The organism is Bradyrhizobium sp. MI1.7 (genome assembly GCF_055811795.1).
The window spans coordinates 54759-111949 of sequence record NZ_JBVVPO010000024.1 but is presented as its reverse complement, the minus strand read 5'-3'; the positions used below and the strand labels follow the sequence as shown (position 1 = coordinate 111949).

General features: G+C 64.5%; 51 protein-coding genes and 1 tRNA gene (2 of these 52 cut by a window edge). 32 read left to right on the top strand and 20 right to left on the bottom strand.

Features of this window, described 5'->3' with window-relative positions; genetic code table 11:
• The 3 genes in view from yidC to rpmH are tightly spaced (at most 28 nt apart) and all read right to left on the bottom strand, a layout consistent with a single transcriptional unit that may run on beyond the window.
• On the bottom strand, positions 1–163 hold the 5' end (the start) of the coding sequence (gene yidC, locus AC0L3X_RS22425) for a membrane protein insertase YidC (RefSeq protein WP_063979809.1). The gene continues 1679 nt to the left of window position 1, outside the view; only the first 163 of its 1842 coding nucleotides appear in the window; the start codon lies at positions 161–163; the stop codon falls past the left edge of the window.
• A 16-nt stretch (positions 164–179) separates the two neighbouring features.
• Positions 180–581 carry a ribonuclease P protein component gene (gene rnpA / locus AC0L3X_RS22420; RefSeq protein ID WP_063979808.1) on the bottom strand — a complete coding sequence of 134 codons (402 nt, stop codon included), beginning with the start codon at positions 579–581 and terminating at the stop codon, positions 180–182.
• A gap of 28 nt (positions 582–609) precedes the next feature.
• Entirely contained in the window at positions 610–744 is a 135-nt protein-coding gene (rpmH, locus tag AC0L3X_RS22415) for a 50S ribosomal protein L34 (protein ID WP_008542748.1), read from the bottom strand.
• Between the two features lie 362 nt (positions 745–1106).
• Here rpmH and AC0L3X_RS22410 point away from each other — a divergent pair, with 362 nt between their 5' ends.
• Positions 1107–2606, top strand: a complete 1500-nt coding sequence (locus tag AC0L3X_RS22410; RefSeq protein ID WP_094183985.1) for an ATP-binding protein — start codon at positions 1107–1109, stop codon at positions 2604–2606.
• A gap of 321 nt (positions 2607–2927) precedes the next feature.
• Positions 2928–3004 (top strand) — tRNA-Arg (locus tag AC0L3X_RS22405).
• Positions 3005–3241: 237 nt separating this feature from the next.
• On the opposite strand, the gene AC0L3X_RS22400 is transcribed toward AC0L3X_RS22405, so the two are convergent.
• The gene (locus AC0L3X_RS22400; protein WP_063985913.1) at positions 3242–5314 is read right to left on the bottom strand and encodes a hypothetical protein; all 2073 of its coding nucleotides are present in this window, start codon (positions 5312–5314) and stop codon (positions 3242–3244) included.
• A 169-nt stretch (positions 5315–5483) separates the two neighbouring features.
• Between AC0L3X_RS22400 and AC0L3X_RS22395 the strand changes: the two genes are divergently transcribed.
• The 3 genes from AC0L3X_RS22395 (at position 5484) to AC0L3X_RS22385 (ending at position 7256) form a co-directional block, all read left to right on the top strand.
• A complete protein-coding gene (locus AC0L3X_RS22395; protein WP_063985912.1) occupies positions 5484–5720 on the top strand; it encodes a hypothetical protein in 237 nt (78 codons plus the stop codon).
• A gap of 187 nt (positions 5721–5907) precedes the next feature.
• Entirely contained in the window at positions 5908–6690 is a 783-nt protein-coding gene (locus AC0L3X_RS22390; RefSeq protein ID WP_063985911.1) for an alpha/beta fold hydrolase, read from the top strand.
• 167 nt (positions 6691–6857) lie between these two features.
• Positions 6858–7256 carry a hypothetical protein gene (locus AC0L3X_RS22385; RefSeq protein ID WP_063979804.1) on the top strand — a complete coding sequence of 133 codons (399 nt, stop codon included), beginning with the start codon at positions 6858–6860 and terminating at the stop codon, positions 7254–7256.
• A gap of 137 nt (positions 7257–7393) precedes the next feature.
• On the opposite strand, the gene AC0L3X_RS22380 is transcribed toward AC0L3X_RS22385, so the two are convergent.
• The 5 genes from AC0L3X_RS22380 to AC0L3X_RS22360 form a co-directional block, all read right to left on the bottom strand.
• Complete coding sequence (locus AC0L3X_RS22380; protein ID WP_063979803.1) at positions 7394–7813, bottom strand: CBS domain-containing protein; 420 nt, start codon at positions 7811–7813, stop codon at positions 7394–7396.
• A gap of 115 nt (positions 7814–7928) precedes the next feature.
• The gene (locus AC0L3X_RS22375) at positions 7929–8648 is read right to left on the bottom strand and encodes an aminoacyl-tRNA deacylase (RefSeq protein WP_354102151.1); all 720 of its coding nucleotides are present in this window, start codon (positions 8646–8648) and stop codon (positions 7929–7931) included.
• Positions 8603–8923: a hypothetical protein gene (locus AC0L3X_RS22370; protein ID WP_063979802.1), complete on the bottom strand. Its 321-nt coding sequence runs from the start codon at positions 8921–8923 to the stop codon at positions 8603–8605. The genes AC0L3X_RS22375 and AC0L3X_RS22370 overlap by 46 nt, the downstream gene beginning before the upstream one ends.
• 50 nt (positions 8924–8973) lie before the next feature.
• The gene (locus tag AC0L3X_RS22365; protein ID WP_063979801.1) at positions 8974–13800 is read right to left on the bottom strand and encodes an NAD-glutamate dehydrogenase; all 4827 of its coding nucleotides are present in this window, start codon (positions 13798–13800) and stop codon (positions 8974–8976) included.
• A 312-nt stretch (positions 13801–14112) separates the two neighbouring features.
• Entirely contained in the window at positions 14113–14298 is a 186-nt protein-coding gene (locus AC0L3X_RS22360; RefSeq protein WP_193375933.1) for a hypothetical protein, read from the bottom strand.
• Positions 14299–14455: 157 nt separating this feature from the next.
• On the opposite strand from AC0L3X_RS22360, the gene AC0L3X_RS22355 reads away from it, so the two are divergent.
• From AC0L3X_RS22355 to AC0L3X_RS22340, 4 genes are all read left to right on the top strand, one after another.
• Positions 14456–16606, top strand: a complete 2151-nt coding sequence (locus tag AC0L3X_RS22355; protein ID WP_473316757.1) for a GumC family protein — start codon at positions 14456–14458, stop codon at positions 16604–16606.
• 143 nt (positions 16607–16749) lie between these two features.
• Positions 16750–16908, top strand: coding sequence for a hypothetical protein (locus AC0L3X_RS22350; protein ID WP_231143684.1), 159 nt, complete (start codon positions 16750–16752; stop codon positions 16906–16908).
• A gap of 609 nt (positions 16909–17517) precedes the next feature.
• Entirely contained in the window at positions 17518–18819 is a 1302-nt protein-coding gene (locus tag AC0L3X_RS22345) for an aminotransferase class V-fold PLP-dependent enzyme (protein ID WP_063986745.1), read from the top strand.
• A 166-nt stretch (positions 18820–18985) separates the two neighbouring features.
• Positions 18986–19426 (top strand): hypothetical protein, encoded by a 441-nt coding sequence (locus AC0L3X_RS22340; RefSeq protein ID WP_473316756.1) that lies wholly within the window; start codon positions 18986–18988, stop codon positions 19424–19426.
• 26 nt (positions 19427–19452) lie between these two features.
• On the opposite strand, the gene AC0L3X_RS22335 is transcribed toward AC0L3X_RS22340, so the two are convergent.
• Together AC0L3X_RS22335 and AC0L3X_RS22330 are read right to left on the bottom strand one after the other, a co-directional pair.
• Positions 19453–20475: an LLM class flavin-dependent oxidoreductase gene (locus AC0L3X_RS22335; protein WP_063979797.1), complete on the bottom strand. Its 1023-nt coding sequence runs from the start codon at positions 20473–20475 to the stop codon at positions 19453–19455.
• Between the two features lie 30 nt (positions 20476–20505).
• Complete coding sequence (locus tag AC0L3X_RS22330) at positions 20506–21435, bottom strand: LysR family transcriptional regulator (protein ID WP_063979796.1); 930 nt, start codon at positions 21433–21435, stop codon at positions 20506–20508.
• A gap of 107 nt (positions 21436–21542) precedes the next feature.
• On the opposite strand from AC0L3X_RS22330, the gene styA reads away from it, so the two are divergent.
• Together styA and styB are read left to right on the top strand one after the other, a co-directional pair.
• Positions 21543–22793, top strand: a complete 1251-nt coding sequence (styA, locus tag AC0L3X_RS22325; RefSeq protein ID WP_063979795.1) for a styrene monooxygenase subunit StyA — start codon at positions 21543–21545, stop codon at positions 22791–22793.
• Between the two features lie 24 nt (positions 22794–22817).
• The gene (gene styB, locus AC0L3X_RS22320) at positions 22818–23303 is read left to right on the top strand and encodes a styrene monooxygenase NADH-dependent flavin reductase subunit StyB (protein ID WP_063979794.1); all 486 of its coding nucleotides are present in this window, start codon (positions 22818–22820) and stop codon (positions 23301–23303) included.
• Between the two features lie 78 nt (positions 23304–23381).
• Here the strand turns inward: styB and AC0L3X_RS22315 are convergent, their stop codons facing one another.
• Positions 23382–24473: an AraC family transcriptional regulator gene (locus tag AC0L3X_RS22315; protein WP_224580953.1), complete on the bottom strand. Its 1092-nt coding sequence runs from the start codon at positions 24471–24473 to the stop codon at positions 23382–23384.
• 331 nt (positions 24474–24804) lie between these two features.
• Between AC0L3X_RS22315 and AC0L3X_RS22310 the strand changes: the two genes are divergently transcribed.
• The 3 genes from AC0L3X_RS22310 to AC0L3X_RS22300 all read left to right on the top strand — a co-directional run bounded on the left by AC0L3X_RS22310 (position 24805) and on the right by AC0L3X_RS22300 (position 26711).
• Positions 24805–25005 (top strand): hypothetical protein, encoded by a 201-nt coding sequence (locus tag AC0L3X_RS22310; RefSeq protein WP_224516821.1) that lies wholly within the window; start codon positions 24805–24807, stop codon positions 25003–25005.
• 3 nt (positions 25006–25008) lie between these two features.
• Entirely contained in the window at positions 25009–25326 is a 318-nt protein-coding gene (locus AC0L3X_RS22305; RefSeq protein ID WP_256376441.1) for a DUF1488 family protein, read from the top strand.
• Positions 25327–25577: 251 nt separating this feature from the next.
• Positions 25578–26711 (top strand): alpha/beta hydrolase, encoded by a 1134-nt coding sequence (locus AC0L3X_RS22300; RefSeq protein WP_063979790.1) that lies wholly within the window; start codon positions 25578–25580, stop codon positions 26709–26711.
• A gap of 60 nt (positions 26712–26771) precedes the next feature.
• Here the strand turns inward: AC0L3X_RS22300 and AC0L3X_RS22295 are convergent, their stop codons facing one another.
• The 4 genes from AC0L3X_RS22295 to AC0L3X_RS22280 form a co-directional block, all read right to left on the bottom strand.
• Complete coding sequence (locus AC0L3X_RS22295) at positions 26772–27485, bottom strand: class I SAM-dependent methyltransferase (protein ID WP_063979789.1); 714 nt, start codon at positions 27483–27485, stop codon at positions 26772–26774.
• Complete coding sequence (locus AC0L3X_RS22290) at positions 27482–27940, bottom strand: Rrf2 family transcriptional regulator (RefSeq protein WP_063979788.1); 459 nt, start codon at positions 27938–27940, stop codon at positions 27482–27484. Before AC0L3X_RS22290 ends, AC0L3X_RS22295 begins: the two co-directional genes overlap by 4 nt.
• 395 nt (positions 27941–28335) lie before the next feature.
• Positions 28336–30357 carry a YgiQ family radical SAM protein gene (locus AC0L3X_RS22285; protein ID WP_063979787.1) on the bottom strand — a complete coding sequence of 674 codons (2022 nt, stop codon included), beginning with the start codon at positions 30355–30357 and terminating at the stop codon, positions 28336–28338.
• Between the two features lie 96 nt (positions 30358–30453).
• Positions 30454–30651 carry a hypothetical protein gene (locus AC0L3X_RS22280; RefSeq protein ID WP_063979786.1) on the bottom strand — a complete coding sequence of 66 codons (198 nt, stop codon included), beginning with the start codon at positions 30649–30651 and terminating at the stop codon, positions 30454–30456.
• A gap of 56 nt (positions 30652–30707) precedes the next feature.
• Here AC0L3X_RS22280 and AC0L3X_RS22275 point away from each other — a divergent pair, with 56 nt between their 5' ends.
• Together AC0L3X_RS22275 and AC0L3X_RS22270 are read left to right on the top strand one after the other, a co-directional pair.
• Complete coding sequence (locus AC0L3X_RS22275; protein WP_063979785.1) at positions 30708–31646, top strand: DMT family transporter; 939 nt, start codon at positions 30708–30710, stop codon at positions 31644–31646.
• Positions 31647–31836: 190 nt separating this feature from the next.
• Entirely contained in the window at positions 31837–31977 is a 141-nt protein-coding gene (locus tag AC0L3X_RS22270) for a hypothetical protein (protein WP_162131457.1), read from the top strand.
• Positions 31978–31983: 6 nt separating this feature from the next.
• Here AC0L3X_RS22270 and AC0L3X_RS22265 read toward each other — a convergent pair whose 3' ends face one another.
• Together AC0L3X_RS22265 and AC0L3X_RS22260 are read right to left on the bottom strand one after the other, a co-directional pair.
• Positions 31984–32679 carry a GntR family transcriptional regulator gene (locus tag AC0L3X_RS22265; protein ID WP_063979784.1) on the bottom strand — a complete coding sequence of 232 codons (696 nt, stop codon included), beginning with the start codon at positions 32677–32679 and terminating at the stop codon, positions 31984–31986.
• Positions 32680–32687: 8 nt separating this feature from the next.
• The gene (locus tag AC0L3X_RS22260; protein ID WP_063985910.1) at positions 32688–34100 is read right to left on the bottom strand and encodes an FAD-binding oxidoreductase; all 1413 of its coding nucleotides are present in this window, start codon (positions 34098–34100) and stop codon (positions 32688–32690) included.
• Positions 34101–34279: 179 nt separating this feature from the next.
• Here AC0L3X_RS22260 and AC0L3X_RS22255 point away from each other — a divergent pair, with 179 nt between their 5' ends.
• The 9 genes from AC0L3X_RS22255 (at position 34280) to AC0L3X_RS22215 (ending at position 46933) form a co-directional block, all read left to right on the top strand.
• Positions 34280–35164, top strand: coding sequence for a dihydrodipicolinate synthase family protein (locus AC0L3X_RS22255; protein ID WP_063985917.1), 885 nt, complete (start codon positions 34280–34282; stop codon positions 35162–35164).
• 202 nt (positions 35165–35366) lie between these two features.
• A complete protein-coding gene (locus tag AC0L3X_RS22250) occupies positions 35367–37700 on the top strand; it encodes a TonB-dependent siderophore receptor (protein WP_063979783.1) in 2334 nt (777 codons plus the stop codon).
• 2 nt (positions 37701–37702) lie between these two features.
• Positions 37703–38731: an extracellular solute-binding protein gene (locus AC0L3X_RS22245; RefSeq protein WP_473316754.1), complete on the top strand. Its 1029-nt coding sequence runs from the start codon at positions 37703–37705 to the stop codon at positions 38729–38731.
• On the top strand, positions 38724–39917 hold the full coding sequence (locus AC0L3X_RS22240) for a PepSY-associated TM helix domain-containing protein (RefSeq protein WP_063979781.1): 1194 nt from the start codon (positions 38724–38726) through the stop codon (positions 39915–39917). Before AC0L3X_RS22245 ends, AC0L3X_RS22240 begins: the two co-directional genes overlap by 8 nt.
• 73 nt (positions 39918–39990) lie before the next feature.
• Entirely contained in the window at positions 39991–41223 is a 1233-nt protein-coding gene (locus AC0L3X_RS22235; RefSeq protein WP_063979780.1) for a rhodanese-like domain-containing protein, read from the top strand.
• A gap of 120 nt (positions 41224–41343) precedes the next feature.
• Complete coding sequence (gene serA / locus AC0L3X_RS22230; RefSeq protein ID WP_063985916.1) at positions 41344–42588, top strand: phosphoglycerate dehydrogenase; 1245 nt, start codon at positions 41344–41346, stop codon at positions 42586–42588.
• Positions 42589–42697: 109 nt separating this feature from the next.
• The gene (locus tag AC0L3X_RS22225) at positions 42698–43717 is read left to right on the top strand and encodes a patatin-like phospholipase family protein (RefSeq protein WP_354132132.1); all 1020 of its coding nucleotides are present in this window, start codon (positions 42698–42700) and stop codon (positions 43715–43717) included.
• A 3-nt stretch (positions 43718–43720) separates the two neighbouring features.
• Positions 43721–45175 (top strand): GntP family permease, encoded by a 1455-nt coding sequence (locus AC0L3X_RS22220; RefSeq protein WP_063979778.1) that lies wholly within the window; start codon positions 43721–43723, stop codon positions 45173–45175.
• Between the two features lie 96 nt (positions 45176–45271).
• A complete protein-coding gene (locus tag AC0L3X_RS22215) occupies positions 45272–46933 on the top strand; it encodes a tannase/feruloyl esterase family alpha/beta hydrolase (protein ID WP_085400028.1) in 1662 nt (553 codons plus the stop codon).
• A gap of 154 nt (positions 46934–47087) precedes the next feature.
• Here AC0L3X_RS22215 and AC0L3X_RS22210 read toward each other — a convergent pair whose 3' ends face one another.
• Positions 47088–48701: an MDR family MFS transporter gene (locus tag AC0L3X_RS22210; protein ID WP_473316752.1), complete on the bottom strand. Its 1614-nt coding sequence runs from the start codon at positions 48699–48701 to the stop codon at positions 47088–47090.
• Positions 48649–49908, bottom strand: coding sequence for an HlyD family secretion protein (locus AC0L3X_RS22205; protein WP_063979776.1), 1260 nt, complete (start codon positions 49906–49908; stop codon positions 48649–48651). The genes AC0L3X_RS22210 and AC0L3X_RS22205 overlap by 53 nt, the downstream gene beginning before the upstream one ends.
• A gap of 91 nt (positions 49909–49999) precedes the next feature.
• Here AC0L3X_RS22205 and AC0L3X_RS22200 point away from each other — a divergent pair, with 91 nt between their 5' ends.
• The 7 genes from AC0L3X_RS22200 to AC0L3X_RS22170 form a co-directional block, all read left to right on the top strand.
• Complete coding sequence (locus tag AC0L3X_RS22200) at positions 50000–50653, top strand: TetR/AcrR family transcriptional regulator (RefSeq protein ID WP_063979775.1); 654 nt, start codon at positions 50000–50002, stop codon at positions 50651–50653.
• Between the two features lie 45 nt (positions 50654–50698).
• Entirely contained in the window at positions 50699–51148 is a 450-nt protein-coding gene (locus AC0L3X_RS22195) for a MarR family winged helix-turn-helix transcriptional regulator (protein WP_063979774.1), read from the top strand.
• An 11-nt stretch (positions 51149–51159) separates the two neighbouring features.
• Entirely contained in the window at positions 51160–51930 is a 771-nt protein-coding gene (locus tag AC0L3X_RS22190; protein ID WP_063979773.1) for an enoyl-CoA hydratase, read from the top strand.
• 121 nt (positions 51931–52051) lie between these two features.
• Positions 52052–54133, top strand: coding sequence for a methyl-accepting chemotaxis protein (locus tag AC0L3X_RS22185; RefSeq protein ID WP_063985908.1), 2082 nt, complete (start codon positions 52052–52054; stop codon positions 54131–54133).
• A 117-nt stretch (positions 54134–54250) separates the two neighbouring features.
• Positions 54251–55189 carry a dihydrodipicolinate synthase family protein gene (locus AC0L3X_RS22180; RefSeq protein ID WP_028148940.1) on the top strand — a complete coding sequence of 313 codons (939 nt, stop codon included), beginning with the start codon at positions 54251–54253 and terminating at the stop codon, positions 55187–55189.
• A gap of 292 nt (positions 55190–55481) precedes the next feature.
• A complete protein-coding gene (locus AC0L3X_RS22175) occupies positions 55482–56882 on the top strand; it encodes a selenium-binding protein SBP56-related protein (protein WP_028159106.1) in 1401 nt (466 codons plus the stop codon).
• An 83-nt stretch (positions 56883–56965) separates the two neighbouring features.
• A protein-coding gene (locus tag AC0L3X_RS22170) for a hypothetical protein (RefSeq protein ID WP_085965313.1) crosses the window boundary here: on the top strand, positions 56966–57191 show its beginning. Its footprint extends 383 nt past the window's final position; only the first 226 of its 609 coding nucleotides appear in the window; its start codon is at positions 56966–56968; its stop codon lies beyond the right edge, outside the window.

Here is a 57191-nt window from a genome sequence, read left to right as displayed (position 1 = left end):
TTGCGGAGGCCGTCGGCTGCGGCGTGTTCTTCTGGAGCTCGGCCTGCGCCTGCTGCTGGGCGCGCTGCTTCTCCATCGCCGGCACATTGTAGAAATATTGCCAGGCGATCAGGACGAGGCCCGACAGAATGACGGCGAGGATGGTATTGCGATTGTCGGTCATCACTATTGTCTCGTCATCAATCCGGTTTGCGGCTGGTCGCAGGAGCGGGGCCGGGCCTTGAGCCGTCGGTTCTTGAGCCGCGTCCCTTGTGCGTATGCCGCGCAGGCTTCGTGAACGCTATGCGCAGATCGTCGAGCATGGTGGCGAAGTCGCGCGAGAGCGCGTCCCTTCGGCCGACCAGTACATAGTCATGATGGGGCTGCATCGACACCGGGTCGAGCCGCTTCACCAATTCGCGAAGCCGGCGCCGGATGCGATTGCGCTGGGGGGCGTTGCCGTTCTTTTTGGTAACGGTGAAGCCGATCCGGATCGGGCCGCTGTCGTCGCGGCGGCGGCTTTGCAGGACGAACGCGGGACTATTCGCCCGCGCGCCATTGGCAACGGCGAGGAAATCCGCTCGCTGCCTCAGCCGATCCATGATGAAATCCCAAAAATGGGGGTCCGGCTCAGGCGCTCAGACGCTTGCGGCCGCGGGCGCGGCGGGCGGCGAGAACCTTGCGGCCGCCGGCAGTGGCGAGACGGGCACGGAAGCCGTGACGGCGCTTGCGCACCAGTTTGCTGGGTTGATAAGTCCGCTTCACGGGTTTTTCTCCGCTGACCGGGCAATTTGCCTGTAGAATTGATGATAAAGTCCGGAAGATGCGGCCCAAAACGGGCCCTTTTCGGCCCCAAGAGAGCCGCTCCCGGCGTGCGCACCGGGTCATCGCGGACAATTTGCGCGGCTTATATGCGAGCGTCTTCTTTTCGTCAACGTCGCAAGAGCGCGCTGTTCCGGTGAATATCACTGTTTGTGCGGGGTTTTTAACCCTTGAGGTGGCGACTCGCGATATCAGAGCTTACATCCCACCTTGAGAGATTAGCGATCCGTAATTTGACCGGCCCCCGGCCGGGTCGCATCCTTCATCAGCCAGGCTCTATTACAAAGCCAACAGGGGCGAATTTCGTGGCAGCGACAGACCTCCAGCCGGTCCATGATACGGATCAGCCGGGCCAGCCGGCGATGCGGCCGCGTGGGCCCAGCGGGCTCGGGCTATCCGGCAAGCTGCTGCTGCTCACCGTCCCCCTGGTGATGATCGCCGCTGTCCTGCTCTACGTGCCCGCCATCGCCAACTTCTGGGTCAACCGGCTCAATGACCGCGTCGCGGCGGCTAACACCGCCGCGCTGGTGCTCGACGCCGCCCCGCTCGGCATGGTCCCCGAGTCGCTGTCGCGCGAGATCCTGAAAAGCATCAATGCGCGTGCCGTCGCCATCAAGATGGGGCAGCAGCGACGGCTGCTCGCCAGCGACAACCTTCCCACGGCCATCGAGCATGACATCGACCTGCGCGACATGACGGTGTGGGAGGCGATCACCGGCTCGTTCCGGATGATGCTGGAGACCGGCAACCAGGCCATCCGCATCGTCGGGCCCGGCGTCGGCAATGCCCAGTTCATCGAGATCGTGACCGATGAGCTGCCGCTGCGGCAGCAGATGTATCGCTTCTCCCGCAACGTCGTGGTGGTCGCGCTGATCATCGCGGTGCTGACCGCGGGCCTCGTCTATCTCGTGCTGCATTATCTCTTCGTGCGCCCGATGCGGCGGCTGACCGCGAGCCTGGTCGGCTTCCACGAAAACCCCGAAAGCTCGGCGCGGATCATCGTGCCAAGCCAGCGCAGCGATGAAATAGGCGTCGCCGAGCGCGAATTGTCGGACATGCAGCGCGATCTGATGTCGATGCTGCACCAGAAGAGCCGGCTCGCCGCCCTCGGCCTCGCCGTCTCCAAGATCAACCACGATCTGCGCAATCTGCTCGCGTCGGCCCAGCTCCTGTCCGACCAGCTCGCCAGCGTGCCCGATCCGCGGGTGCAGCGCTTTGCGCCGAAGCTGGTGCGCTCGCTCGAGCGCGCCATCGCCTTCTGCCAGTCGACGCTGTCCTACGGCCGCGCCCAGGAAGCGGCCCCCGACCGCCGCATGATCATGATCGAGCCCGTGGTGCTGGAGGTGCGCGAAACCGCGGGCCTCGCCAGCGACGCCTCGATCGCCTGGGTCGCCGCGATCGAGCGCGGGCTTGCGGTCGATGCCGATCCCGACCAGCTCTTCCGCGTGCTGCTCAACCTCGTCCGCAACGCCGCCCAGGCGCTGGAAAGCCATTCGTCGGGCGACGGCGGCGCCCAGCAGATCCGGATCACGGGAAAGCGCGAAGGTGCCGTCGCCATCCTGGAGGTCTCCGACACCGGCCCCGGCGTCCCGCAGAAGACCCGGGACCATCTGTTCGAGGCGTTCCAGACCTCCGGCCGCCCCGGCGGCAGCGGGCTTGGCTTGGCGATCGCCGCCGAGCTGGTCCGTGCCCATGGCGGCGAGATCCATCTGGTCGAGGGCACCATCGGCGCCACCTTCCGGATCGTCATCCCCGACCGCCCCGTGGAACTCCTCTCCATCCGCAACGAGCGGCAGAGGGCGTAGTCGGCCAGCGACCGAGCCTCTTTCGTCATTCCGGGTATCGAGCACTCATCTATCCGTCATTCCGGGGCGCGACGAAGTCGCGAGCTATGGTGCGCTATTGCGCACCTGAGAATCCATAACCACCAGCCGGGGTTATGGATTCCGGGCCTGGCCCTTTGGGCCATCCCGGAATGACACCGAAACCCTCATCTCCCTACAAAATCTCCCCAATCCAGACCTTGCCAATCGAGGCAAGAGCGGTTAGTCAGAGCGCTCTTTCGCACCCCTCCGGCGCTGTCCGGAGGCTGCCTGCGGGCCTAGCCCGCACTGTTTGCGAAAAACGCGCCCGTAGCTCAGCTGGATAGAGCATCAGACTACGAATCTGAGGGTCGGACGTTCGAATCGTTCCGGGCGCGCCATTTGCAGTCTTGTTCCACTGCAGGAACCCCCTAGTTTCTAATGGCCCGTTATTCATTTGCCGTTCAAGGCATCGTTCCTATATTGTGCGCCTACGGAAATGGAGTGGGCCATGCTGCGCCTCTTCGGAATTTATGCTTTTGGGATGCTTCTGACGCTGGCTGCTCTGTCGCCGGCGTTGGCGACCGTGACGCCTCCGTAAGCCTGCGCCCTTGATCGGACCACGCGAACAGGTGAGCCTATCCGCTCAGGTCGGCTCGTGCCTTCTCAATCTTCAAAAGCTGCTGCCTTAGCAACTCCTGAACCGAGACGGCGAGGCTCGGTGCGATTCGCTCCAGATATGGCCGATGCGATCGTTCGCGATCGATCCTGGCCAGATCATCGACGACTTGCATTCCGAGTTTGACGGCGCGCTCGGCTTCGTCGAGCCGCTTTTGCTGGGCGACCTGGTCATCCAACTTGGCGCGCAGCATGGTATAGGCAACGGCGTTCTCGGCGAACCCGAGCAGCGATTGCCCATAGATCACCTCCCGCTCCGGAAATTTGGTGCCGCACGACATGTCGAAATTGGCGAGTCGATGGGCGGCGTCGTTCACCGCTTCGGCAAGTTTCGCGGCGTAGTCTGGATGCTCCAGTGCCCGGTGGATATAGGTGTACTCCATGGTCACGTAGGACGTGTACAGGCCCCCCCAAAGCTTCATCCGTGTTTGCGATTCATCCGATTCGCATGTTGCCGGCCGCTTGAAGGTGAGCGGGCATGTCGTGGGACACTGCTTATTCAACGCCTGGAAGAAATCGACCTTCAACAACCGGCTCTTGAGGCCGTCGATTGTCTCCTGGAGATTTTGCAGGTGCTCCGTCCGGACGATGGTGGCTGCTTGTGAGTTCTGGTCTTCCAGCCATTCTTCCACATAGGTTACGAGCATCGCGCGTATGCGCAGGGCGAACCATTCGTCCCTGACCTGCAGCATTGGATTGGCCGCATATCTTCGCTGTTGTTCGTCGCTTGAATTTGTCTCCCGTCGTTCTCGGAGCCAGTTGTCCAGAACGGCGGCTGCAGCCTCGTGTTGTCCAGCTTGCGTCATCAGGCTAGCACGACCGATCGCGAAGTAAGGCAGCGTCTCCAGCCCGCGCCGGTTGGCTGGCTGTGGTGTGATCATCTTCTCCAGATTTCGGAAAACATAGTCGAGCCGGTCCTGGACATTGTCCGACCTGGCTGCGCCATCCGACCGGGTGAACTCGGACAGCGTTTCGCGCAGGCACCGACCGGCATACGTGTCGTCGTCGATTGACGCCGGTTTTTCGTTAGGAGGGCAATAGATATCATACCATGGCTTGCAGGCCTCGAAGGTTTTTGGAGACGTCGATGACAAGGCGATATCCACCGCCATGCGAAGGCCGTTATGAACGAAGTCCGAGCTGACCTGCTTCAATCCGGCTTCGAACTCCCTCGGGTCGATTGCCGGGCCGCGGGCGGCCGCTCGGCGATCGAGTGCTTCAAGTCGGCGGAATACGTTGCTGTAGCTTGCGAGATATCTTTCGACAGGACCGGAATCCGCGGATTGCTCGAACCAGGCGGACAGACACTGCAACGGAAGTGCGATGGTGGACTGCGTGAACGTCTCGCTGCTGCGCAAGTCGTCGACCGGCATATCCGAAACCGGCCTATCCTGCGGCCTTCGGGTGAATATCTCGGTCAAATAGTCCTTGTCGCGTCTGATGATGAGGTGAAGCCTCGCGAGATTTTGCAGGCCGTTCGGTCCCCCGGCCGCATATGTTTCCTTGCTGGCGCTCGGAATGGTCGTCGATGCGAGCCGATCCCGGCTGCCCTGCTCCTTGGATGCAAACGACAATTCGGCGACGCCGAGCTTCACGGATGACAAGCTTCTTGCGTACTGCTTGATCAGGCCCGACCCCTCGCCACCGAGGACTCCCAGGAGGAACAGGAGTGCCAAGCCCGCCCCTGCGAACATCTGGCCGCGGGTCAAGTCCTCATTGGCGCGGTGAACGACGACACTGTTGATCCAGATCGCAAACAGCGGGCCGAAGATGAAGCCAATGATGACGTTGACCTCATACCTCGCGAGTGTGCTGAATGGTGATGAGACCTCATGGATGGTCAGGACACCAAGCAGGATTACAAGGACAATCAGAAATTGGACCATCCTGCGCAACGCCCGTGCAGCAGGCCCTTGCAGACCCAGGGTTTCCTCGCTGAATTCTATGAAGCTTCCCTGTGGCGGCCATTGCGTGAATGCAATCAACTCGAACAGCGCGAATGCTATGGTGGCAGACAGGATGAATGCAGTCATTCGCGGTGCCCCTCTCGCGTGTCCCGACCAGCGGCGGACGCGGTCAACAGAGCTGCTCGATCGACTGCGCAAAAAAACCAATGCGGGGCGCATTATAGATATGGTGTAGCTTATGGTTGCAAATGCTTTCTGATGTGACTAAAATTTCGCGTGGCCGGGATTTCCACCAATGAAGCTTTTTTCGCAGATCATGCTGATTGTCGTGGGACTCGGTGTGATCTATTTCGGCTGCAATCTGCTGTTTCAGCACGAAACGAATGAGTTCGCGTTCCAGAAGAATCTTCTGGCCACGTTCCAGACAGAGTATCATTGGCGGTCGATCGGCGTTGCCTATGGCGGCATCGCCACGGTGATAGTCGGGGCTGCAATGATGGCCGTTGCAGCCATCGTGGCCCGCCTCGGCTGAAATCACCTCGGGTCGCAATCCGGTTACGTCGCGAGCGGCTGCCGGAGCGCGCTACTCGCGCCTGGCTCACTCCGGCAGTTGCACCGCGGCGAAGCGGCAGTGCCCATCTTTATCGGCCGTGTGGCGCCGGTTAGATTGAGGACCGGCCAGAGACGCCTGGACATTTCGGTGAATACGGAGATGACCCATGAAGCTCGCGCATAACGGAATCCAGCTGTCCTTCGACATTGCCGGCGCGGGACCGCTTCAATTCCTGTTCGTCCATGGCCTCGGCGGGGATCGCACGCATTTTGCGCCGCAGATGGAGTATTTCGCCCGTCAAGGTCGGGCATTGAATGCCGAGCTGCGGGGGCATGGTGAGAGCGACAAGCCGCAACAGGCGTATTCGATCGAAGGCTTCGCCGATGATCTCGTCTTTCTGTGCAACCGACAGCAGATCACAAAGCCGATCATCGTGGGTCAGAGCATGGGTGGCAACATGGCGCTCGAAATCGCCGCCCGCTATCCGGACTTTCCTGCAGGCCTGGTGCTGCTCGACTCAGGGGTGCTCTTCCCTGCCTCGGCAGGGACGGTGTTCGCCGGGTATCTGGAGGGCTTAAGGGGCGCGAATTTTGCGGACGAGGTACGGAAGATCGTGGCGGACTCCTGTCTGCCGACCGACCGATGCCGCGCCCATGTTGAACAGACCTTTCTGGCGACGCCACAGCACGTGCTGGTGTCCACGTTTACAAGTCTGTTTCCCTGGGATGTGCATCGGGCGCGTGAATGCGCCCAGGCGTGCCGGGTCCCGGTGCTCTACATCGAAGCGGCCCATCGGCTCGCGGATCTGGATCGTTTTGCGGAGCTGTGTCCGCAACTGGTCACGGCCAAGGCCGTCGGCTCCGGGCATTTCCTGTCGCTGGAAGTGCCGGAGCAGATCAACCCGATGATCGACCGGTTTATCTCGCTCTACGTGCGAAGACCCGGGTAAGCTTCGTCATCGGCCGTGACGCGCCGCGACCGGCGTCCGTCGGGAAGCCACAATGCGCTGCCGGGCAGGGACGAAACCCTTTGCAGGCCGGGTGAAGCCGGCCGGAAACAAACCGGGCCTAACCTCCCGGGAGCTTTCCCGTCCAACCCGATTCAAGGGAGGATTTTATGAAAGCAGCGCTCTTGGTCCTGTCGCTTCTTGGCCAGCCCACGATTCCGATTTCAGACCGTGTGCCCATCTTCAATGTGGAAGCCCTTTGCCGGGACGTTTCCGCCGACGACAAGGCCTCAGGGCTCACCCTGGCGCAGGACGCCGGCGAGTGCGTGCGTGACGAGACAATTGCGCAGCAACAGCTGAGCTCGACCTGGCTGACTGTTCCGGGCCCCGCGCGCGCTAGTTGCGAAGGCGAGGCTGCGGCAGGGGGAATAGAAAGCTATGTCGATCTACTCACCTGCCTGCAGATGGCAGGTTGGGCGAATCCGACTCCGCCGCCGAAGCCCCCGCTCAGGGGAGCGAGCAAGATGCGGAACGCCAAGAATGAGCTGCGGAACGAATTGAAGAATTAGCTGCGCAGGTGACAATGGGGACGAGAAGACGGCGGAGCAGCTTCTTGGCAGGTCGCGTATCATAGCCTGCGCGTTCGCCGGCAGCGGGGTCCTGCGAGCGATGCGACGAAGTTCCGGGCGCCGGGTGGCGGTCGCCATCAATGATGGGCCGACACGCCCTTGACGCATTGGGTCAACAGATCAACGCTGGCGAATTGGCTGACATCGCCCAGGCTGATCATGCCGACCATCCGCCTGCTCTTGTTGATCACGGGCAGCCTGCGGATTTTCAGCGTCTCCATGTGATGCACGGCTTTCGCCAGATCGTCGTCTTCCCGGCAGCAATGGATGCCTTCGGTCATCACGTCCCGCGCCGTCATGCGCGCGGCGTTGAAGTTCTTGCTCGCGAGGCCTTTGCAGACGATGTCGCGATCGGTCACCATCCCGATCAGATGGTCGTCATCGCCGATCGGAATGCAGCCGATGTCGTGCCCTTGCATCAACTTCGCGATCTCGGTGATCGGGGTGTCCGGGCTGACCCAATCGACACCCTTGTGCATCACGTCCTTGACCTTCATGGAGGACCTCCGTTGCGAACGCAGCCCCCGTGACGTGATTATACTACGAACCGGGCGCGACCGCACGCGCGCCGCGACGAAGGCGCAGGAAAAATCATCCCGCCGCCATGCTGCGTCAACCGTGCGTGCTGAAGCGTCCATGCGGCGCATTGGCCGTCAGCCGTTCAAACTGTGCATGCGTCAGGTGAAGCAGCGTCTCATGGTCGCCGGCTTCGATATAGATCTCGGGCTGCGCCCGGATGCTGTCATCGACGATGAGATCGAGCCCGTAGCATCGGCCTACCGCCGGAACGGCTCCATGCGCGCAGTCCGCGAACAGCCTGTTGATCTCGGTTTCGTTCGCCATCACGAGATCCGCGCCGAGCTTCTCCTTCAAGTCCGGCAAGTTGAGACGGTGCGATGCCGGAACGATCGCGAGCATATAGCCGCCGTCATGGCGCAGCACGACGGCCTTGGCGAAACGATCGCCCGAGACGTGGCAGGCCTGCGCCGTGCGCGCGGATGACATGGTGAAAACGTGCGGGATCTCGACATACTGGATGTTCTCGGCAGCCAGGTATCGGTGGAGCGTGGGGGCAATGGTCATGGCGTAGCCTTTCGGATGGATATGCGAGCCATCCATCGTGAGGCTGCCCCGCCGCACGATGGGCGGCCGCGTGATTGCCGGATGCCAGCATAGGCCTCGCGCTCGAATGCGGCAATCGAGTCGGGGGTTCAGATCGTTCCGGGCGCGCCTTTCCGCTTCGTTTGCCGCCGATCGATTGTGGCTTTTGCTGCGCTTCTCGTGTCCTACGGGATCCTTGCCACAACGTTGGGCCGGTTCTCCCTGAGCCACGCGACGGCCTCGGGTCCATCGACGACGCACGCGAAGGTTTCCCAGGTCGGGTCCTCCAGGGATTCCGATTGCAATCGCTTCGCCGCATATTCGACGAGGTCGTGCAAGCCTTCGTAGCCTCGCCGGTGTTCGAGGGACTCTGCAATCGCCGTGCTGGTCCAGCCTCGTCGGGCCAGATCGACAATGCTCGGAGCGTCAGCCTCGCTGAACCACGGTGTGGCATCGAACTCGATGCAGCGGACATTATCGGCGGTGTGGCAAGTGGCGTGGATCATGGGGTTCCTCCGTTCGCCGGCTCAGTTTCACATCGCTGCCTCGCACGCTCTCAGACTTTGACCAGGTCCCCCAGCAGGTTCGCCGCCACCGTCAGCTTGGCAAGCGTCAGGCCGCTGGCCGCAATCTCCTCGACCGAGCGGCGGATACGCGCCGCTTCGGGGTGAGCCGCAAGCCACGTCTCGACGGCCTGCTGGCCGGACTGGCCGGTTGCCAGCATATCCGCGGCCAGTCTTCTCTCGGCGCTGGCGATCTGCTCGACGGCGCGATCGACCGCCATGCGTTCGAAATAATCATTTGCCGGCACGCTGCGCGCGGCGGCGATGATGCGGTCGAGACGGAAATTGGCTTCCGCAGCGAAGAAGGTTGCGGCAGCATCGCCGATGGCGCGGGAGGTGCGCTCGGCGACCGTCACGATATCGGGTGCCGCAATCAGAGGGTCGAGATCGGCGAGCTCGCCGGCGAGGCCGGCCGGGACGCCGGCATCGGTGAGTTCCTGGCGCCGCTTGCCGCGCGCGGCCTGCAGGTCCGGCGGCAGTGTGGTGTCGAGGGAGGCCGCGATCTCGCGGATACCCGGGCCAAAACGCCCGATGACCGCCTCGAGGCCGTCCTTGAAATCGACATTGCGCACGTACCAGACCATGCGGGAAATCAGGAGGTCCTGGACCGTCGCGCAGAGGCCGAGCTGCACCTGCCCGTCGATCCGGGTGTCGAGCGCGTCGATCGCGTCATTGAGCCGCCTGAGCTCGTAGATCGCGTCCACCGCCACCTGCGCCATGACGATGGTGGAGATATCGGCGTCGGTCTCGTCGGTCAGGCGGACGACACACGCCGGGCCGCCGCGGTTGATCACGGCATTGACGAGACTGGTCGCGATGATCTCGCGTCGCAGGCGATGGAGCTCGACCGCGGCCGGGAATTTATCGGGAACCTCGCGCGGAAAATACAGGGACAGTCTGCGAGCGAGGTAAGGATCATCAGGCACGCTGGTGAGGAGCAGGTCCTCGTAGAGCGTCAGCTTGGCGTAGGCGAGCAGCACGGCAAGCTCGGGCCGTGTCAGGGCCTGGCCGCGCCGTGTCCGCTCGGTGAGCGCTGCGTCGTCGGGCAAGAACTCCACGGCGCGGCTGAGCAGGCCGCGCTGCTCGAGCGACTGCATCAGGCGGGTGAGGAAGCCGGTCTCGGCCACGCCCTTGCGCTCGGCCAGCGAGAGCGCCAGCGTCTGCAGATAGTTGTTGCGCAGCACCAGCGTGCCGACCTCGTCGGTCATCGCGGCCAGCAGGCTGTTGCGATCGGCGAAGCTGAGGCGTCCCTCGCGTTCGGGGCGCGCCAGCGCGACCTTGATATTGACCTCGACGTCGGAGGTGTTGACGCCGGCCGAATTGTCGATGGCGTCGGTGTTGAGCTTGACGCCCTTCTGTGCCGCTTCGATGCGGCCGCGCTGGGTGACGCCGAGATTGGCGCCTTCGCCGATCACCCGGGCGCGAACGTCAGTGCCTGCGATGCGGATCGGATCGTTGGCGCGGTCGCCGGCCTGATCGTCGCTCTCTGCCGATGCGCGGATATAGGTGCCGATGCCGCCGAACCACAACAGGTCCGTGCGCGCTTTCAGGATCGCCGTCATCACCTCGAACGGCGTGGCCTGCTCCTTGTCGAGATCGAGCAGGCTGCGGACTTCCGGTGCGAGCGGGATCGCCTTGAGCGTGCGCGAGAACACGCCGCCGCCCTGCGAGATCAGCGACTTGTTGTAGTCCTGCCAGCTCGATCGCGGCAGGTCGAACAGACGCTTGCGCTCGGCGAAGCTGGTCGAAGGGTCGGGGGAGGGATCGATGAAGATGTCGCGATGATCGAACGCGGCCACGAGCCTTGTCGCCGGCGAGAGCAGCATGCCGTTGCCGAAGACGTCGCCGGACATGTCGCCGACGCCGGCAGCCGTGAACGGCATGGTCTGAATGTCGGTGCCGAGCTCACGGAAGTGGCGCTTGACCGCCTCCCAGGCGCCGCGCGCCGTGATCCCCATCTTCTTGTGGTCGTAGCCCTGGCTGCCGCCGGAGGCGAAGGCGTCGCCGAGCCAATGGTTCTTCTCGGCCGAGATCGCGTTGGCGACATCGGAGAAGGTGGCGGTGCCCTTGTCGGCGGCGACCACGAGGTAGGGGTCGTCGCCGTCATGGCGCACGGTGGAATCGGGCGGCACGACGGCGTCGCCGTCGAGATTGTCGGTGAGCTCGAGCAGCGAGCGCACGAAGATGCGATAGGCCGCGGTGCCTTCCGCGAGCCAGGCGTCGCGATTGGACGGTGGCGGCAGGCGCTTGGGCACGAAACCGCCCTTGGCGCCGACCGGCACGATCACGGCGTTCTTGACCTGCTGCGCCTTCACGAGACCCAGGATCTCGGTGCGGAAATCCTGCGGCCGGTCGGACCAGCGCAAGCCGCCGCGCGCGACCTTGCCGAAGCGCAGGTGAATGCCTTCGACCCGCGGCGAGGAGACGAAGATCTCGTAGAGAGGCCGCGGCGCCGGCAAATCGTCGATCCGCCGCGCGTCGAACTTGAAGGAGATGACCGGACGCGGATGTCCATCGTCGCCGATCTGCCAGAGATTGGTGCGGATGGTTGACTGCACCAGATTGGTGAAGCGGCGCAGGATGCGGTCTTCATCGAGCGAGGCGACGGATTTGAGCTGCTCCTCGATCTCGGCAAGGAGTGCCGTCTCGCGCGCCGAACGCTCGCGATCGGTAAGCACGAGGCGTGGATCGAGGCGGGTCTGGAACAGTGCGACGAGGGTGGCCGTGATCGCGGCGTTCTTGCGCAAGGTCTCCCACATGTAATCCTGGGTGAACGGAGCGCGGATCTGGTGCAGATAGCGCGACAGCGCCCGGATCGTCGAGACCTCGCGCCAGCCCAGCGCGGTGCGCAGGATCAGGGCGTTGTATCCGTCGGATTCGGCGCGATCTGTGACCACCGCCATGATCGAGGCTTCCAGGCGATGGCTGAATTCCGGGTTGATCTCGATCGGCTGGCCGTCGCTGGTCTCGATCGTCATCTCATGCAGCCAGACCGGCTCCGGCCTGTTGCCGGGCACGATCTGATAGGTGCGTTCGTCGACCACGCGCAGGCCGTGATTTTCGATCACCGGCACGCGGTAGGACAGCGATAGCGGTGCGGCGTCGGAGAACACCTTGAGGCCGAAGCGCCTGGGATCGTCCTCGCCCTTGTCGCGGTGCACCGAGATCGTCACCGGGCGTGCCGGCGTCAGCTTTTCGATGGTGGCGATGTCGGCGATGGCCTGCTCCGCCGTGAAAACCTCGGTATAGCCGCCGCTAAAGGCCTGGGCATAACGATTGGCGATCATGCGCGCCCGCATGCCGTCGGTCGACGCGGTGAGCGCGGCCTTGAGCTTGTCGGTCCAGGTCGCGGCAATGGCGCTGATGCCGGCTTCGAGCGCGGCGCGCTCGACGACGGGCGTTTTGCCTTCATAGCGTCCGATGATGAAGTGGACGCGCGCCAGCGCGCCTTCAGGGAACGATACGTAGGACGCCGACAGGGTCCCCTTGTAGACCTGCGACAGGAAGGCTCCGACGCGCGTGCGGACGTCGGTGTCGTATTTGTCGCGCGGAATGAAGGTGAGGATGGAGACGAAGCGATCGAACTTGTCGACCCGCGCCAGCGCCCGGACGCGCGGGCGCTCGTAGAGGATCAGGACCTCGATGACGAAGTTGTAGAGCGTGTCGACGTCGATCTGGAACAGCTCGTCACGCGGATAATCTTCGAGGATATGCATGAGCGCCTTGCCCGAATGGCCGTTCGGGTCGAAGCCGGCGCGCTGCAGCACCCGCGCAACCTTGTGGCGCACATAAGGGATCTGCCGCACCGAGCGGGTATAGGCGCCGGAGGTAAACAGGCCGACGACGCGCAATTCGCCCTCGAGCCGGCCGTCGGGTGCATAGAGCTTGATCCCCACATAATCCATCCGGATGCGCCGATGGACGAGGCTTGAGACATTGGCCTTGATGACGATCAGCAGCGTCGGCTCGTGCATGAACTCGCGGATTTCCGATGTCATCACCACCATTTCGTTGCCGCGTCGCAGGACTTTCACGTCGGGATCGCGCAGGATGCCGAGGCCTTCGCCGGTGGTGATGTCGTCCGACGCGTCGCTGTCGGGCGAGAAGCGATATTCGCGCACGCCGAGGAAGGTGAAATTGTCCGCGCAGAGCCATTGCAGGAACTGATTGGCTTCGGCGACCTCGTCGATCGGCAGCGGCGGCGGATTGGAAGCGAACGTCTTGATTGCCTCCTCGACGCGGTCACGCATGGCGCGCCAGTCGGTGACGCAGGCGCGGACGTTGTTCAATGCCCTGGTCAGTCCGTCGATCAGCTTCTGGCGATCGGCGTCGGCGTCCAGGCGGGTGATGTGGAGGTGAATCAGGCTTTCGCGAACGCCTCTTGCTCCCTCCGGCAGTGCTTCGCCGTAGAATCTCAGCAGCTTGCCCTCGGCATCGCGCTCGACGGCGATGATCGGGTGGGCGACGAGGGTGACTTCGATGCCCTGCTCGGCGAGTTCCGCCATCGTGGAGTCGTACAGGAAAGGCATGTTGTCGTTGAGAATCTCGAGCACGGAAATCTCGCGCCCGTTCGGCAACGTCGGATTGACCACGCGGATATCGGCGCTGCCCGACGTGCGCCGCTGCACATGCTCCCAGGCTTGCTCCGCCAGGACGGCAAGCGAGGCGGCATCGTAATTGTCGAGATCCTCGATATTGCTGTAGCCGAACAGGGGCTCGGCAAAGGCCCGCGGGCTCTTGCCCGGCGGCACGCTGCCGGCTGCATCGCGGATCAGGGTTGCCCGGGCCTTGTCGTCACGCCACGCCATCATGTCCTCCATTTGCCGCGCCGTCCGACCGCAGTCGCGATCCTCAGCCTAATTCTGGAGTGCATCTCGTCGAGCACCGCGATCGAGTGGATACGCAAGATCCTCGGTCTCGTGCGTCGGCGACTTCCGGCGACAATACTACGATCCCGGAGCGAAAGGCGCACGCTGTTGTGAGGCGTGCCGAAATTCCCGACGGCAGCGGCGCTGACGGCCGCCGAATCATTGAGGCGAGAAAAATCACGAGCAATTTCAAATCTGTATGAGCTCGTGGTTTTATTCTGAATGGCGCGCTGGAGCTCCGTTCCGATTGCGCTGCAGCGGGCTCTAGTGAGTGCGGGTCAGCTCCACGCCATCGACCACCATTTTCCAGGTTCCCGCTTCCCGGTGAGGCGGCGTCGACACCTCGAATGTCGTCGAGAGGAATGCAATGCCGACGACGAAATGATCGCCCTCGAACTGCCGCAGCGGAGCGTTGATCGACGTCGTGGTGGTCGCGCCAGCCCGGTTCAAAACCGGACTCGCCGATGCAGCGCGGCGCATCGGCACGCGCGTTAACAGATTGTTCATTGAGCACGGCGCGCCAGCCGTAACCGCCGGTTAACCATGGATATTTACGGTGTAGCAAGCCTCTGAACCGGGGCTGTCAGTTGATTTCGAGTCCAACCTTATGGCGTTCGGTCGAAGCGCATCTCCGCGAAGCATCGCCCCGACGGAGTCTGCGGCTTCGTGGGAAGCGCCGCGGGCTGCGACGGCGAAGCCTGACAGCGCTGCTCCTGCGCTGATCAAGGGATCGCTGACCGTCACCGGTGCGCTCTCCTTCCTGCGCGAGAATGGCCGGCGCATCCTGACGCTGGCGCTGGCGCTGTTCGCCCTGGGCGTCATTGTCCTGATGGTCTTGCCGGTCCGGTATGCCGCGACGGCCCTGGTCGTCGTCGATCCCCGCGAGCTGCGCGTCACCTCGGAGCAGGACGTACTGCCGGGCATCGGCCAGGATGCCGCGGCACTTCAGAGCCAGATCGAGATCGCCAAATCGGACGGCTTTCTCCGCCCCCTGATCGAGCAGCTCAAGATCGCCGACGACGCGGACATCGCGGGTGGTTACACCGACATGACGCGCCTGCTCGAAAAATTCCGCAACCGTCTCGATATCTCGCGCCGCGGACTGACCTACGTCATTGCGATTTCATTCACCTCGAACAATGCGGAACGGGCCGCGCATTACGCCAATGCCATCGCCGAGGCGTTCGTCGCCAGCCAGGGCCGTGTCCGCACCGAGGCGACGGACGAGGCGGCCGACTGGCTCAAGGACCGGCTGAAGGCATTGAACGAGCGCCTGCGCGTATCGGAAGATGCCGTTGCCGCCTTCAGGTTCGAGCACAAGATACTCAATGCCGGCAAGGATTCCACGACCCAGCAATTGCGGGTGACCGATCTCAACCAGCAGGTCTCCGCTGCTCGCGCGCGCACCGAGGAAGCCAAGGCGCGTTACGAGCAGGTGCAACGCGATCTCAAGGCCAATGTCGAAGGTCCGGTGAAGCAGGACCTTCTGAGCATGCTGCGCGCGCAGCGCTCGACCCTGAACGATCAGATCGCGCAGAAGAAAGCGGTGTACGGCGACCGCCATCCCGACCTCGCGATCTCCTACAGCCAGCTGGCTGACATCAACAGGCAGATCGAGGTCGAGCGGAAGAAGAACATCGACACGGCGAAGTCCGAATATGAGGCTCAGCTGGAGCAGCAGAACGCGCTGGAAAAGCAGCTCAGGGCGGTCGAGACGCAGATGCTGGTCGACGGTCAGGCACTCGTGAAGCTGCAGGAGCTGCAGCGCGACGCCGATGCCAACAAGAACATCTACGAGCAGTTCCTGTCGCGGTTCAAGACGACCAACGAGCAGCGCCAGCTGCAGAGCTCCCAGACCAAGATCGCCTCGCTCGCCATTCCGCCGATGCGCTCGACGCGTCCGCCCCTCGCCTTGCTGCTCGCGGCGCTCGCGATCGGCTCGATCCTGACCTCGACGGCGGCCGTTGCGGCGATGGGAAGCATGTCCGACGGGCCTGCGCCTGCCGAGGCTCCTGCTCAAACTCCTGCTCAAACTCTTGCGCGTGCTGAAGCGGCGGAGGCGCAAGTCCAGCGACCGGCCCCGGCCGCGCGCCAGCCCGAGGCGATGCCGAACCTGCCTGTCTGGGCCCGCATTCCCGATCTGGCGCCTGGCGCCGTGGCCAACACTGTATGGCAAAGGCCAATCACTGCGACGGCCGAGCTCGATCTCGGCGCATATCTGCGTCCGCTTCTCGAGCGGATCGATCGCGCGCCGGTGCGTGGCTGCAAGGTCGCCCTCGTGTTGTCGGTCGGCAAAGGTGCCGGCGGCAACACCGTTGCGCGCTCGCTCAATCGCGCGGCGGTGAATCGGGGCATGATGAGCGTGCTGATCCGGCTCCAGCCGGAATTCGCCGGTGCCCAGCCTCCGGTGACCGAATGGCAGGACGGCTCCACCACGGCAGGGCTCCAGTCGATCGACGAGCTGCTGAGCGCCGGCAGAAAAGCCGATGCGCGGCCCGAGGACGATATTCGCTCGGAGTTCGATCTGATCGTCGTCCATGCGAGCAATCTCGCACTTCAGCCCGACGCCATCGCGCTGGCCGCGCACGCGGATCTGATCATCCCGGTGGTCCGCGCCGGCGAGCTCGGTTCGGCGGCGATGCGGCGGGTCACCGCTGCGCTGTCGAGGTACAACACCGTGCCGACCGGTCTCGTCGTCAATCACGCGCCGGCGGGTTCGGTGGCGCCTGAGGGCAGCGCGTTAAGCAGGGCGGTTTGACGATGCCGACCGGTGGCAAAGCTACGGCTTGCGTCTGAGGCGCAGCACGCAAGCGCACCTGTAATCTGCTTCACACGCAAACGCGCCCAATCACGCTAGATGAACCAGGGCCCGCCTCCGCGCGGCCCGGTTCGGAGCTGGCGATGATGGCTGCACTGGCAAAGGCGATATCCCGCGCGACGAGAACCAACGTTGATGTCGAAACCGTAAAGGTGCTCGTGATTTTCTCGGGCGCGGGCTTGCTGCTCTCCCTCGTCGCCGCGATGATCTACGGACAGGCCGTCAGCGCCGCCTTGTTCTGAGATCGCGCGAGTTGATCCCCAGGAGCCCGCCCAAAGCGGGCGTCTCGCAGGTGCCGGCCTTGCATTCGAGCCGTCATTGACGCCGCGAGGCGGCGCCCGCAGGATGCGGCGTCTCCAATGCGCGACTATTTCGGCTCGGGATTGCGGCGATGACTTCTCAAGCTCACTCCGCAACGTTGGTGCTCATTGCCCGAATACCGCCTGAGGGTATCGAGGCCTTCCGCGCCTACGAGGATGCCGTCTTGCCGCTATTCGCTGCGTTCAACGGGCGTGTGTAGCGTCGTCTTCGAAATCCGGATGGCACGATCGAGGTGCACATCGTCAGCTTCGCATCCGATGCGGACTTCCAAGACTATCGCAATGATCCCCGGCGCCTTGCGCATGCCTCATTGTTGGAAAAATCGTCCGCGAAGCTGGAATTGCTTTCGATGGCGGACGTCTCGCAATGGCCGGTGACATCGGCGCCGGGATGATCGACGGGGCAATGACCGAAATGTAACCGGGCGGCCGGGCATCATCGAACTGTCATCCCTTCGTCATGCGCGCTCTATGGATCGCTGCTCCCTTCGCCGCGCATCGTGGGGGGCTGATATGCATCTGAATGAGACAATGTCGTCCGACCGCCGGTCGATCCTGAAGGGCCTCGCGGCCGCAGCCGTCACGTCCCTGGCGGCACCGGCCATGGCAGCCGACGGCCTGCCGGCGCAGCCGACCGGAGCGGCGGCCGCCATCGCCACCGACAATGCCTATTGGGCGGCGGTGAAGGGGCTCTATTCAGTGACGCCGGATGTCGTCAATCTGGAGAACGGCTTTTGGGGCATTATGGCCGAGCCGGTGAGGCGCGAGTTCATTCGCCAGACCGATATGGTCAACTATCAAAACACCTACTACGCGCGGCAGCGCGCGGGTGCGGATTTCGAGGCCGTGCGCATCAAGGTGGCCCAGGCGGTCGGCGCGGCGCCCGAGGAGATCGCGCTCACCCGCGGCGCGACCGAAGCGCTGCAGCTCCTGATCGGCGGCTACAACATGCTGAAGCCCGGCGACAGCGTTCTCTACGCCGACCTCGACTACGATTCGATGCAGTACGCGATGAACGCGCTTAAGGCGCGCCGCGGTGTCGACGTGGTCAGGTTCGATGTGCCGGAGCCGGCCACCCGCCAGGCCGTGCTCGACGCCTATGCCCGCGCCCTCGAGGCGAATCCCAGGACCAGGCTCCTCCTCCTCACCCATGTCAGCCATCGCACCGGCCTCGTCATGCCGGTCGCCGAGATCGCCCGCATGGCCAGGGTCAAGGGCATCGACACCATCGTCGACGCCGCGCATTCCTGGGGGCAGATCGACTTCAGGGTAGGCGAGCTCGACGTCGATTTCGTCGGCTTCAACCTGCACAAATGGATCGGCGCGCCGCTCGGCGTGGGCTTCCTCTACATCAGGAAGGATCGCCTCGCCGACATCGATCGTGACATGGGCGACGAGGATTTTGCGGAGACCGATATCCGCTCGCGGGTGCACACCGGCACGGTCAATTTCGCGACGGTCCTGACGGTGCCCGCGGCCGTGGCGCTCCATCAACAGATCGGCGCGGCGGCAAAGCAAGCCCGCCTCCGCTATTTGCGCGATTACTGGGTGAGCCGCGCCCGCGGATTCAAGGACATCGAGATCCTGACGCCGGATGAGGTCGGCTCATATGGCGCGATCACGTCCTTCCGTCTCGCCGGCAAGACCAGCAAGGCGGACAACGATGCTATCGTCGTGAAGCTGAGGGATAGCCACAAGGTCATGACGGTGCGCCGGGCGGGCGTCGCCAAGGGCCAATGCATCCGTGTGACGCCGGCGCTCTTTACCGACGAGGCCGATCTCGACCGCCTCGTCGAGGCGCTCGCCGTCGTCACGGGGACGAAGACGGGGTAGGCCCGGGCGCGGGACTGACATCACCACGAATTCACGGGACTTCATCCTCCGCGCATCTGACAAATGTGAGATGCGGGGGCGTCCATGAGCCCTGGCCGCCCCATTTTATCGGCCCACGGTCTGGTTTATCTCTGTCACTCCGGTGCCCTGCGCAAGGAGGAGACGCGTGCTCGACCGTATTCTCAGATTCGTGACGCTCGGATCGATCATCGTTGGCATGGCTGCGATCTATGCGGCGCTACACACCAACAATCGGCGTCTGGGCGCGGACATCTTCCTTCGATATTCCGACCGGGTCTCCGACCTGCGACGCCGCCTTCCGGTCGCGGCATTCCTCGAGCGAGGGGCTGCCGGCGACATTGAGATCACACCGGAAGAGCGCCGGGCGGTACACGAGATCATTCATTCGATCTTCGAGCTCTACGAACTCAAGGTGCATGGCTTCTTTCCGCCGGCGATCTGGAAGATCAGGGAGCCCGATATCGAACGGCTGCTCTCGCTGCCGGTCTTTCAGCAGGAACTGGCGGGCCTGGAGGGCCGATATACGAGACATCCGCGTTTGACAGCTTGGCTTGAGAAGATCAGGGGCCAGCGCGAGACGGCCTGACTTTCGCAGTGAATCGGTCGGCGGTCTCACCGCCAGCCAAGCGCCGGCGCGACGTGCTTCAAGATCGCCTCGATCGCATGTGCGCAATAGTCGACGCCGAGCTGGTTCGGAATCGTCAGCAGCAGCGTATCGGCCTCGGCGATCGCCTCGTCCTGCCGTAGTTGCTCGATCAGTGCCTCCGGCTCGGCCGCATAACTCCGGCCGAAGATCGCACGCGTTTGCGGGTCGATGAAGCCGATCTGGTCTTCGCCTCCGCGCTCCCCGCCGAAATAGGCGCGGTCGCGATCATTCATCAGCGCGAAGATGCTGCGGCTGACGGACACGCGGGGCTCGCGGGCGTGGCCGGCCTCCGTCCACGCGGCGCGATAGCTCCGGATTTGCGCCGCCTGCTGCACATGAAAAGCTTCGCCGGTCTCGTCGTTCTTCAGCGTCGAGCTCTGCAGATTCATGCCGAGCTTCGCTGCCCACACCGCGGTCGCGTTCGAGCCGGCGCCCCACCAGATCCGTTCGCGAAGGCCCGCCGCATGCGGTTCGAGGCGCAGCAGCCCCGGCGGATTGGGAAACATCGGTTGCGGATTGGGCTCGGCAAAACCTTCGCCGCGCAACAGGTCCAGAAAGACCTCCGCATGGCGCCGGCCCATGTCGGCATCGCTCTGGCCGTCGGCCGGGCGATAACCAAAGTAGCGCCAGCCGTCGATCACCTGCTCCGGCGAGCCGCGGCTGATGCCGAGCTGGAGCCTCCCGCCGGCGATGAGATCGGCGCTACCCGCATCCTCGATCATGTAGAGCGGGTTTTCGTAGCGCATGTCGATCACGGCCGTGCCGATCTCGATTGTGCTGGTTCTCGCGCCGACGGCGGCGAGCAGCGGGAAGGGCGAGGCCAGCTGGCGCGCGAAGTGATGCACGCGGAAATAGGCGCCATCCGCGCCGAGCTGTTCCGCCGCGACGGCCAGCTCGATGGATTGCAGCAGCGTGTCCGCCGCCGAGCGGGTCTGCGATTGCGGCGAGGGCGTCCAGTGTCCGAAGGACAGAAATCCGATCTTTTTCATGGGCGTCATTTAATGATGGCGGGGGCGGCGTCAACCGCCTGCGCCGGCGGTGCGGGTATGCGACGGGGCTGGCGCGAAATGCTCGGCGCGGTCGACCAGGAGATCCAGAAAGCTTCGCGCGCGCAACGACATCCACTGCGTCTCCGGATAGACCGCGTGCAGGGGCAGCGCGGCGATGGTGTACTCCGGAAGCACATGTTCGAGCTCGCCGCTGCGAAGGCCCTCCGCGGCATTCCATTCGGGCAGGATCGCGATGCCGAGATGCTGCATCGTCGCCTCCTGCATCGCATCGGCGTCGTCGACGTGAATGGGTCCGTTGATCGATGCGACGTGACGGCCATGCTCGGATTCGAAGGCCCATTGCTGCGCCGGCGACATCCGCGAATAGACGATGCACTGGTGCGAGCTGAGATCGTCAGGTGTCCGCGGCAGCGGGCGGCCGTGCAGATAGGTGGGTGTCGCAACAAGATGGCGCTGCACGGTCCCGAGCCGGCGGGCGACCAGCGTGCTCGCTTCCAGGTTTCCAATGCGCAGCGCCAATTCGATGCCTTCTTCCACCAGATTGACGAACCGCTCGCTGAAGCGGATGTCGACCCGCACTTCCGGATAATTCCGAACGTACTCGGCGATGACGGGCATCACGTAGCGCCGTCCGAACGACGACGGCACGCCGATCCGGAGCGTGCCGGTGGGGCGGGGTGCGGCCTGTTCGACACTCGACCGCGCCATGTCGAAGCTGTCGAGGATCTGCCGCGCGAGATCGTAGATCCGGTGCGCTTCGGCCGTCGGCTTCAGTGTGCGCGTCGTGCGCGAAAACAGCTGCGTGCCGAATTCGCTTTCAAGCATCGCAATGCGCTTGCTGATCGCGGGCTGGCCGATTCCGAGCTCCTTGGCCGCAGCCGAGAAGCTGCCGCCCTCCAGGGCGCGAACGAAAGCGCGCAGGCAATCGATCCGGTCCATAATTCATTCCGATCTGGAATAAATTATATCCCATTTATTCCGTAGTGCGCAACTCGGCGGGTCGCTAGGCTCCCTCAAAACAAGCATTCACAGGGGAGGAGACGAAATTGGCACGCCATATCGGAATTGTCGGCGCCGGCATCGCCGGCCTGCATCTCGCGCTTTACCTGCAGAAGCACGGCGTGGACGCGACGATCATCACGGATCGACCGCCCGAGGAATACAAGAACATCCGCCTGCTCAACACCGTCGCGCATCACCACGTGACGATCGCGCGCGAGGACTATCTCGGCGTCAATCACTGGAGCGATCCGAAGGACCATTATTACTACCACGATCACGTCTTCAATTTTCCGCAGCCGCTGAGCTTTCGCGGTGATTTCTCGAAGCCGAGCCGCGCCGTCGACTACCGGATCTATCTTCCTGCCCTGATGCAGGATTTTGTCAGCCGCGGCGGCAAGATCGAATATCGCCGCATCGAAGAGCGCGACATCCGTCCGCTGGTCGCCCGTTTCGATCTCCTGGTCGTCTCGACCGGCAAGGGTCCGCTGGGCCAGCTCTTCACTTACCGGCCGGAGCACACCCCCTATTCGCAGCCGCAACGGCGGCTGTGCGTCGGGCTTTACACCGGCATGCGGCAGCCCGATCCCATGAACGTCACGCTCTCGGTGTCTCCAGGCCATGGCGAGATGATCGTGATCCCGACCATTACGTTCGGCGGTGTCGCCAACGCGCTGCTGATGGAGAATGTGCCGGGCGGCGACATGGAGGAACTGGCCACGCTCAGCTACGACGACAACCCGAAGCACTTCTTGAAAGTGCTGCTCGGCAAGCTCGAGAAGCATCACCCGACGACCTACGACCGCATCGACACCGCGCGCTTCGATCTCGCGCAGCCGCAGGATCTGCTGCAAGGCGGCGTGGTCCCGACGGTGCGCAACACTGTGGTCGAGTTCGACGACGGCAAATGCGCGATCGCGCTCGGTGACGTCCATGCGATCGTCGATCCCATGATGGGCCAGGGCGCCAATGTCGCCTCCTATGCGGCCTTCGTGCTCGGCGAGGAGATCGTCAACGCGGATGCGCTCGACTTGCGCCTGTGCGAGAAGATCGAGCTGAAACGACAGGATCGCGTGCTGGCGGCCTCGCGCTGGACCAATGTGATGCTGCAGCCGCCGACGGAAGCGCTGGGCATGCTGATCGGCGCGATGAGCCAGAACCCGGCGCTGGCCAACGAGTTCACCGAGAATTTCAACTACCCGGACCGGCAGTGGGACCGCATCTGCACGCCGCAGCGCATCCAGGCCTGGATCGAGCGCATGTCGGCGCCGCCTGAGCCGGTCAGGGCGATTGCGTGAGGACCGATGCGAGTGGGGATTGACATGCCGCGCGCCAATCCGGCCTCATTCCGCGAGGCCGCATCGCGCTTTACGACCGGTGTCGCGGTGCTGACCGCGCTGGACGAGCACGGCCGCGTCTGCGGCATGACCGCGAACAGTTTTGTCACCGTCAGCCTGTCCCCGCCGACCGTGCTGGTGTCGGTCATGCCAGGACGCATGCACCGGGCGATCTCGGCGACTGGACGCTACTGCGTCAACGTCCTGCCCGAGCATGGCCGGGACCTGTCGCGGCACTTCGCGAGCCAGCCGAACACCGGCGCGACGCCGGATTACGTCATCGTCGACGGCCTGCCGCGTCTGTCGGGCTGCATGGCCTGGTTCGCCTGCGAGGTCACACGCCACGTCGATGTCAGCGACCACACGCTGATCATCGCCGAAGTTTCGAGCTGCGACTATCGCGACACTACGCCGCTGGTGTTCTTCTCGAGCCGGTATCATCTCGGGCCGGGCGTGCCGGTGGATCGGTGAGGGTTGCAGCGGTCCGCGGCTTGAGTGGATCTGGTGTTTTCCTGGCTGCATCGGGGCGCTTTGGCGTTACCGCCGGGACTAGCTTGCCCTGGCGTTCTTTGCGCGAGGGGGCGTATCGTTGACGTTGTCGGCGCGCTTGGGATCGTCCGCGGCACGCCATTGTCGTGGCGTCATTCCGGTCCAGCGCCTGAAGGCGTGGGTGAATGCGCTGACTTCGCCATAGCCGAGCAGCCAGGCGGTTTGCGAAATCGGCAACTCGTCCTTTTTCAAATAGCTTTTGGCGAGGTCGATTTTCAGCTCGTCCATAATGCCGGTGAAGGTCAGTCCTTCCGACGCGAGGCGCCGCGCCAACGTGCGGTGGCTCATGCCGAGCCGGCGCGCGATCTCCTCAGCCCGTGCCTCGCGATGGGGAAGCAGTGGCGCGATGGCATTCTCGACGCTCGATCTGAGCGAAACTCCCCCAGGCTTCCGATGTGCAAGCGCCTCCTCGCAGAAGGTCACCAGCAGATCGTTCAAGTGGTGATCGGCACTTTCGATGGGCATCTGTCCCACGGACTGAGGGAAGGCGATCTCATCGACGTCTGATCCGAACTCGATCTCGCAACCAAGGAACGACCTGACCTCCGCGGGCATCGCTCGACGGCGATGGGCGACTTTGACACGGCTTGGCACCACGCGGCGGTTGGTCAGTGCGCGGTTGATTCGAATGATAGAGGTCACCCAGAATTCGATCTGGTGCCGATCCGACCGCCGTTCCACGCCGACATAGCTCAACGCAATCGCCATGTCCTTCGCGGCAAATCGCAGTGAAATTCCCTCGTTCGCGAGGCGGCAATAGCGCTCCGTCTTTGACAATGCTTCAGCGACTGTCCCGGATGAGGCCGCGACATAGTAGAGCAGGCCGATCTCACGAAGGTCGAAGTCCCGTGCCAGGTGAAATCCCAGGGCGTCGTCGTGCAGCGCCTCGGCACCAAGCTCCAGAAACTTGATCTGGCTTTCAACGCTAAGCCGCGCCTTGCGGTCTTGGATCTGCTCGAGGGTCAATCTGGCCTTGGACAGCAAGCCGTCCGCCTGAATGCCGGCTTCGCGCAGGCGGGCCCACACCAGGCGGGCGATGCCGCCGGTCGCACTGGGCATGGCTTGCAATTGGGGCGAACGGGCAGCAGCCACATCGAACCCTTTCGTCGTTGCCGCTGCGGCCTTGAGTCCTCGGCTCGCGCATCGGGATCGCGGCATAGAAAATCAAGTTATTGGCTCACGATAACAAGAAACCGGGTGTCATGTGACTTAAATCGGCGATCTGTCCCCCTAGGTGCGTCGTCTGTACTCGGGGGCGAACCCACCCCGAAAAAGCCCGAAGGCCTTGATGTCCAGCTGCGATGGCGCGCCGCCTATAAACGTGAAGATATTGCGAAGTTACGGAAAATTGCTCGGAATTCCTCATATCGCTCATGGCCCACGGACGGTTGCGCTTGAGCGCGTTGGCGATTGCGAGATCAACATGTTCGAAACGCTTGAAGCCGGTTCAGCTGCGGCGCCCCTGTTCTGGATGGAGCTGTTCGATCTTCGCGTTCACGCCTCGCGCGACAGCCGCGGATGCCGCAACATGAGCGACGCAGTCGCAGCGTTCAACGATTTTGCTTCGCAGGCGAGCCGCCTGGCGGAGGTGCCGCCGTGCGACACCGGCGAAGCCGTAGGCTGACAATTGCCGCGTCCACCGAGAGTATCCCCAGCGGAAAACGCAGCGCTTCTGACGCGCGGCCAGATTCTTGGCTACGACACGGAGCGGATGGCGTTTCTGTTTACGATGACGTATGGCGCCAGCATCGTCGACTGCGAGATAAGCAGCGTCGCGCTGGACGACCTTCACGGCTCGAAGGGCACGCGTCCCGACGAAAGGGAGACCCAATTCAGGTGTCTCCGCGACGCGGTCGAGCGCCTTGCATCATACGCTTTCGAACAGCAGGGCAGGCGGCAGCGCGAGCGGCTCCGCATCTTCTCCAAGCACGTCAAGGCGCTCTGACGACCGCCAAAGCAAGGCCGCCGCCGCAACGGCAACGCATATGCAATTTGTGCCACGTGAGATGCTCGACATCTCCCTCTTAAACATTTCACTCGACCATGGTCTGCAAGACCGGGTTCCGCAGTTGTCGCCGGCTGGGTGTTGCCGCGCCGTGACATCCAGGCACGCTCAGCCGGTATAGACTGGTCGATATCCGGTGCCCCTTCCGTTGCCCGGATGGTGAGTTATCGCGCTCTTGCGTCCAGTTGTGAGTGTTGCCGGTGGTCCGGACGAGTCGCATCAGTGCTCCAGCAGTTTTGTTGGCTTTGTCGATCGCAGCAGTCCTGGGCGGCTGTGCAGGACGTCCGTCGCAGGGCGTGCTTGTTCCGACAGCGCAGGTCGCCCCCGGAAACACAAATGTCCCGATCTACGTCGTCACCAATCGCAAGCGATCCGACGTCGATCCCGGTGAGATGTTCAGCGGGGACCGTTCGGACGAGCTGTCCTTTGCCGAGGTGACTGTCTCGATCCCGCCAGATGCCGCGCGGAAGATCGGCGAAGTGCAGTGGCCCGCGAGCCTGCCCGGCGACCCCCAACGGGATTTCACGACTGTGTCGGCCGACTATCTCGACAAGACGCATTTCGCTGCGTCTGTCGCCGCGGCGATGAAGCAGTCCGGTCGCAACAAGGTGCTTGTCTTCGTCCACGGCTTCAACAACCGCTTCGATGATGCGGTCTATCGCTTCGCGCAGATCGTGCACGACTCCAAAGTGCCGGTCGTTCCCGTGCTTTTCACCTGGCCATCGCGCGGCGAGCTGAGGCTGCGCGCGTATACCTATGACCGGGAAAGCGCCAATTTTTCGCGTGACGCGCTCGACAATCTGTTGAGCACGCTCGACGCCTCGTCTGCCGTCGGCGAAGTTTATCTTCTGGCTCATTCGATGGGCAATTGGATCGCACTGGAAGCACTGCGAACGCGGGCGATCCGCGCCCCGGCTGTCGCGTCGAAGCGCAGCAAGCTGAAGAATGTGATGCTGGTGGCACCCGACGTGGATGTCGATGTCTTCCGCTCGCAACTGAACCGGATGAGCGGCGCGCGGCCCCCCATCTCGTTGTTCGTCTCGCGTGACGACGGCGCGCTCTCGCTGTCGAAGACGATCTGGGGAGACGTCGCCCGCCTGGGCGATATCGACCCGACCCAGGAGCCTTATCGAACTGAGCTCGCGCGCGACCGGATCGACGTCTACGACCTGACGAAACTGGCGGTCGCCGGCGACGACGCCCACGACCGGGCTTTCGAGCAGGTAGGCCCGGTTGTCGCAATGATCCGCCAACGCATGGCCCAGGGCCAAGCGCTGGGTGAACAGAAGGCGGCCGCGGGCCCGCTCGCGCGGCTTGCGGAGTAGCGCGAGAGGCAGGCCCTGCCTGGCTTCTTCATGGCGACGTGTCGACGAGGCCGTGACGTCTCAGGCGTAGGCGACCCAGCCGCGGAACGTGAAGCCGATGTAGAACAGGGTTGGGACGGAGAAGCCTGCGTCGCGCAAAATTGCTTCGTCTCGCGCGGGCGCCAGAATGCTCAACTGGCCGTCGACCGCCTTTCGCGCGGCGGCCGCCTTGTCGGGCTCGACTCCGGCTGCGGCGAGAAAGGCGGAATAGCGCGAGAGCCAAAGCGGCCGTTCATCGTCGTCGCCGGGGATGCTGAAATGGGCCGCGACGAACGGCGCGCCGGGCTTGAGGCGGCGGCGGATTTCGGACGCTATTCGCAGCCGTTCCTCGACATCGACGAAGTGCAGGGTCAACAGGCACGTCGCGCCGTCGAACGGCCCCTCCGGTGCATCGTCGATATAGCCTTGGTGCAGACGCGCGCGCGACGCGAGCGGGCCCAGCGTCTGCTTCGCGAGATTCAGCATCGCAGCGGACGGGTCCACGCCGTCGAAGGTCCAGCGCGGCTGCGCTTGCGCAAAGGCATTCAGCTCCAGGCCGCCGCCGGCGCCAAGAACGAGTATTCGCGCATCTTCACGCGCACGCTCGCCCAAAAGGATCGCCGCCATGGACAGCATCGAATTGTAGCCGGGAACAAACCGTGGCGGCCCTTCGGTGTACTTCGCCACCATCTGCGGATCGGAGAACGCGTTTTGAATGTCGGTCACGATGTTGTCCTGCTGAGGGGAATGGGTCACGCGTGATGCGCGCTCATGCTGTGAAGCTTTCGCGCACCCAGGCGCTTGCGCAGATCGTCGCTCAGCATCGCCAGCGTCACTTCGCCAAAGCGCGACAGCAGCAACGCCTCTGCATCGTCAAAGGCCTGATCGAGCGCGGCATTGACGGCCTGCTCGACGAGGCAGCCAGGCGCCTCGGTCCGGTTGCCCATGGCCAGAATCGAGGGGCTGCCGAGCGCGGTGTAGACGTCGCGCAGCGTCACCCTCGACAGATCGCAAGCCAGCGTCCAGCCACCGCCGTGCCCCTTCTCGGAGCGGACGTAACCGAGGTCGCGCAGGCCCGCCATGATGCGGCGGATCACCACCGGGTTGGTGTCCATGGCCTTCGCCAGGGTCTCGGAGGTGAACGGGCCAGGCTGCTGCGCCATGTGCAGCAGGACGTGGAGAACCCCTGATAATCGGCCGTCTCGTTTCATGTAACTTCATATGTTACATGATGGCGCCGAGGTCAACTGGTTTCGGAGCGTGCGTTAAGGAACGCGCGCCTCATCGGCCGGCGCGTCGATTGGATTCGAATCGATGGAAGATGCCGTTTCGAGCATGATCCGCACAGCGCGCGCGGAAAAAGCTTGCGTGCGGGACGCGATGTGAAGCTTTGGGATATCGATACGGAGGAGCGTCGGGGACTTGCTCAGCCAACGCTGCCGAGGATGCCATCCAGCGCCTGTTTTGCCCGACGGGTCAACGTCGCCGCAGACCGCCTAAGCCATTGATCCCGCTCATGCCGTCTACTGTGCATGGGGTTGTTTTCGACATTTTATTTTGGAGCACAACTGCCGCAGGCCGAACCGGACCTCATCCGGCTCTGCCGCTACTTCATCACCCGCAGACCCTTGGTCGTGAACCGCTGCGTCTTGCCGCCGGGGCGCACCGGTCGCCGTGTGCCGGCGGCCTTGCCGGTGCCGGGCGGCTGATGCGCGGGCACGAGCTGGTCGGGACGCGAGCCGATCAGGTCGCGGCGGCCCATCTCGATCAAGGCCTCGCGGAGCACCGGCCAATTGTCGGGGTCGTGATAGCGCAAAAACGCCTTGTGCAGCCTTCGCTGCCGCAGGCCCTTGATCGCCTCGACCTTGTCGCTGCCGCCGCGGCGTACGCCGCGCAGCGGGTTGACGCCGGTGTGGTACATCGCGGTCGCGGTCGCCATCGGCGAGGGCAGGAAGGTCTGCACCTGATCGGCGCGATAGCGGTTCTTCTTGAGCCAGAGCGCGAGGTTCATCATGTCCTCGTCGGTCGTGCCCGGATGCGCCGCGATGAAATACGGGATCAGATAGTATTTCTTGCCGGCCTGCTCGGCCGCGGCATCGAACATCCGCTTGAACTGGTTGTAGGCGCCGATGCCCGGCTTCATCATCTTGTCGAGCGGGCCGCGCTCGGTATGTTCGGGCGCGATCTTCAGGTAACCACCGACGTGATGGGTGACGAGCTCCTTGATGTATTCGGGGCTCTCGACCGCGAGGTCGTAGCGCACGCCCGAAGCGACCATCACCTTCTTGATGCCCTTGGTCTCGCGCACCTTGCGATAGAGCCGGATCAGATCGTCATGCGAGGTGTTGAGGTTCGGGCAGATCTCGGGGAAGACGCAGGACGGCCGGCGGCACGCCGCCTCGACCTTCGGATCCTTGCACGCCATCCGGTACATGTTGGCCGTGGGGCCGCCGATGTCGGAGATCACGCCGGTGAAGCCCGGCGTCTTGTCGCGGATCTTTTCGATCTCGCGCAGAATAGAACCCTCAGAGCGGTTCTGGATGATGCGGCCCTCATGCTCGGTGATCGAGCAGAAGGTGCAGCCGCCAAAGCAGCCGCGCATGATCGTCACCGAGAACTTGATCATGTCCCAGGCGGGGATCTTTGCCTCGCCATAGGACGGATGCGGCGCGCGTGCGTAAGGCAGGTCGTAGACCGCATCCATCTCGTCGCTGGTCAGCGGGATCGGCGGCGGATTGAGCCAGAGGTCGCGGTCGCCATGACGCTGCACCAGCGGCCGTGCATTGCCGGGATTGCTCTCCCGATGCAGCACGCGTGACGCGCGCGCATAGGCTTCCTTGTCCTGCTCGACCTGCTCCAGCGCCGGCAGCCGGATGACGGTCGCACCCTTCTGGCGCGTTGCGCCCTCGTCGGCGGAATCGAGATCGTCGGCGTGCAGTTCGCTGTAGTCCTCCGGGACGCGGCGGAACAGCGCGACGCCTCTGATGTCGTTGAGGTCGCGCGGTGCCTCGCCGTCAGCGAGCCGCTGCGCCACTTCGACGACGGCGCGCTCGGCATTGCCGTAAAGCAAGAGGTCGGCCTTGGCGTCGGCCAGCACCGAGCGGCGCACCTTGTCGGACCAGTAATCGTAATGCGCGATCCGGCGCAGCGAGGCCTCGATGCCGCCGAGCACGATCGGCACGTCCTTGAACGCCTCGCGGCAGCGCTGCGCGTAGACGACGGTGCAGCGGTCGGGCCGCTTGCCGCCTTCGCCGCCGGCCGTATAGGCGTCGTCGCTGCGGATGCGCCGGTCCGCGGTGTAGCGGTTCACCATCGAGTCCATGTTGCCGCCGGTGACGCCGAAAAACACTTTTGGCTTGCCGAGCACCTTGAACGGATCGGCCGAATGCCAGTCGGGCTGGGAGATGATGCCGACCCGAAAGCCCTGCGCCTCCAGCAGCCGGCCGATGATGGCCATGCCAAAGCTCGGATGGTCGACATAGGCATCGCCGGTCACCAGCACGATGTCGCAGGCGTCCCAGCCGAGCGCGTCCATCTCGGCGCGGCTCATGGGAAGGAATGGCGCCGGCTTGCGCGGGCGCGCCTGCGCCATCAGGGGCTTTTCGGCGGTGATGATCTGGATGTCCATGGCGCCTACGCATAGGACTCCGGGCGTACGAATACAACCGACGGACGCGTGAAGATTTGCGGTTCCGCCAGGGGCTATCCGGCTTGCGGGAGTGCGTTAACCGTTCGCGAACCCTTGCCGGACCTCGGCAGTCGTGGCCGGCTCGCCGCCATGCTGGCGGACCATCGGTACGGCGTCCTCGACGAGGCGGAGATTGGTTGCCGTCGAGCCCGGCAACGCCGCTTCGATCCAGACCTTGCGCATGGCGCGCATCGCCTCGCCGCCCGGAACAGTGCGCGTGCCCCATATGCACATGAGCGATCCCTCTTCCGGGTTCTCACCGCGGCCGACATCGGATATCCGATTGCTCCATGGGCAAGGAAACTTCTGACGGCGGTGATGACGCCGGCGCGGCGCCGTCCACCGAGGCCTGGCTCGGTGCGGTTGCGTTGATCGGCTTCATCCTGGTGGCGACCGCGCAGGCCTCAAATCAGATTCTGGCGCGCGGGCTTGCGGGCTCGGTCCCGCCCTTCGCGCTCGCCTTCTTCCGCTGGAGCATCGTTGCCATCGGGCTCGCGCCGATCGCGTTCGCCGAGATCCGCGCCGGCCGCGTGCCACTTGGCAAGAACATCTGGCCGATCCTCGCCGCCGGCTTCATGGGCATGTTCCTCTGCGGCGGCCCGGTCTATGCCGCGGGCATCTCGACGACGGCGATCCACATCGCGTTGATCATGGCGCTGTCGCCGGTCACGGTGCTGATGATCTCTGCGGTGCTCGGCATCGAGCAGGTCGGCCCGCTGCAATGGCTCGGCACGGCGCTTGCGCTCGCCGGCGCCTTGCTCATCATCTCCGGCGGTCATCCGGAGACCTTGTTCGCACTGGAGACGGCAGCGGGCGACGGCCTGGTCGTGATCGCGATGCTCGGCTGGTCCGGCTACACGCTGCTGCAATCGCGCGCGGCGCCCAAGGCGTCGCTGCTGGCGCGCATGAGCCTGTTCGCAGGCGCCGGCGCGCTGTTCTCGCTGCCGCAGGCGCTGATCGAGATGTGGACCACGCCGGCGCAGGTCTTCAGCACGAAAGCGGTGTCGGCTTACGTCTTCGCCGGGATCGTTCCCGGGCTGCTCGCCTATGCCGGCTTTGCCTGGCTCGGCGGCAAATTCGGTTCGGTCCGAACCTCGCTCGTGCTTTATCTCGGACCGATCGCGAGCGCCCTGCTGTCGTTCGCAATTCTCGGTGAACCGCCAAAACTGATCCATCTGTTCGGCGGTGTGCTGATCCTCGGCGGGGTCTGGGCGAGCCTGCGCAAATAGTTCCATCGATCGGAGTTGTGGTTCATTCGCAGGAACCAACCGCCTCCGCGAACATTCTGATCAAGGGACCGGTGCGAGCCATGCTCGCGCGCGCCCCGACCATCCCGGCGCCAGTGCCGTAACCGGATTTTGCCTCGACGTTTCGTTTCGGGGCGATGGGGGACTTGTGAGTACGGTCATAGAGAACTTGTTGTCACGGAAGCAGAAGCTTGTGGAACAGCTCGAGAAGGCGCAGTCGGTCGACGATCGCGACAAGATCGAGCACCAGCTCGAACAGATCAACACCGCGCTGGATTTTCTGGACAGGCCGGGATCGAAGGACGCGGGGTAGAGGCGCTCAGTCCACCTTCAGCGCCTCCACTTTCAAGGCCTCCACTTTCAAGGCCTTGGCGTAGACCAGGCCGGAATTGGTGATGTGCGTCGTCATCAGCGCTTCGAAGGCCGCGAACTCGCCGCGCGCGAACAGATCGAGCAGCTTGCGATGCTCGTCGAAGGACGAGCGGGTGCGCACGTCGATCGGCGACGTCAGGTTGGTGCGCAGCGCGGCGACGCGGCCCGAGACGAGCTGGTAGGATTCGATGAGATAGCGGTTGCCGCAATGCGCGAACAACCCTTCGTGAAAGCTCGCATCGGCGCGGCCATAGGCGATGTTGTCCTTCGCCGCGATCGCCGGCTCCATCGCCGCGATTGCCTCGCTCATCGTCGCAATTGCGCCGTCGCGATCGTGACGAAACGCGAGCTCGGCGGCCTTGGGCTCGAGCGCGATCCGGAAGGTGCAGAGCGCAGTGATGTCGTCCGCGCTCGGCGTGAACACGAAGCTGCCGACCTGCGGCCGGATCACGACCAGGCCCTGCGCCTGCAACTGGCCCATCGCCTCGCGCACCGGCGTGCGGCTGACGCCGAAGGAATTCGCCACCATCTCCTCGGAGATGGCGGCGCCAAGCGCGAACTCGCCGTCGATGATAGCCTGGCGCAGCCGCAGCACCACCCGCTGCGACAGCGATTTCGGCGTATCGAGCTTGAGCGATCGCATCTGCTGTCTCAGATCACCTTGCCGGGATTGAGCAGGTGATCGGGATCGAGCGCGGCCTTCAGCGTCCGCATCAACGCAATCTCGGCTTCGCTCCTGGCATGGCCCAGCCACTTCTTCTTCAGCGTGCCGATGCCGTGCTCGGCGGAGACGCTGCCGCCCAGTTCACGCACCAGACCGTAGATGATCGCGTCCATCTCTTCCTTCGGCTGCTGCGCGACGGAAAGACCGGTGACCCAGGACACGAGATGCAGATTGCCGTCGCCGATATGGCCGTAATAGACGCTCTCGCATCCCTTGATGCCGGAGGCCAACGCGGCCTTGCAGCGGGTGACGAACTCGTCCATCCGCGCCACCGCAAGCCCGATGTCGTAGGAGATGTGCGGACCCAGCACCTGGCCGAACTCGGCGCAGATGTCGCGCACGCGCCAGAACGCCTGCGTCTGCGCCAGCGATTGCGCCACGGCGGCATCTGCGAGCAGCCCGCGCTCCATCAGCTCTTCGAGCCAGGCCTGGAAACGCGGTGCATCCAGGCTCTCGTCGGTGCCTTGGGCCTCGACGAGCACGTAGAGACCGTGGCCTGCGGCGACCGGCGGCTTCACCCCGGCGCGATTCGTGATCACGTCCCAATAGTCCGGCCACATCACCTCGAATGCCGACAGCAGCGGTCCGAGCCCGCTTCGCGCGGCATCGAGCAGGGCGATCACCGCGGCATAGTCCTTCAGCGCGCACAGCGCCGCCATGGTCGAGCGCGGTTTCGGGAACAGCCGCAACACCACGCGGGTGATGATGCCGAGCGTGCCTTCGGAGCCGATGAAGAGATGCTTGAGGTCATAGCCCGCGTTGTTCTTCATCAGCTTGTTGAGGCTGGTGATGATGGTGCCGTCGGGCAGCACCACCTCCAGGCCGAGCACCAGTTCGCGCGTCATGCCGTAGCGGATCACGCGGTTGCCGCCGGCATTGGTGGAGAGATTGCCGCCGATCGCGCAGGAGCCGCGCGAGCCGAGATCGAGCGGAAAGAAGAAACCGGCTTCGTCGGCGGCCTTCTGGATCGTCTCCAGCGGCGTGCCCGATTTCACCGTCATCGTCATTGACGCCCGATCGATCTCCTCGATGCCGGTCATGCGCTCGAGCGAGATCGCGACCCAGCCCGCTTCGGGCGATGCGCCGCGGCACAGCCCGGTCAATCCGCCCTGCGGCACGAAGGGCAGCCGCGCCTGCCGGCAGGCCGCAATCGCATCGGCGACGCCTTGCGCATCGACCGGCCGGATCACCGCAAGCGGCGTTTGCGGCAGGCTCGCGCTCCAGTCGTTGCAATTGCGCGTCGGCACCTCGGTGCCCATCAGCACGGCGGCCGCGCCGAGCTTGTCGCGCAAGGCGCCAAGCAACTGATCGGGACGCTCAATGGGGCTCAACATGTTCATGCGAGACCTCCTCGGAATCTGGCTGCGTCTCATGCGCGCCGTGATGGTGGAAAGGATTTGCGTCCGTCTTGTATGTAAGGTACAACATAAAAAGTAAAGCAAAAACAAGGCTCGGAAGGCCTCCTAAGATCGTTCGAGATCAGGGGCTTAGTCCGGGACCGCAGCTAATGGGTGGTGAGATGACGGAGGCAATTCGCGGGTTCTGGGTGGCGTCGGCGACGCCGCTGGCGACTGATGGCAGCGTGGACTCCGCCAAGCTCGCCGCTCACGCCAGGCAGCTCTTCGGCAAGGGCGTCGACGGCGTTGTGCTGTTCGGTACCACCGGCGAGGGCACCTCCTTCAATGTCACCGAGCGTGTCGCGACCATCGAGGCCGTGCTCAAGGCCGGCGTCGCGCCCGAGCGTATCGGCATCGGCGGCGGCTTTCCCGCCATCACCGACAGCATCGCGCTGACGCGCACCGTGCTCGGCCTCGGCCTGCGCCACCTGCTGTATCTGCCGCCCTATTTCGACCGTGGTGTCACGCCCGAAGGCATCGAGGATGCTTTTGCTGCGATCATCGACGGCGTCGCCGACGATCGCCTGCGCGCCTCGCTCTATCACATCCCGCAGGTCTCCGGCGTTGCGATCCCGACCGGTGTCGCTGCGAACTTGCGCAAGCGTTACGGCAAGGTGGTTGCGGGCCTGAAGGACTCCAGCGGCGACTTCAAGCAGTTCCAGGCATTCCGTGCTGCCGCGCCGGATCTCGCCATCACCGTCGGCAACGAAGCCGACATCACCCGCGCGATCGTCGCCGGCGGCGCCGGCACCATCTGCGGCATGGCCAACGTCGTGCCCGAGCTGGTCAAGGGCATGGTTGACGGCAAGGACGTCGAGGCGCGCATGCAAGCCGCGACCGATGTCGTGCTGAACACGCCGTCGTTCCTCGCGACGCTGAAGGCAATCCTCGCCGCACAGACGGGCGACGCCGGCTGGCTGCGCGTACGCCCGCCGTTCCGTGCTTCGTCCGATGGTGCGGCGCTCAAGCGAAAGATTGACGAGCTGATTGCTCCTGCCATCGCGTGAGATGCGAAACTTTCGTGACACGTTGCCGCGGATTCGCGTGCAGCGTGTTGCGATCCCTGCGACGTCAATCGGTGATTGCCGTTCGGTGCGCCGATGCGCTTAGAACGATTCAACACTAGAGCGATTCAAGCTCGCCTACGGTTCTCTTCGATCCCGCCGACTGTTACAGGCGCACACTTCAATGTTCTTGACTTGAAGTGGAATGAAAGTGCGTGCCCTCGTGGATGGCCAACGCGTCAGCGGCCATCGTCATCATGCCGGCAAGAGCCGTGCAGGTCTTCTCCTCGGCGCAGCGGTGCTGCTCGTCGAATCCCCCTCGAACACGACGACCGCGCAGGCGCAGTCAGCGCTGCCGCCGGTGACAGTGGAAGCGCCGGTGCAGCGACCGAAGCCGGCCCGCGCATCTGAATCGCCCCAGCGCCGGACGCAAGCCGCCGCGCGCCAGCGCAGCCGGAATGCCGCCACACCAGCAGCACCGACAATATCGGAACGTGCTGCAGCCGCGGCCGCCGCGCAGCAAGCTGCCAAGCTCGGTTACCGCGCGATGCCGAGTTCGACCACACTGCGCAGCGGCGCCTCGCCCCTCGATACCTCGCAGGCGGTCAACATCGTGCCTGAACAGGTGTTGAAGGACCAGCTCCCGCGGAACATCGACGATGCGCTCATCAATGTCTCCGGCATCACTCAGACCAACACGCTCGCCGGCAGCCAGGACGCGGTGATCCGCCGCGGCTTCGGCGACAACCGCGACGGTTCGATCATGCGCAACGGCATGCCGCTGGTGCAGGGCCGCAGCTTCAATCCCGCGGTCGAAAGCGTCGAGGTGCTGAAGGGGCCGGCCTCGCTGCTCTACGGCATCATGGATCCCGGCGGCATCGTCAACACGATCAGCAAACGCCCGGAGCTCTATCAGCACGGTTCGGTCACGCTGCTCGGCTCGGCATTCAGTGCCTCGAAAACCGGCGCTGACGGCCTGCTCGACGTTACCGGTCCGATCGGCGATCAGGGCCTTGCCTATCGCTTCATCGGCTACGGCGTCAGCGAAGATTACTGGCGGAATTTCGGCCGTCACCGCGAAATGCTGGTCGCACCGTCGCTGGCCTGGTACGGCCAGGACACGACGGTCCAGCTCAATTACGAGCACCGTGAATTCATCTATCCGTTCGATCGTGGCACGGCGTTCAATCCGGTGACCAAGGCACCGCTCGCAGTGCCGTCCACGCGCCGGCTCGATGAGCCCTTCAACAACACCTGGGGCACCTCGGACTTGATGCAAGCCTCGATCGAGCATCGCTTCAACCAGGACTGGAAGCTTTACGCCGGCTACAGCTACAACACCGAAACCTTCAGCGCCAACCAGCTCCGCATCTCCACCCTCAACTTCACGACGGGCGTCGAGACGCGCAGCAACGACGGCACGCAGGGCTCGCTCAGTAATGCCAGCTATGGAACGTCGTACATTTCCGGCGGCTTCTGGCTCGGCAATATGCGCAACGAGGTGGTATTCGGCGGCGACGGCCAGTATCGCACCATCTATCGCGACAATCTGATACGGCAGGCGACTCCCGCCATCAACGTCTACAATCCAGTCTACGGGCTGGTCGGACCGGGCACGACGGTGTCGAACAGCGATAGCGCACAGACAGACAAGCTCGGCCAATGGTCGCTGTTCTTCCAGGACACCCTGCATCTCACCGAACGGTTCGCGCTGGTCGGCGGCGTCCGTTACATGGACTACGACCAGATCGCCGGGCGCGGGAAACCGTTCGTCACCAATACCAACGTGTCGCAAGACAAGGTGCTTCCCCTCGGCGGCGCCATCTTCAAGCTGACCGACGAGATCTCGCTGTATGCGAGCTACACCGAATCGCTGAAGCCCAACTCGACCATCGCGCCGATCGGCATCGTGATCGATTCCAACGTCGCGCCCGAAGAAGGCGTGTCATATGAGACCGGCGTGAAGTTCGATCTGAACAAGCGTATCTCCGGTACGCTGGCGCTCTACGATCTCGACAAGAAGAACGTGCAGACGACGAAGACGAACAGCGCTGGCGTGGTGGAACTCCATACCGTCGGCCGCGCCCGCTCCCGGGGCGTCGAGCTGGACGTGACCGGCAGGCTTACCGACAGCTGGGCCTTGATCGGCAGCTATGGCTATACCGACGCGCGGGTGACGGCATCCGAAGATCGGTCGCTCTACGGCATGAAGCTGCAGAACGTCGCGCTGAACACGGCCTCGCTCTATCTGGTCTATGATTTCGGTACAGCTTTGCCGGGCCAGCTCCGCCTCGGCGGCGGCGCGCGCTATGTCGGCGACCGTCCCGGTGATGCGATCAACAGCTTCTTCTTGCCGTCCTATGTGGTCGCCGATATTTTCGCGACCTATGAGACGAACTACCAGAACACGCCGGTGATCTATCAGCTCAACGTCAAGAACCTGTTCGACACCGTCTATTATCCCTCCGCCGTCAACAATCTGAACGTCGCGATCGGCGATGCGCGCCGCGTTTCGCTGTCGGCAACGGTGAAGTTCTAGCGATGGCGGTGCGGCACAAAGCCATCGCGGTCCTGATCGCGGCGGCGTCTGCCTGCCTTGCTGCCACAGGTGCGAGCCGCGCCGAGGAGATCACGCTCTATTCGACCAGGGAGGTTGCCCTGGTCGAGCCTGTCGTTGCGGCCTTCACGGAAGCCAGCGGCGTCAAGGTGAAAATCGTCTTCGTCGAGGACAGTCTCGTCAAGCGCTTGGTATCGGAAGGTGACGCGTCGTCTGCCGACCTATTGATGACGATCGGGCTGGACAAGACGACCCAGCTCTCCACCCGCGGTCTGACGCAAGCCTTCACGCCGTCGCGTCTCGACCAGGTGGTCCCTCCAAATCTCCGTGGTAACGGCGCGCAATGGCTTGCGCTTTCCGTCCGCCCGCGCGTTGCCTTTGTGCGCAAGGACAGCGCGCTTGCTTCGATCGACTATGAAGACCTCTCCGATCCCAGATGGCGCGGCAAGCTCTGCATGCGCTCGCCGCTGCATCAGAACAATGTCGCGCTGGTTGCGGCCTATCTCGTCCATCACGGCGAGGCCGCGACGGAGGCCTGGCTCGCCGGGCTGAAGGCCAATCTCGCGCACAAGCCTGATGGCAAGGACAACGACGTGATCCGCGAGATCGCGCAAGGCGCGTGCAAGATCGGCATCGGCAACACCGTGGCATTGGCGCAATTGCGCGACGGACGCGAAGGGGCCGACTGGCGTGCCTGGACGATGGAGGTCAAGGCGGTGCCATCGACCTTCAAGGGCGGCGGCACGCATGTGAACCTCACCGGCGCGGCCATCGCGAAACAGGCGCCACATCCGGCGTTGGCGCGACAATTCCTCGAATTCCTTGTCACGCCGGCAGCGCAGCGGATCTTTGCCGCTGCCGAGTTGGAATACCCCGTGCTTGCAGCAGCGGAGCGTGCACCGATCGTTGCCGAAATGGGCACGTTCATCGCCGATGCAATTTCGATCGACCAGATCGCCGCACGTCAGCAGGCCGCGATCTCGCTTATCAAGAAGGTTGGCTTCGATGAGTAGGGTGGGGCATCACATCAAGGCCGCTCTGCACCAGATTCACTCGATCGCGGGCCTCGTGCTTGCGCTGCTGCTGGCCTTGATCGCGCTGACCGGCGCGATCATGAGCTTTGAGGACGAGATCGGCGATCATCTGAATAGCGGTATCATGCAGGTCGCGCCGCGCCAGGCGCCGGCGCTGATGCCGGACGAACTGGTGGCCCGGCTGAAGGCGGGGCAGGACCTCGGCAAGGTCTCGGCCGTCACGCTGTCGAGCGATCCGGCCGCGGCGGTGCGTGTCCGCTTCGCGCGTGACGAGCAGGGCGCGCGGCCGACATCGCTCTATGTCGATCCCTACGACGCGCGCGTGCTGGGTGCGCCGCGTGGCGAGGAGTTCTTCGCGACCGTGCGCAGGCTGCATCGATGGCTGTTGATCCCCGGCGATGCCAAGGGGTGGGGACGCCAGATCACCGGCATCGCCGCGCTCGGCCTGATCGTCATGCTCATCTCGGGCCTCGTGCTGCGCTGGCCGCGCCGCGCCGGCAGCGTGAAGATGTGGCTGAAACCCAATCTCGGACTCAGCGGGCGCGGCCTGCACCGCTCGCTGCATGCCGTCATCGGCACCTGGGTACTGCCGGTCTATCTGGTGATGACGCTGACCGGGCTGTGGTACTCGTTCGACTGGTACAAGGACGGGGTGGTCTGGCTGCTGTCGCGTCCAGAGGTCGCTGCTGCGAAGATGCAGCCGAAGATGTCCGCAAAGGTGCCGCGTCCGTCCGCCCGGCCCGAGCCGGCCCAGCCGATCGGATTCGATCAGGCATGGACGACGCTCCAGCATGAGGAGGGGAAACATTTCTCCAGAGCGTTGCTGACGCTGCCCGCCGGACCCGGCACGGTCATCCGGATCCGGTCGTGGCCGAAGGATTCGACGCTCGATACCACGCGCGACGAATTCCGCGTGGATGCGGTCACGGGGCAGGTGATTTCGGCGGAGCGCTATGCCGACAAGACGCTCGGCCAGAAGATCATCGCGAACGTGCTCGACATCCATCGCGGCGCGTTCCTGGGCTGGCCGGGCAAGCTCGCCTTCATGATTGCAGCAGCGTTGATGCCGCTGTTCTCGGTCACCGGCATTTTGCTCTATCTGTCGCGCCGCAGGCTGCGGCGTCCCGCGCAGCCGCCGCTCGGGCGGCTGGTTCCGGGCGAGTGAACGGCCGCGAAGGCTAGCCAAGCGCGCGACAATCGTTCAAAAGCCCTTGGCCGTACTTGCCAGGGTTCACGCCATGAAGCTCTTCACCGTTACCCCCGCCGATATCCGCCGCGCGCTGCTGCTCCGCGAGGAGATCGCGCTGCTCGATCTCAGGTACGAGGCCGGCTTCGCCACCGGGCATCCGCTGTTTGCCGCCAACATGGCCGCGGACCGGATCGCGATCGAGGCCGAGCTGCGGTTGCCGCGCAAGGACGTCGCGATCGTGCTCTACGATGATGGCGAGGGACTTGTTGCAACCGGCGCCGAGCGGCTTGCCGCGCTCGGCTACACCAATGTCAGCGCGCTCGACGGCGGGCTGAAGGCCTGGCGCGATGCGGGCTATCAGGTGTTCGAGGACGTCAATTCCTATTCCAAGGCATTCGGCGAGCTGGTCGAGGCCCGCCGCCACACGCCGTCGTTCAGTGCCGACGAAGTGGCAAAGCTGATCGCGGACAAGGCCGACATCGCCATCCTCGATGTTCGCCGCTTCGACGAATATGCGACCATGAACATTCCGGGCTCGGTCAGCGTGCCCGGCGCTGAGCTGGTGCTGCGCGCAGGACAGGCCGCGCCCGACCCTGAGACCACCATCATCGTGAATTGCGCCGGGCGCACGCGCTCGATCATCGGCACCCAGTCGCTGATCAACGCCGGCGTGCCCAACAAGGTGCGGGCGTTGCGCAACGGCACGATCGGCTGGACGCTGGCGCGGCACACGCTCGATCATGGCGCGGACCGGCGTGGCGCGATCGGGCCATTCGAGGGGGGCCCGGCCAATGCGCGCGACGTCGCCTATCGCGCCGGTGTTCGCCATATCGGCGCGAGCGAGGCGAAGGCGCTCGCAGCTCAGACCGATCGCACGCTCTATCGTTTCGACGTGCGCGACGCAGAGGAGTATGCGGCCGGCCATCTCCCCGGCTTCCGCCATTATCCCGGTGGCCAGCTCGTCCAGGAAACCGACATGGCCGCGCCCGTGCGCGGCGCGCGCATCCTCCTGACCGACGACAAGGGCGTGCGTGCCGACATGACGGCATCCTGGCTCGCGCAGATGGGCTGGGAGGTCTACGTCCTCGAAGGCGGTTACGAGGGTGAGCTCGAGGTCGGCCCGCCGCGCGTGCTGCCGAAGCCCGATCCGGCGCACCGCTACCGCCGGCCCTATGAGGGCACTGACGTCGCCGAGCGCGCGATGCAGGCCTATCTCGACTGGGAATATGGCTTGGTCGAGCAGCTGCGTCTCGACGGCACGCATGGGTTTTACGTCATTTGACCGGGCGGCCACCGTAAACACTTACCGCCCCGCCATCTTCTCCCCATATCCAAACCCTATTGTGCTGCATCTCCCCCGCGGTCTATGAGCTGCGGCAAAGCTGTGACCTACGGAGATTCCATGCCAGCCCCAGGCCAAAGCCCCGAGCGGAACGCGAAGGCGCTGTTGCTCGAAGGCGTCAATGACAGCGCTGTCGACCTGTTCCGGAGCGCGGGCTTCACCAATGTCGAGCGGTTGACCAAGGCGCTGGACGGCGAAGACCTGCGGCGCGCGCTGAAGGGCGTGTCGCTGCTCGGCATCCGCTCGCGCACCCAGATCACCGATGAGGTGCTCGCGGCCGCGGACGGGCTTCTCGCGGTTGGCTGCTTCAGCGTCGGCACCAACCAGGTCGATCTCCTGGCGGCCCGCAAGCGCGGCATTCCCGTGTTCAACGCGCCGTTTTCCAACACGCGCAGCGTCGCCGAGCTCGTGATCGGCGAGATCGTGATGCTGCTGCGGCGCATCTTCCCGCGCTCGGTGTCGGCCCATGAGGGCGGCTGGGACAAGTCGGCGACCGGCAGCCGCGAGGTGCGCGGCCGCACGCTCGGAATCATCGGCTACGGCAATATCGGCTCGCAGCTCTCGACGCTGGCCGAAGCGATCGGCATGCGCGTGATCTATTTCGACCGCACCGACAAGCTCCGCCACGGCAACACCGAGCCGGTCGAGAAGCTGGAAGAGCTGCTGGCGCAGAGCGATGTCGTCAGCCTTCACGTGCCCGAGACGCCGGAGACCGCGGGCATGATCGGCGAGACGGAGGTGCGGGCGATGAAAGCAGGCTCGTTCCTGATCAACAACAGCCGCGGCACCGTGGTTGATCTCGATGCGCTCGCGGGCGCCCTGCGCGACGGCCATCTCGCCGGCGCAGCCATTGACGTGTTTCCGGTCGAGCCGTCCTCGAACTCGGATCGCTTCAAGAGCCCGGTGCAGGGCCTCGAGAACGTCATCCTCACCCCGCATATCGGCGGCTCGACCGAGGAAGCACAAGAGCGCATCGGCGGGGAAGTCGCGCGAAAACTGGTCGACTATTTCATCACGGGATCGACCATGGGCGCGGTGAATTTCCCGGAGGTGCAACTGCACTTGCGTCCCGCCGGTGCGCGCTTCAGCCATGTCCATCGCAACGTGCCGGGCATGCTGCGGCGGCTGAACGAGGTTTTCCTCCAGCGCGACATCAACATCGTCGCGCAATATCTGGAGACCGCCGGCGACCTCGGCTACGTCGTGCTCGACGCCGACCTCGGGGGCGAGGATTCAGGCGCGCTGCTTGCGCAGATCCGCGCGCTTGAGGGCACGGTCGGCGCACGGCTGGTATTCGAGCACTGAACCGCCCTACGTTCCGGTTGCATCTTGCGGTCACAGCTCCCACACTGCTGTCATCCTCGGCGTGCTACAATCACGTCGAATTTGAGCTTCAGTTGCGTGAGTGTCCGCCATGGAACGAGACGCCGTACTGATTGATCTCGCGCTTCAGGGCGGCGGTTCGCACGGCGCCTTCACTTGGGGTGTGCTCGACCGCCTCCTGGAAGAGAGATGGCTAGAGATCGCAGCGATCTCCGGAACCTCCGCAGGCGCGATGAACGCGGCCGTGCTGGCGGACGGCTGGACGGCCGGTGGCGCCGAGGGCGCGCGCGACGCGCTCGAAAAATACTGGCGCCGCGTTTCGAAGGCTGCCGCCTTTAGTCCGCTCCGGCGCTCGCCGCTCGATCGATTGATGGGGCGCTGGACGCTCGATACGTCGCCCTTCTACATTCTCACCGATTTGATGTCGCGCGTGCTGTCGCCCTACGATCTCAATCCGACCGGCTACAATCCGCTGCGCGCCGTGCTGGCCGAGAGTATCGATTTCGAGCGGCTCGCGAACTCGCCAATAAAGCTGTTCGTCACCGCGACGCGGGTGCGCACCGGCCGTGGACGGATCTTCCGCAATGCCGAGATCACGGCGGACGTGCTGCTGGCGTCGGCCTGCCTGCCGACCATGTTCCGCGCGATCGACATCGACGGCGAACCCTATTGGGACGGCGGCTTCGCCGGCAACCCCACGATCACGCCGCTTATTCGCGAAAGCGATGCGCACGACACGATCCTGGTGCAGATCAATCCGACCGAAACGCTCGAAGAGCCGCGGACGGCTGCGGAGATTCTCAATCGATTGAACGAGATTTCGTTCAATTCGCCCCTGATGAAGGAATTGCGCATGATCGCGCTGCTGCGCCAGGCGGCCGACCCCGGCAGCGGCGAGGGCGCGCGCTGGGCAAAGATGCGGACCCACCGCGTCAAGAGCGACATGCTGGCGAAGTTCGGCGCGTCATCCAAGCTCAACGCCGAATGGGAGTTCGTCTCGATGCTGCGCGCCGAGGGGCGCCTGGCCGCGGACGCGTTTCTCGCCGCGCACGGTGCCGACATCGGCCGGCAATCGACCGCCGATCTCGACGTCCTGCTGTCGGAGTGCTGAGGCATGGGTCTTCTCGGCCTCCTCGTCGGGCTCGCCCTGCTCGTCCTGTTCGCTTTTCGCGGCTGGAGCGTGCTTCTGCTGGCGCCGTTTGCAGCGCTCGTTGCCGCGTTGTTCGGCGGCGAGCCGCTGCTTGCGAACCTGACCCAGGTGTTCATGGTGCATGCGGCGGGATTTCTGGCGCAATTCTTCCCGATCTTCCTGCTTGGCGCGGTCTTCGGCAAGCTGATGGACGATAGCGGTGCGGTCACGTCGGTCGCCGCCTTCATGGCGGAGCGCCTCGGCGAGCGTCGCGTGATCCTGGCGGTGGTGCTCGCCGGTGCCGCGGTGACCTATGGCGGCGTCAGCCTGTTCGTTGCGTTTTTCGTCATCGTTCCCATGGCCCGCTCGCTGTTTCGCGCGGCTTCGATCCCGCGTCGCCTGATCCCGGCTGCGATCGTGCTGGGAACGTCGACCTTCACCATGTCGGCCTTGCCGGGCACGCCGTCGATCCAGAATGCGATCCCGATGCCGTTCTTCGGCACGACGCCGTTCGCAGCGCCAGGTCTCGGTATCATCGCCTCCCTCATCATGCTCGTGACAGGATTGTGGTGGCTGCACCGCGCTGAAGCCGCAGCGCGCCGTACCGGAGAAGGCTATGGCGACGACATCGAGGGCGCGACCGAGCGCGCCGCCGCCGACGAGCTCGTGCGCGAGCGCGCCACGACCGCGCGCGAGTTCGATCCGGCGGAACTCCAGCACGGTCAGCGCAGCGAGCGGCCGTCGCCCGTGTGGAGTGCGATCGCGCCGCTGATCGTGGTCGTCATCGTGAATCTGGTGATGTCGCTCGTAGTGCTGCCGCGGCTCGATGTCAGCTATCTCGCCGAGCAGCGTTTTGGTGAAACCACGCTCGCGGCCGTCGCAGGCGTGTGGTCGGTCGCGGTCGCGCTGACTGCGGCCATCGTCACGACCATCGTGCTGAACCGGGCTCGCCTGCCGGCGCTTCGCCGCACCATGGACGCCGGAGCCAATGCATCCGTCCTGCCTGCGTTCAGCGTCGCGAGCCTCGTCGGGTTCGGCGCGGTCGTCGCCTCGCTGCCGGCGTTTACGATCGTGCGCGACTGGGTGCTGGCGATCGAAGGCGGACCGCTGGTCTCGCTAGCGGTCGCGACCAACATCCTGGCCGCTCTGACCGGGTCGGCGTCAGGCGGCCTGACCATTGCCCTCGACGCGCTCGGCCAGACTTATGTCGAGCTCGCCGCGCGCACCGGCATAGCCCCTGCGCTGATGCACCGCGTGGCGGTGATCGGCTCGGGGACGCTCGACATCCTGCCGCACAATGGCGCGGTGGTCAGCCTGCTCGCGATCTGCGGCCTGACGCATCGCGATAGCTATTTCGACATCGTCATGGTCGGCATCGTGACCTCGCTGCTGGCGCTGGTGGCTGTGATCGCCCTGGGCAGCGCGCTGGGATCGTTCTGAAGGAAGGCCAGCGCAAGCGATTGACGGAAGGGCGAAGGTTGCATTGAATGCGGCCAACCGTCGGATACAAAAATAGGGAAAGCCAGGGTGGAAACGATGACGCGAAAGAACGCGAAGCGGTGTGCATTGCTCGTGGGTGCGGCGGTCGCGCTGAGTGCGAATGCCGTGTCGGCGGCGACGCTGGCGGAGGATGCGGAGATGGTCTGCAAAAGCCTCGCTGGCGGCGCCGATGCCGTGAAGATCGTTTCCGCGACATTGCTGGCGCCGTCGCAACTGGCTGTCGCCGAGCGCGGGCCGACGCCGTCTGGGCGCATCACGCCGGCCAATCCCGGTTTCTGCAAGGTGCTGGGTCACATCGACCCAACCGATCCCAAGGCGCCGCCGATTAAATTCCAGGTCAACCTTCCCGTCGAATGGAACGGGCGCTCCGTTCAGTATGGCGGTGGGGGCTTTAACGGCGTGCTGATCACCGGCCTTGGGCTGCCGCCGGCCTATCCGTTCGACAAGCCGTCGCCGCTGGCGCGCGGCTTCGTCACCTACGGCACCGATTCCGGCCATGAGTCCAAGCCAGGCGAGCCGCCGCAACTGTTCGCGCTGAATGACGAAGCCTTCGAGAATTTCGCCCACCGTGCCTACAAGAAGGTGCGCGACGCCGCGGTTGGGCTGATGGAGCGCACATACGGCAAGAAGCCGGAAAAAATGTACTTCATGGGCTCGTCCGAGGGCGGCCGCGAAGGCCTCACCATGGCGCAGCGTTACCCTGATGATTTCGATGGCATCTTCGCCCGCGTGCCCGTGATCAACTGGGTCGGCCTGCAGCATGCCGGCACGCGCTCGGGGCTCGCGACCATGGGCGAGGGCTGGATCAATCCGGCGCAGGTCAAGCTCGTGGCCGATTCCGTGCGGCAGGCTTGCGACAAGGCCGACGGCTCCGATAATGCGCTGGTGCAGGACCCCGTAGCCTGCAAGGCAGCGTTCAAGGTCGAGACGCTGCGTTGTGCGGCGGGCCAGAGCGGCGATCAGTGCCTCACCGATGCACAGATCAAGGCCGTGAACACGCTGCACGGGACCTACAAATTCCCGTTCGCGCTCGCCAACGGGCTCGACGATTATCCGGGCTGGGGCGTGTCGGGCGAGGATGCGGCGGCGATCGGACCGACCGGTGGCTGGGTGGCGTGGTGGCTTGGCACAGCGCCACCCGCGCAGCCGCCTGCCCCCAACAACGGCATCGCCTGGATCTACGGCGCCGGCGGCATTCAACATGTGTTCGCACGCGATCCCAAGCTCGACGTCACCACCTACAAGGTCGAGGAGCACAAGGCGCGGCTGCTAGAGGTCTCGAGCCTGATGGATTCGACCGATCCGGATCTCAGCCGTTTTCGCGGACGCGGCGGCCGGCTGATCATGCTCGAGCACATGGCCGACTATGCGCAGAGCCCCTATGCCGGCATCCGCTATTTCGAAAGCGTCGAGCGCAAGCTCGGCAAGGCCGAGACGGCGGAATTCGCGCGGCTCTACACCGCCCCCGGCGTCGACCATGTCGGCTCCGGCGCGCCGGCCAATGTCGACATGCTGAGCGCATTGGTCGACTGGGTCGAGAAGGGCAAGGCGCCCGGCGATCTCGAAGTTAGCGAGCAGAAGGTCGAGGCGCCGTCGTTTGCCGTGTTGCGCGCGATGCCGCTGTGCCGCTGGCCGTCCTGGCCGCGTTACAAGAGCGGCCCGGTCACGGAGGCGTCCAGCTTCACCTGCGCGCCGTGAGGCGGCTCTTCACCTCTCCCGCTTGCGGGGAGAGGTCGGATCGCTCTTGCGATCCGGGTGAGGGGGTACAGGTCCCTCGACGATCTCACGTGTGGAGAGAGGCCCCTCACCCCGACCTTCTCCCCGTAAGAACGGGGAGAGGGGGAAGAAGAGCCTAATGCACCGGCCCACCGGCCGCCTTCACGCGCCGCGTCAGCAGCACCGCGATCGCGGCGATCACCAGCACGATGCCGATCACGGCAAAGGCGTCGGAATAGCCCATCACCAGCGCCTGGCGCTTGACCGTCTTGCCGAGCGCGATGATGGCCTGCTCGCGCGCGGCGTGGGGGTCGGGCACGCCGTGGGCCATGAAGTAATCCGTCATCTGCGCGATGCGGGTGCGGACTTCCTCGCGGCCGAGCGTGACCGACTGGCCGATGATGTTGGAGTGGAACTGCTCGCGCTTGGTGATGATGGTCGCGAGCGTCGCCGTGCCGATCGCGCCGCCGAGATTGCGGAACATGTTGCTGATGCCGGAGGCCGCGGCCGCGTCCTGCGGCGCGATGCCGCCCGTCAGCACCGAGGTCAGCGGCGTCAGCACCATGGCCTGTCCCACGGCACGCACGATGTTCGGAATCCAGAGCTGGTCGCCGGCATAGTCCGGCGACATCGCCGTGTTCATGAAGCAGCTATAGGCGAAGATCAGAAGGCCGGTGATCGCGATATAGCGCGTGTCGAAGCGTTGCATCAGCTTCGGGATCAGCGGGATCAGCACGAGCTGCGGCAGGCCGGTCCAGGCCAGCACATTGCCGATCTGCTCGGCGTTGTAGCCCTGCGCCTGGCCGAGATAGGCGGGCAGGATATAGACCGAGCCGAACAGCGCGAAGCCGACCATCGTCATCGCAATGGTGCCGAAGCCGAAATTACGCTGCGTCAGGAGACGCAGCCGGATCAGCGGCTTCTCGATCGTGAGCTCGATCGTGACGAACAGCGTCAGGCTGACGGCCGCGATCACGGCGAGCTTGACGATGAAGGGCGAGGAGAACCAGTCGTCCTTGTTGCCTTCCTCGAGCACGGCCTGCAGTGCCGACAGCCCGATCGCCATGGTGAAGATGCCGGCCCAGTCGCCTTCCTTCAAGAGACCGAGCTGCATCTTCTGCTTCTCCAGCGTCAGATAGAGCGCCGCCACCATCACCGCGGTCGGGATCACGTTGACGAAGAAGATGGTACGCCAGCCGTAGTTCTCCGTGAGATAGCCGCCGATGGTCGGGCCGATCGAGGGTGCGAAGGTGACGGACAGCGCGAAGATCGCAAGACCCACCGGCTGCTGCGGCTTCGGCAGCTTGGTCAGCACCAGCGTGAACGCCATCGGGATCAGCACGCCGCCGGCAAAGCCCTGCAGGCCGCGCATCGCGATCATCGACGGCAAATCATGTGTGAAGGCGCAGGCGACCGAGAACGCCGCGAACAGCGTCGCGCTCGCCAGCATGTAGCGGCGGAACGAGAACACGCGGCTCAAATAGTCGGTCAACGGGATCACGATGATCTCGCCGATCAGATACGACGTCGAGATCCAGGAGCCGTTGTCGGCGCCGGTTCCGATGCCGCCCTCGATGTTGGCCAGCGAGGCGTTGGTGATCTGGATGTTCAGGATCGCCATGAACGAGCCGATCATGGCGGCGAGCACGGCGATCCAGATCGCGGCACTCGCGCGGTTCGGGTCGGCTATTGCCGGATCAGGCGTCGCGGCCGGTGTTGCTGGCGTCGAAAGTGAGAGGCTGTTTGACATAGCACGACCCTCCGGAAACGAGCTTCGCCTTTACGTTTGTCTTGGGCGTCACGGCCGCATTCGCGGTCGGCGCGGTCGAACGTGTTGCAATAGTCGGGATCACCGACATGCCCGGCCGTAGCGCGATCGCGGGACCGTGCGCGGCATCGAGCGCGATCTTGACGGGGATGCGCTGCACCACCTTGGTGAAATTGCCGGTGGCGTTGTCGGGCGGCAGCAGCGCGAACTCCTGGCCGCTCGCCGGCGCGATGGAATCGACGTGGCCGTGCACGACCTGGCCCGGGAAGGTGTCGACCTCGATATCGACGGCCTGGCCGGCCTGCACGTGGGTGAGCTGCGTCTCCTTGAAGTTGGCGACCACATAGGCGCCCTCGGCCGGCACGATGGCCATCAGCTGCGTGCCCGCCTGTACGAACTGGCCGACGCGCAAGGAGCGGTTGCCGACCACGCCGTCGATCGGCGAGACGATTGTGGTGTAGCCGAGATTGAGCTCGGCCTGACGCTGGAGTGCGGCCGCGCGTGCGGCGGCGGCCCTGGCTTGCAATATCTCGGCGTTGAGGAGATCGACCTGCTTCAAGGCGGAGGTGAGATTGGCGATATCGCGCTGGATCGCCGCGTCTGCGCCGGCGTCGCGCGCTTGCGCCTGCTGCGCGTTCTGCACGCTGCCGAAACCCGTTGCCGCGAGATCGGTGTAGCGCTTGTTCTCCTGCTTCGCGAAAACCTTCGCGGCATTGTCGACATCAATGGTCGCTCTTGCCGCCGCGATCACGGCCTCCTGGACCTCGAGCTGCGCTTGCTTGCTTGTCACCGTCGCATTCGCGGCGGCGACGTCGGCCTTGGCCTGGTCGAGCGCGACGCGGAAGTCGCGATCGTCGATCCTGGCGAGCACCTGGCCGGCCTTCACATGCTCGTTATCGCCGACCAGGACGCGGTCGAGGTAGCCGCTGACCTTCGGCGCGATCGTGGTGTTGTCAGCCTTCACATAGGCGTCATCGGTGGAGACGAGGTACTGCCCGACGGTCCAGTAGTCGTAGCCGTACCAGCTCGCGCCGGCCAGCGCGACGATCGCCGCACCCATCAGCAACAGCTTGCGGAGATTGATTTTTTGCCGGCGGACGCCGGTCGGTGCGGTGGGCAGCACGCCCTCCGGCACGGTTGCTGGAATAGCGGTTTGGGTCGCAGCAGATGGGGTCGTGTGGACGGACATGGCCGGCTCCCCTGAATTAGGAAACTTGACGATTTCCAAAATGAGACTAGCTTTGGAATTGTCAATGGAATGACAGGCGTCATTTAAAAGCATGGCTCAGGCAAAGCCATCAGGTGAATGCCGCCCCCGCGGGCGGCCGCAACTGCGCAGCGACGAGGAGACGAGGCAGATCGTCTTCGACGCCGGGCGCCACGCCTTCGCCGTCGACGGCTATGCCGCGACCAGCACCGAAGAGCTGGCACGCCGCGCCGGCATCTCGACCAAGACGCTCTATCGCCTGTTTCCGGGCAAGGCCGCGCTGTTCGAGGCGATGTGCGCGGACAGGCTCGAGCGGCTGCTCTCCGCCGTCGATCTGCAAGGAAGCGACGAGGTCGATATCGAGACGGGCCTGCGTGCCGCGCTGCTGGCCTGCGCCGATCTCGCGCTCGATCCTGAGGTCGTGGCGCTGCAGCGCATGGTGCTGCAGGAATCCGCCGCGTTCCCCGAGCTCGCCGCCAACTTCTACAGCAACGGCATTTCCCGCACCGTCAGGACGCTCGCGGGCTGGCTGCGTGTCCAGGTCAAGCGCAAGCGCATCGCCATCGATGATGCGGAGGAAGTTGCCGGCATGCTGATCGGCATGGTCGCATCGGCGCCGCAGCGCGCGGCGATCTATGGGGGCATGCCGCTGCCGTCACGCAAGCAGATCGAGCGCCGCGTGCAAACCTGCGCGGCGCTGTTCCTCGATGGCTGCCGCGCCGCGTAGCCGTCTCCCTTTGACAATCCGGTTCGGCTCGGCTATCTATTTCGCATGCGAAATAAAGAAGCCGCAGCGAGGCATCATCGGCTTATTTACCTCCTGAACGTCGCGCAACGCCGTTTGCAGCGCTGGATGGCGGCGCAGCCGCAGAACGAGGTCACGCCGGCGCAGGCGGGGCTGTTGTTCATCCTCGGCAAGCAGGACGGCGTGCTGATGGGCGAGGCAGGCGCGGCGCTCGACATGGGGCCGGCCGGCATCTCAGGCCTCGTCGATCGCAGTGCTGCGGCGAGGCTGGTCGAGCGGCGGGCCGATCGCGAGGATGGCCGGGCCTGGCGCGTATGGCTGACGCCGAAGGGGCGCACCGTGCTGACGCAGGCGAAGACTGACGCGGCGCAGATCAACGCCGCGTTGACGGACGGATTTACCAGCGCGGAGATCGACATCGTCGCGCGCTGGCTGACCAGCATTCAGGACAAGTTTCCAAGACCTTCAGACGACTAAAGGAGAGACCCATGACCGAGCACGTCCGGATCGAGAACAACAACGGAATTCTCACCCTCACGCTGGCGCGCCCCGACAAGAAGAACGCGCTGACGGATGCGATGTACGGCAAGCTCGCCGACACCATCGAATCCGCCGAGTTCGATCCGTCCGCCCGCGTGATCCTGATCCGCGGCGAGGGTGACATGTTCACCGCCGGCAACGATGTCGGCGAATTCGCCGCCGTGGCAGCCGGCAAGTCCGAAGGCAGCCGTAACGTCGTGCGCTTCATCCAGTCGCTGGCGCGCTGCACCCGGCCGCTCGTCGCGGCCGTGCAGGGCCGCGCCGTCGGCGTCGGCACCACGATGCTGCTGCATTGCGACCTCGTCGTGCTCGCCGACAACGCGCAATTGTCGACGCCCTTCGTCAGCCTCGCGCTGGTGCCGGAGGCCGCCTCCAGCCTGCTGATGCCGGCACGCATCGGCTACGCCCGCGCCTACGAGATGTTCGCGCTGGGCGAGACCGTACCGGCGAGGTCGGCGTTGGAATGGGGCCTTGCCAACCGTGTGGTGCCGCTCGACAAGCTCGATGCCGAGGCGCTCGCGCTGGCGCAGCGGCTCGCTCGCCAGCCGGCCGGCGCGCTTACTGCGACCAAGAAGTTGATGCGCAACGGCGAGGCGCTGGTCGCACAGATGCAGGCCGAAGGCGAGCAATTCGCGCAGCGTTTGCGCACGGCGGAAGCACGCGAGGCCTTCACCGCCTTCGCCGAGCGCCGGCCGCCGGATTTCACCAAGGTTGCCTGATTTCGCTAGTCTTAAAGCGCTTACAGACCGGGCACTTCCGGCAATTTGACTAAAACCTTAACCGATCCTTGGCATGTCGCGATGCAGGGTGGCCGGCAGTACAATGCAGGCCCCCTGACTCATGGCAATGTTTAAGAAATCGGTAAGCTCGCTTCTCCTGACCTTGATGGCTCTGCTGGCCGCCGGTGCGCTGGCCTCTACCGCGATCCAGATGTTCGGAGCGTTCGGTCGCTACAGCGACAGTCTCGAGACGGCGCGGCTCGCCGCTGCCGACAAGGCGATCTTCCATGGCGTGCTCGCGTTGCGCAACAATCGTGGCGATGCCCAGAGCGCCATCCTTGGCGAGGACGATCCCAAGGCAAAACTCGCCGAAGCCGAGAAGGCCGAGCAGGGCGGCTATGAAGGGATCAGCGCTGCACTCCCGACCGTCGATTTCGCACGCCGCGACGAGCTCGCCGGCACGCTGAAGCAGCGCTGGAACGAAGCCGCGCCGCAATTCCAGCTGTTCTACGACGAGGCCAGGCTTCCGCGCGCCGAGCGCAAGATGGAGCGAACCAATTCCTGGTACGATGCCGTCACCAAGGTCATCGACACTGCGAACCTCGCCTCCACCGCGGTGTCGAACCGCGCCTGGATGAACGATCCCTACATCGCCCGCATGATCCAGGTCCGCCGCTTCGCCTGGCAGGTGCGCGACCGCTATGGGGTCCATTGTTCGTCGCTTCGCTCGAACATCAACAGCAGCAAGCCGCTCGACGACGTTCAGAAGCGGTCGGTGGCGCAATGGGACGGCACGATCGCCTCCGGCTGGGCGGGCATGGCCGAGTTGCTGGCCGCGCCCGACGTGACGGCGGAGCTGGTGACGGCAGCGTCGGACGCGAAGACCAAGACCGATGGCGTCCTGAAGCAGATCGGCGATCTCACCAAGAATCTCGACGGCAGCGGCAAGCCCGCGATGCCCGCTTCGGAGTGGAATACGCTCTGCCAGTCGCCGTTCCCGCTCATTGTCGGGGTCGCGACCAAAGCGCTGGATCAGTCGATCGCGCGTGCCGAGGCCGTGCAGACCAAGGCGCTCACCAACCTCATCGTGCAGTCGCTCGCGTTTCTGCTCGCGCTCGCCGTGACCCTCGCCGGCGTCTACGTGGTGCGCAATCGCCTGATGCGCCCGGTCCGCGCCATCCTCGACGCCATCGCGCGAATCGGCGCCCGTGATTATGCGACGCCCGTGCCGCGATCCCGATATCCCGACGAGTTCGGCACCATGGCTGCCGCGCTCGAGAGCCTGCGCGAGAGCGCGGCGACCGCCGAGCGGCTGGGCCAGGAACGCGAATCGCAGCAGGCGTTGCAACTCGCCCGCTCCGGCACCGTGGACGACGCATGCCGCAGCTTCGACGACACCGTGCAGGCGGTGATCCACAGTGTCGCGGCGTCGGCGAGGGAGCTCGATGCCACCGCGACCGATGTGCGCACGCTGGTATCAGAGTCGACCAGCCAGACCGCGGCAGTCTCTTCCGCAGCCGAGCAGGCCACCAACAATCTCGAGACCATCGCGGCCGCGACCGAGGAACTCTCCGCATCCGTCGGCGAGATCTCCGCACAGGTGCAGTTGAGCGCCCGCGAGGCGCGCGAGGCGGTGTCGCAGGCCGAGCGGACCAACGCGACGGTCGAGATCCTCGATCAGACCGCGAGCCGGATCGGCGAGGTCGTGAAGATGATCAACGCCATCGCCGGCCAGACCAATCTCCTGGCGCTGAACGCGACCATCGAAGCGGCGCGTGCGGGCGAGGCCGGCCGCGGCTTTGCCGTGGTCGCCGGCGAGGTCAAGAGCCTCGCCGCGCAGACCGCAACCGCAACCGAAGAAATCTCGCGCCAGGTCGAGGAGATCCAGGGCGCGACGGGCCAGGCCGTGACCGCCATCCGTTCGATCGGGGGCGCCATCAGCGGCATCGACGAGAAGATGACGGCGATCGCAGCCGCCGTCGAGGAGCAGCGCGCGGCCACCACCGAGATCTCGCGCAACTTCCAGCAGGCCGCCCAGGGCACCCGCGAGGTCACCGACACCATCGGCAGCGTCGCGAGACTCAACCAGGAAACCGGCAACGCCGGCACGGTGCTGTCCGAATCCGTGAAGAAGATGTCGGGCGATGCCGATCGTCTTCGCGTCGCGGTCGAGGGCTTTTTGGGGGCCGTGAAGACCGCATAACCTCGATCGTCATCCGTCTGGGCGTCGCGCGAACGGCATTGCCGCCGCTTCACGCGGCGGGTACATCTGTGGCGCTGCGGGAGTGCCGCAACAGACGTATCAAGGATGGAGAGTTCGATGCCGGCCACCCCACACAACGCCCAGCGCCCCTATCGCGGCGTGTTCCCGGTCGCGCCCACCATCTTCGACGAGCGCGGCGAGCTCGACCTCGAGGGCCAGCGCCGCTGCATCGATTTCATGATCGATGCGGGCTCGAATGGTCTCTGTATCCTCGCCAATTTCTCCGAGCAGTTCGTGCTCACCGATGCCGAGCGCGAAACCGTGATGCATGCGGTGCTGGAGCATGTCGCGGGCCGGGTTCCCGTGATCGTCACCACCACGCATTTCAGCTCGGCCGTCTGCGCGGCGCGCAGCCAGCAGGCGGAGGCGGCGGGGGCCGCGATGGTGATGGTGATGCCGCCCTATCACGGCGCGACCTTCCGCGTGCCCGAGAAGGGCATCGTCGAGTTCTTCAAGGTGCTGTCCGGCGCGATCAACATTCCAATCATGATCCAGGACGCGCCTGTTGCCGGAACGCCGCTGTCGGTTGAGCTGCTCGCGCGGCTGGCGCGCGACTTCGCCAACATCCGCTATTTCAAGATCGAGGTGCCGGGCGCGGCGGCAAAGCTCCGCAGCCTGATCGAGGCGGGCGGCAAGGATATCGAGGGACCGTGGGACGGCGAGGAAGCCATCACGCTGCTCGCCGATCTCGACGCCGGCGCCACCGGCGCGATGACGGGCGGCGGCTATCCCGACGGCATCCGCCAGATCATCGATCCCTATTTCGCCGGCAAGCGCGAAGAGGCAAAGGCCGCCTATGAGCGCTGGCTGCCGCTGATCAACTACGAAAACCGCCAATGCGGCCTGATCGCCTGCAAGGCCATGATGCAGGCCGGCGGCGTGATCAAATCGGACGCCGTGCGGCATCCGCTCCAGCCGCTGCACCCGGCAACGCGGGCAGGGCTGCTGGAACTCGCGAAGGAGCGGGATGCGCTGGCGTTGCGGTGGGGGAAGTAGCGCCGCACCCACTCGGTTGTCGCTAGCTCTCTCGGCAGTCCCCGCCTTCGCGGGGGCGACGCCGAGTGTGAGGTGCGCGCTGGCCTGATCCCGCCGGCTTCCGTCTGGCTAAGGGCGTCGAATTAGCGCGGTTCGGGCGGTTTTCCGCACGCCGGCGATGACATATTGTACGCTCCTTGCACGCTCGCCAACCAGGTCCGCGGAGCTTCTCAAGACGTCGCTGAGCAGCTCTTCATTATGCCGCTATTCCGAGCCAGGTTGGAGCGAGCCGACGAAACAGGGAGGCAGTGCCATGACGATGAGGCCGGATCCCACCTTTCACGCATCGCCTAAGCTGGCGATGGAAGCACCTGCAGAGAACTTTGCCTACACGCTGCTGCTCAGTCCGGATTTCTCAAAACCGGATGCTCTCGCGGTCATCGACGTCAAGCCGGGATCGCCGACCTACAGCCAAATCGTCCACACGGTGACGATGCCCAACAAGGGCGATGAGTTTCATCACTTCGGCTGGAATGCCTGTTCCTCCGCCTTGTCTCCGCTCGCCGGACACGCCTTCATCGAGCGGCGCTATCTCATCATCCCCGGGATACGCTCGTCGCGGATCTACATCATCGATACCAAGCCCGATCCGACCAAAGCCAAAATCCACAAGATCATCGAGCCCGAGGAAATCTTCAAGAAGACCGGCTACTCGCGGCCGCATACCATCCATTGCGGGCCGGACGGCGTCTATGTGAGCACGCTGGGCGGCGGCGGCAAGGACGGCACCAACGGGCCTCCAGGCGTTTTCATCATGGATTGCGAGACGTTCGAGGTCCTTGGACGGTGGGAGATCGACCGCGGTCCGCAGACACTGCATTATGATTTCTGGTGGAACCTGCCGCGCGACTACATGGTGACGAGCGAATGGGCGTTGCCGCCGCAGTTCGAGAACGGGATCGTCGCGGAAGATCTGCTGGCGAACAAATATGGCCATCGTCTCCACTTCTGGGATCTCCGCGCCCGTCGCAACGTGCAGACCATCGACCTCGGCGCCAATCATCAGATGGCGCTGGAGGTGCGGCCCGCGCACGATCCGGTTCGCGAATACGGCTTCGTTGGCGTTGTGGTCGACACCACCAACCTCGAAGCGTCGATCTGGACCTGGTGGCGCGAAGGCGGAAAATTCCATGCGGAGAAGACGGCGACGATCCCGCCCGAGCCCGCGCCAAAGGAGAAGCTCCCGCCGCTGCTGCAGGGATTTGGCGCCGTGCCACCGCTGGTGACCGACATCGACCTGTCGATGGATGACCGGTTTCTCTATGTCTCGTGCTGGGGCACTGGTGAGATGCGCCAGTACGATGTGAGTGATCCGCGAAAGCCGAAGCTCGCGGGCTCGGTTCACATCGGCGGCATCGCGCGCCGCACGCCCCATCCGAACGGCAAGGCATTTGCGGCCGGTCCGCAGATGGTCGAGATCAGCCGCGACGGCAAGCGCGTGTACTGGACCAATTCGCTGTATTCCACCTGGGATGATCAATTCTATCCCGATGGGGTTCCGGGCGTCGAAGTCATGGCCAATGTCGGCCGCGACGGCGGCCTCGAGCTCGCCAAGGACTATTTCGTGAGCTTCCCCGACGGATATCGTGCGCACCAGATCAGGCTGGAGGGCGGCGATTGTTCGACGGACTCCTTTTGCTACCCGTCGGCCTAGGCTGGCAGCACGGGAGTTGGCCGCTCGGCTGGCTGTGGCTCGCTCTTGTTGCGAGCGGTCTCTATCACGGCGTCAATCCGGGAATGGGATGGCCGCTCGCCGTTTCGGCTGGGCTCATGGACAAGAGCCCGCGCGCGCTGTTCCGCGCGTTGTGGGCTCTGGCGGCCGGACATCTCCTGGCAACACTTCTCGTGCTGCTGCCATTCGCGTTCCTGCTCGTGCTGGCCGAGTGGCAGCGTTCGATCCAGCTCGGCGCGAGTCTTCTCGTCATCGGCTTCGGCGTCTATCGGCTGATCGAGCGACGCCATC

What these genes read in the sequence shown, in the direction of transcription:
- rnpA (WP_063979808.1), bottom strand. Translation starts at nt 581, where the DNA reads ATGGATCGGCTGAGGCAGCGAGCGGATTTCCTCGCCGTTGCCAATGGC.
- AC0L3X_RS22400 (WP_063985913.1), bottom strand. Translation starts at nt 5,314, where the DNA reads ATGACTGCATTCATCCTGTCTGCCACCATAGCATTCGCGCTGTTCGAG.
- AC0L3X_RS22395 (WP_063985912.1), top strand. Translation starts at nt 5,484, where the DNA reads ATGAAGCTTTTTTCGCAGATCATGCTGATTGTCGTGGGACTCGGTGTG.
- AC0L3X_RS22390 (WP_063985911.1), top strand. Translation starts at nt 5,908, where the DNA reads ATGAAGCTCGCGCATAACGGAATCCAGCTGTCCTTCGACATTGCCGGC.
- AC0L3X_RS22385 (WP_063979804.1), top strand. Translation starts at nt 6,858, where the DNA reads ATGAAAGCAGCGCTCTTGGTCCTGTCGCTTCTTGGCCAGCCCACGATT.
- AC0L3X_RS22380 (WP_063979803.1), bottom strand. Translation starts at nt 7,813, where the DNA reads ATGAAGGTCAAGGACGTGATGCACAAGGGTGTCGATTGGGTCAGCCCG.
- AC0L3X_RS22370 (WP_063979802.1), bottom strand. Translation starts at nt 8,923, where the DNA reads ATGATCCACGCCACTTGCCACACCGCCGATAATGTCCGCTGCATCGAG.
- AC0L3X_RS22365 (WP_063979801.1), bottom strand. Translation starts at nt 13,800, where the DNA reads ATGGAGGACATGATGGCGTGGCGTGACGACAAGGCCCGGGCAACCCTG.
- AC0L3X_RS22355 (WP_473316757.1), top strand. Translation starts at nt 14,456, where the DNA reads ATGGCGTTCGGTCGAAGCGCATCTCCGCGAAGCATCGCCCCGACGGAG.
- AC0L3X_RS22350 (WP_231143684.1), top strand. Translation starts at nt 16,750, where the DNA reads ATGATGGCTGCACTGGCAAAGGCGATATCCCGCGCGACGAGAACCAAC.
- AC0L3X_RS22345 (WP_063986745.1), top strand. Translation starts at nt 17,518, where the DNA reads ATGTCGTCCGACCGCCGGTCGATCCTGAAGGGCCTCGCGGCCGCAGCC.
- AC0L3X_RS22335 (WP_063979797.1), bottom strand. Translation starts at nt 20,475, where the DNA reads ATGAAAAAGATCGGATTTCTGTCCTTCGGACACTGGACGCCCTCGCCG.
- AC0L3X_RS22330 (WP_063979796.1), bottom strand. Translation starts at nt 21,435, where the DNA reads ATGGACCGGATCGATTGCCTGCGCGCTTTCGTTCGCGCCCTGGAGGGC.
- styB (WP_063979794.1), top strand. Translation starts at nt 22,818, where the DNA reads ATGCCGCGCGCCAATCCGGCCTCATTCCGCGAGGCCGCATCGCGCTTT.
- AC0L3X_RS22310 (WP_224516821.1), top strand. Translation starts at nt 24,805, where the DNA reads ATGTTCGAAACGCTTGAAGCCGGTTCAGCTGCGGCGCCCCTGTTCTGG.
- AC0L3X_RS22290 (WP_063979788.1), bottom strand. Translation starts at nt 27,940, where the DNA reads ATGAAACGAGACGGCCGATTATCAGGGGTTCTCCACGTCCTGCTGCAC.
- AC0L3X_RS22285 (WP_063979787.1), bottom strand. Translation starts at nt 30,357, where the DNA reads ATGGACATCCAGATCATCACCGCCGAAAAGCCCCTGATGGCGCAGGCG.
- AC0L3X_RS22280 (WP_063979786.1), bottom strand. Translation starts at nt 30,651, where the DNA reads ATGTGCATATGGGGCACGCGCACTGTTCCGGGCGGCGAGGCGATGCGC.
- AC0L3X_RS22275 (WP_063979785.1), top strand. Translation starts at nt 30,708, where the DNA reads ATGGGCAAGGAAACTTCTGACGGCGGTGATGACGCCGGCGCGGCGCCG.
- AC0L3X_RS22265 (WP_063979784.1), bottom strand. Translation starts at nt 32,679, where the DNA reads ATGCGATCGCTCAAGCTCGATACGCCGAAATCGCTGTCGCAGCGGGTG.
- AC0L3X_RS22260 (WP_063985910.1), bottom strand. Translation starts at nt 34,100, where the DNA reads ATGAACATGTTGAGCCCCATTGAGCGTCCCGATCAGTTGCTTGGCGCC.
- AC0L3X_RS22255 (WP_063985917.1), top strand. Translation starts at nt 34,280, where the DNA reads ATGACGGAGGCAATTCGCGGGTTCTGGGTGGCGTCGGCGACGCCGCTG.
- AC0L3X_RS22250 (WP_063979783.1), top strand. Translation starts at nt 35,367, where the DNA reads ATGAAAGTGCGTGCCCTCGTGGATGGCCAACGCGTCAGCGGCCATCGT.
- AC0L3X_RS22245 (WP_473316754.1), top strand. Translation starts at nt 37,703, where the DNA reads ATGGCGGTGCGGCACAAAGCCATCGCGGTCCTGATCGCGGCGGCGTCT.
- AC0L3X_RS22240 (WP_063979781.1), top strand. Translation starts at nt 38,724, where the DNA reads ATGAGTAGGGTGGGGCATCACATCAAGGCCGCTCTGCACCAGATTCAC.
- AC0L3X_RS22235 (WP_063979780.1), top strand. Translation starts at nt 39,991, where the DNA reads ATGAAGCTCTTCACCGTTACCCCCGCCGATATCCGCCGCGCGCTGCTG.
- serA (WP_063985916.1), top strand. Translation starts at nt 41,344, where the DNA reads ATGCCAGCCCCAGGCCAAAGCCCCGAGCGGAACGCGAAGGCGCTGTTG.
- AC0L3X_RS22225 (WP_354132132.1), top strand. Translation starts at nt 42,698, where the DNA reads ATGGAACGAGACGCCGTACTGATTGATCTCGCGCTTCAGGGCGGCGGT.
- AC0L3X_RS22220 (WP_063979778.1), top strand. Translation starts at nt 43,721, where the DNA reads ATGGGTCTTCTCGGCCTCCTCGTCGGGCTCGCCCTGCTCGTCCTGTTC.
- AC0L3X_RS22215 (WP_085400028.1), top strand. Translation starts at nt 45,272, where the DNA reads ATGACGCGAAAGAACGCGAAGCGGTGTGCATTGCTCGTGGGTGCGGCG.
- AC0L3X_RS22210 (WP_473316752.1), bottom strand. Translation starts at nt 48,701, where the DNA reads ATGTCAAACAGCCTCTCACTTTCGACGCCAGCAACACCGGCCGCGACG.
- AC0L3X_RS22205 (WP_063979776.1), bottom strand. Translation starts at nt 49,908, where the DNA reads ATGTCCGTCCACACGACCCCATCTGCTGCGACCCAAACCGCTATTCCA.
- AC0L3X_RS22200 (WP_063979775.1), top strand. Translation starts at nt 50,000, where the DNA reads ATGGCTCAGGCAAAGCCATCAGGTGAATGCCGCCCCCGCGGGCGGCCG.
- AC0L3X_RS22195 (WP_063979774.1), top strand. Translation starts at nt 50,699, where the DNA reads ATGCGAAATAAAGAAGCCGCAGCGAGGCATCATCGGCTTATTTACCTC.
- AC0L3X_RS22190 (WP_063979773.1), top strand. Translation starts at nt 51,160, where the DNA reads ATGACCGAGCACGTCCGGATCGAGAACAACAACGGAATTCTCACCCTC.
- AC0L3X_RS22185 (WP_063985908.1), top strand. Translation starts at nt 52,052, where the DNA reads ATGGCAATGTTTAAGAAATCGGTAAGCTCGCTTCTCCTGACCTTGATG.
- AC0L3X_RS22180 (WP_028148940.1), top strand. Translation starts at nt 54,251, where the DNA reads ATGCCGGCCACCCCACACAACGCCCAGCGCCCCTATCGCGGCGTGTTC.
- AC0L3X_RS22175 (WP_028159106.1), top strand. Translation starts at nt 55,482, where the DNA reads ATGACGATGAGGCCGGATCCCACCTTTCACGCATCGCCTAAGCTGGCG.